We start from the raw sequence: 43,665 nt of genomic DNA, 5'->3' as shown, positions 1-43,665 counted from the left end.
ATTGAAACATAGTATAATAGATGAAGAATACACTCCACTTTGGGGTATAAAACTATTGAAGAATTTGAACTAGAAATGTATAATCAAAATGTAGCAGTGTAACGCTTATGTAATTGTCCATTTTTTTGTTACAAGTCCAGTTTCTTCACCTTTCGTCTCAAAGGAAGTCCGGGTGTAACCCATACCCTATGAGCTCGCTTATGATTCCACAGCTTCTCTTCGCAAGGTAGATGGTAGATGGTCGTAGGCCTTCCAAAAACCCTCTTCTGAGTCTTGTGTGGCTTTATCCCGTAATGCATCTTCTATATCACTATCATCTTTAGGCAACGGTTTATAATATTAAACGCTCTTACTCATATTGAGAACACGGCACACCCTGTTGATTCCGTAGTGCATAAGTCCTTTGGTTATGCTTCTTTTGAGACAGGGCTTTACATATTTTTTTCGGTAATCTCGTTTGCCATTTGATGGTCTAGTGCTAAGGTAACATACATATACTTAAGCTCGCGGTCCTCTTCCTCGAGCTCCTTGAGCCTTTTTAGTTCCTTGGAATTCATTCCAGCGTACTTCGAACGCCACTTATAGAAGGCAGCACCATTAACTCCGTGCTCACGGCTAACCTTATCTACCGTTGTTCCGTTGTCGAACTCCTTTATAATCTTTACAATCTGCGTGGGTGAAAATTTACTCTTTCTCAGACTGTTTAAAATTAAGATTAATATGCTAGTTCTTAATAGTCCGGTTTTGAGAGAAGCTTACACTAGTCTCCATCGTTATCATTAAACGTGACCACAATATTCGCTGCACTTGAAAAATCTGTTTTAAACATGGCTATGATTTCTTGAATACTTATCCGGAGGTTCTCTATCAAATCAACATTTGAAATCAGTGTGCTTTCCAAAGAGCCATTAATCAACTCCAAATCATGAAATGCACCTGTAAATGAATCTTGGATGGCTTTATCTAAGTCCGGCCTATTTAAAACTTCAATCGTATACTCTGACAATCCAAAGTTATTATTGTTCTCGAAGTCACCCAAATAAGTATTGTAAATGGCACTTAAGTTTGCAGCAATAGCTTCTTTGCTTTGTGCACTTCGGAATGCTTCCAACTGCTCAACAGCCAGAGATTCTGTATTCAAAGCTTCCTCAATTTTTCTTCTTTTTATAGATTCTAAGGCAGCGATTAGCGCATTGACCACCCGATTTTGACTTCCATTGACTCCTGTTTCCAAATTCTCTTTAAAAACAGTTTCAATATCAGTCCAAGAAATACGAAGTATATCGGATTGTTCTTTCAGGTTCTGGACTAAAGCTATTATATATTGTAATCGTCTTTCTGCATTTTCAGCAGTTGTAAACTCCAAAAGTACAGCAGCATCGGTATCATGAAATAATAAATACTCTATGGCGCCGTATCCTTTTAAATTTGCTCCGGTACTTGAAATGTAATCTGTATCGATACTTTGAGTACCACTAATATTCACTTCAATAGTTCCTGTATTTACTGGCCATTGATGGATACGTGTGTGAATAAATGATGCTTGTATTGATAAATTATAGATTTCTGCTGATTTCCATTGAAGAAAAGCGTTTTTCCATGCTTGCTGCAAAATAACAAGTGAAGCCTGCGATGGAGCAGAAGCAAAATTTTCACTTTCGGTAACAAGTATTTCCAACAAATCACTGTGCTTTTGTTGAAGTGTTGTTATTTGCTTATCGTAAAGCACGGCTATTTGCATTCGTCTTCCCTCCTCCACACTAATGATATCTTCATCAATTTCTCCTCCCATATCATCGTTTCCACAGGAAAGTAGTATAAGCATCAAAAAACTAATAAGTACGTAATTTCTTCCTTTCATCTTAAATTATAATGTATTCAAAAATTCAATTAGTTTACTTCGTTCGTTTCGGGATAATGCCTTAAACTTTGTCAATGCATTAAAAGCTTCGCCACCATGCCATAAAATAGCTTCTTCTATGTTTCGAGCGCGACCATCATGTAATAAATTAGTATGACTATTTACCGTTTCAATCAAACCGATTCCCCACAAAGGTGGTGTACGCCATTCATTGCCCGCAGCATCAAAATCTGGTAAATTATCCGCTAAACCTTCCCCCATATCATGTAACAAAAGGTCAGTATAGGGACGTATAGTTTGATTGGCTAGGCTAGCAATATCATATGAACCCGTCTCTATTTTAGGAATGTGGCAAGCCTTACAATCAATACTATTGAAAATTTCTTTTCCTTCGAGAACATTCACATCGTCAACACTTCTTCTGGCAGGTACTGCAAGCGTAGCCGCATAGAAAGCTACTTTATCTAAATTATCATCAGGAATTTCAGGTGAGCCACCATTCGGTAATGAATCACAATCTAAGGTCGCTACACAATTTTCTTCTGGAAAGAGAGAGGATGTGATACCTAAATCCCCAGAAAAAGCAGCTGCAACTTGTTGTTTTATATTAGGCTGATTTGCTTTCCAACCAAACCTACCTACTTTCATCGTGTTTGTGGCTCTATCAAAAACCTGATTTGTTCTACCTGAAACACCATCTCCGTCAGCATCATTGGGATCGGCAAAACTTTTCAATGTCATTTCTGGAATGGCGTCAAGCAAGCCAAGGCCAATCATTTGGTTGGCAACACGGGGAGAAATTTGGGTCATTGTGCTTATTTCACCATAATTCAAACCAGAAAATGCATATTCTGGTTTGCGAAGTGCTACCTGAGTTCCGTCGTTATACGTAACCACTAGCGGTTCATAGGTTACTATTAGTGTGCCTTCTTTCTGAACACTTAAAATTGAATTGTCTTGAAATTGTTTACCATATATAGGGTCACCAATATTCTCATTATTTTTGTCTTTTTCTAAGAGACCTAATCGTAGTAATAGTCCGTGTGAAAACTCTCCATCAAATTCAGGGGGTCTACCACGGCCATCTTTGAAATGACAACCAGAACAGTTTCGAGCATTAAAAAATGGGCCCAAACCGTCACGCGCAGTTGTTGAGGCGGGAGAGGTTACCCAACTTTGATTAAAAAGAGAATTACCAACACCAAAAGTTACACGTTCATCAAAAGTCAAATCGGGAGAAGCAAAACCAAAAGCTTCTGCAGAAAAGTTAGCAGAAGTATTATCGCCACCAGAAAGTTCTTCTCCTTCCTCTGCCATCAAAGGAACTAGAATCTCATCTTTACTGCACGAAACAAGTAGTAAGAAACCAACAAAAAAAGTAACTAAAAAATATCGTGACATCTTCATTTTATAAAATGGTAAAACTGGATTCTTTCGAATCCAGTTTTTTAATCTCAAGCTAAAACAAGAATAAAATTAATACTTTTTAAGCTTTGCTATAAACAAATCGTGGTTTTTAATTAATACCTAAAGCTGGTCTAGCTTCTAATAGTTTATCTCCAAAAGCTACTAGCGCTTGAACCGCGGTCTGCACCTTTACACCTTCGGTGCTTGACTCTCCAGCAACAATAGCAAAATCAAAGGGATCTAAGGTTGCATCTAGTTCTGTTTGAGCTGCTGCAAGCAAAGTGCTCAATTCTGTCGCCAAATCAGCATCCGCTTCCTCAATTAAATCTTCCAATGAATTACCACTAACACTTCCATAAGTACCCGTGTAAACGTTGACTACACCATCTAAATTCAATCGTATATCACGATGTGTATTGTCACTGAAGCAAGAGTGTTCATCTTCTTGGTCTTGATTTTGTAGAGCAACCGCCATACGTTCAATTGCTAATTCGCTACGGGATAATTCCGCAATACTACTAATCATATTGTCTAGAGCCGAGTTATCATCAAGCGCTAAAAACGTTGTTTTATAAGCACCAGACCATTCATCAATTATAATTTGCAAATGATCTGTAAGCAAATCTGCAACAATAACAAGATATTCTCTTCTGCGGTCTTGATTGGCTGCTGTACCACCATCAATAAAATCAGTATATGGGCGTTGACCAGCCAAATTTTCTGATGGAGCTGTAAGGTCTTGTCCCCATAATAAGAATTCGATAGCATGATATCCGATAGCGACATTCTCTTCGCCACCATTTCCGTTTTCACCCGTCAACACTTCTTTACTAATTATTGGGAAATCTGTTGGATTATTTATGATTCCCGAAGCAACATCACCATCAACATAATCCATATAAGCTTCATCTAAAGGCCATGAATTTAAAAAACCTTCAATATCTTCTGTATCTCCAGAATCAATAGGTCCGTTAGCAAAACGGAAAGCTTCACTGGGTCCATAACTTTCTCTAGACATTAACCAAACCTCTTTTGTAGCGTTGAAATTTGTTTCAGATGGGTCACCAATAAAAGTTTGAATAGCTGTTTCAAGTGCTTCAGCGTCAATCATGGCTGCTTGGTAGTTTGCTAATACCAAATCTGCATAGTTGGCTGTAACGGTAGCTCTATCTATGCTATTATCTATAACGTCAACAATTGGTTCAACTTTATCATCGTCAGAACAACTTGTAAAAAATAGTACTGAGCACACTGTAAGGATAAGGGCAATTCTTTTCATTTTATTTTTATTTAGACTTATTTTTATTTAGACTTATTTTAAATAAGCGTACAAATTTAAAAAATAAAATTGAACTATACAAAACTATCCATATTAAATCTAAATAAACTTAAGGCCCTAGCATTTGAATTCTCAAGTACTATTTTTTTTAAGAAATCTACTAACTAAAAACGGCCTCCTTAAACGGGAAACCGTTTTTTAATAAAAAGATTTTAGACTTATTTCTTAAGTATTCGCATTCTGAGGTGCCTAATGATTGCAAAACATACCTTGAGAAAAATAATTTTCATTTTGACCTGATTAATATCCCTTTCATGTAAAGAAGATATGGATAAGAACCCTATTATTAAAGGACAAATCATAAAAGCAGAAAATATTCAAGTATTCAATGTAAAAAGGCATTTGTCAAAAGGACAAGGTTTCACATCTAGTAATGATATATTCTTGAGCGTTACGGATAAAGGAATTCAATTCGAACCAACTGAATGGAATTCGAAAGCAACATTTGTGTATGGAACGATTAAAAAAACGAATGAAGACGGCAAGTTAAGATTTGATTATAAAGGAGAATTTATGCGTTCTTCTTCCCCTGATTCAGCAGTCAGCGACATCTATGAATGTACTTTGAAAGCAGATTTGGATACAATAAATAAAATATGTGATGTTACTATGATGTTGGATAGTGATAGTTTAATCTTTCAAATGAATTATCAATGATAAGATGAATATCCGTAAAAAACGGTCAAAGTAAAGCACGTAAGCTGGACGAAAGTGGGTATAGTAATAAGTATTGATAAGCTGTTCAACAGCTTAGAAAGGAAGGAGTTTTTAAGTGGCTCAAAAGTTTCGTTTTTCGGGATTACCTTAGCCGTTACACCCATTCTGGTGCTATCCATACTTATAACCCAAGCTTATCAATTATACCTTCTACTTTTATTTCTGTATTACGTAATTTATCTTGACAAAGTTTTGATATCGCAGCAGCTCTTGTGACTACTTTTTCTAATTTATCAATACTTATTTCGTCATTTCTCAATTTCTCAAGAATTGATTCAAGTTCTTTTGAGGCTTCCTCATAGGTTAATTTTGAAATGGGTTTATCTTCCATTTTTTTCTTTTTTTATGTACTTAGTTATGATAACTGAATCTTTAAACTCTAATTTAATTATGGTGTCTTTAGGTAATTCTGCTCCTTTGTAGAGATTTCCATTTACCATTGGAATTGTAAAACCTTTTTTAAGAATTGCTTTTGGACTACTTGATGAAATAACTATTAATGCATTAAGTAAATAAGCTCTTTTATGATTAATAACATTATCAACTAGCAATCCGAGCATTTCCAATTGACTTTTTAATAATTCCTGTTGATTATGAACGGTTTCTCTACTTAATTGTAATTGCTCTTGATTTATTAGTGAAAGTCTGTGACTCTCTTTTTTTATGAATGAATTAGCGTGCGAAACTAACCGATTCATTAGTGTATGTAATGCACCTCTTCTTAATCGGGTGAAACTATTTGAAGCGTTTGTAATACCCTCGGCATATAACTTTAATTTACTAGCTTCTCTCTCCATTAAATTTTGATAACCTTCATAAATCAAGTCGTAAAGCTTTATTGTTTTTTGTTCAAAATTATATGATTTGTTAACAATATAATTTGAAACTTCAGTTGGAGTTTTAAAAGTCTTATTAGCTGTAAAATCTATCACGGTTATATCTGTCTCATGACCAATACCCGAAAAAACAGCGCTACGCATTTTACTTACCTGTTTTGATATTTCATAAGAGTTAAAAATATCTAAATCCATTTTGGAGCCACCGCCTCTAATAATTACAATACAGTCGTATTTTTTTTGATTTATAGCGCTAAGGCTATTGAGAATTTCTACTTCAGCAACATTTCCTTGTACTGAGGAGGAAAATATTTCTAAATTATATTTATAGCCATATTGATTTTCTTGAATATTCTTAATAAAATCTTGATAGCCCGAGGTGTTTTTTGAAGCTATAACAGCAATGTTTGATATAACTAATGGGATTTGTATTTGTTTATTTAGTCCAATAAGCCCTTCCTTAGTAAGGCTGTCTATGGTTTCTTGTCTTTTTCTCTCAATTTTACCAACTGCAAATTCTAAATTCACATTTGATATTAGGATACTTAATCCATAAGCAGCATCAAATTTTATGTGGGTATAGCATAATATTTCATTGCCTTTTTTAAGAATATTATCGAAATCTTGGCCTAATACTTGACGTATCTGCGGAATGTTAAAACTCCATATTATAGCTTTACATTTCGCAATTGTTTGGCCATTTATGCTTTCTGCCAATTCAAGATAAATATGACCTGACCTGTGAAAATTAATATTTGCAATTTCAACTTTTAACCAAAAATGTTTACCTGCTATAGTAGTATCTATTATCGTTTTTACACGGTTAAGTATTTTGGATAGCGAATAGTAAGTTGGTAGTGTGGACAAGGTTTAAGGAGAATTTTAATTTATTTTACTCATTTTAAAAAACAGTTAAAGTGAATCACTGTCAAAGGATAAAAGTAAGCATACCAATAATTATGGCAAATCGTTTTGGGAGCTTAAATAAAAGTAAGTTTTAAGTATTGAAAAATTTTCATGTTTAATGGATTATGTGAACTGTTGCATCCCAAGTAGCTACTTTAGTAATTTTTGTTTAAACTTATAATGTTTTAGGTGCTATTATTTGAAATTTAGGGTTGCCAATAATCGTACTTATTCATTCTTCAAATTTTTAGGTATTACTCTTTGGGTCTTCATTCTAGAAAAATGGAAATGGGCAAAGCTTTTGACGGAACTATGCAAACATTAGTGAAAACTGAAAATAGTTTTACAATATCGAGTTTTAGTCTTACCAGCGGATTATATGCGAGCGATTTAGATGGTGGAGCAGTTTCATTATTTAATGTTACGAATGGAAATTTAGGAGTGTTCCCTACTAATAATACGCATAAAGGATTGGCAAGATTAGTGAATCAAAGATTCATAGAAATGTTTACTATTGAGCAAGGGCCAAAATAAGGCTGCACATTGCACGGAACTGAGGTCAAAAACAACTCTTTTCTTTATTAATTCAAGACACTAGTGTTTTCGGTTCATAGATTCACTTTAATGATTCTTTTGACTTTTTTATCAATGATTTTAAACTACGGCACTCTAAGTACGGACGCGACCCGAATTGTAGCTAATCAAAAAGTCCGCACCCCCTTTTTAAATAAACTTGGCACTGATGCCGGTCCCCGCTCCGGTACCTATGATTGCTTTTTTTTGTGATAATGTCGCTTGTAATCGGTCCCTCACTTTCTGTTTCGTGTAGGGATATCCTTTTCCCGACCATGGGTTTGGCATATTTTTTTTAGTACTTATTGTAATCTTTTTAAATATTTAAATGATTTTCATTAGTTGTTCTACCAGCGCCTTGGAAAAGGACTCGTCATTAATATGGTCGTCTACTTCAACAACAGGAATACCGTCTCTACTATTTTTTTTGATACTATCAAACAAGGCCTTGTCCACTTCTGGGTTATAAAATATATCCCCTTCTTTATCAATCTGTGAAATCCCTTTTTTTGGCAGTACAATAGTTACAGCTGTTTTAGAAGCGTTCAGCTTATCCGTAAGCATTTTTCCCAAAGCGATATTTTCTTCAGCATTTGTCCGCATCAATGTTACGTTGGGTGCCCAGCTATACAATTGTCTAGAACTAAACTCCGAAGGTAAGGTGTCCAAGTGTCCGAAGTTGACCATATCCAGACAACCGGGGGCAACTACTTGGGGAATTCCCATATCGCTCGCGGCGGTTAGTCTAGCAGAACCGGCACTCAATACCCCGCTGCATAGTTCATCGGCCAGTTCGGTCGTGGTCACATCGAGAACGGCATCGAAAACACCTTCCCTAATCAATGATTCCATAGTTGCACCACCGACACCGGTAGCATGAAAGACTAGGACTTCAAATCCTTTTTCCTTTAATAACGCGCTGCATTTGTCCACACATTTTGTGGTATTACCGAACATACTTATGGCTATGGTTTTCTTCTTGGTTACGGAGGGCGCAATACGTACATTAGCCATACTGCAGATGGCTGCGGCCGCCTGTTTTATCAACAAGCTACTGATGCTGTTTAGACCCGCTACATCCACTACCGATGACATAAGCGTAATATCCTTGGCCCCGATATATCGGGAGAGGTCCCATGAGGCTATCGTGGACAAACACAATTTTGGTATACCTAGGGATACTTCCTGCATTGCGGCCAATGTCATATACGTGCCACCACCACCACCCATTCCTATGACCCCTTTGACCATCTCTTTTTCCACAAGGCCAGAGATGACCTTTGCTGCTCCTTGGCCCATTAATGCTACTGCTTTTCCCCTATCGTTAGATTCACGAATAGTGGTCAAAGACGTACCGGAATGCCCGGCTACCATTTCATTGCCATAAGCGATAGGAAAGTCGACATTGGTCTCCATAACCCCAGTATTGATTGTGATGACTTCTTCATCAAAACCTTTTAGGCATTCGTAGAGATAGGTGAAGTCTTCCCCCTTGGTGTCGAAACACCCAAGCATTACAATATGTTTATTTTTGATGGTCATTGATTGTACTTTGAATTACACGTTAAAATCGAAAACTGCCACCCGTTCTAATTTTGGAACTACCAAGTCCTTTACTTTTTCGTGAACGGGATGTGGCAGGTAGGCATCCCTAGATTCTGGACTATCGAAAGTCATGATAAAGCCATGGGTATAGCCGTCGTTGAGGCCCTCAGTACTATCGTACGGACCGTATTCCATTTCTAAAAGGCCAGGGATTTTTCCTATCATTCCCTTCATGGTTATAAAGCAATTTTCGATTTCAGTATTACTAATACCTTCTTTAAACTGAAACATTCCAAAATGTTTGGTCATATCATATGTTTTTTTGTTACACCTATTTTAATTTTGGATAAAGGCAAAGACCCCTTTTTTATTCGCGGTCACAATATCGATTTTACCGTCATTGTTCAGATCTCCCGTAGAAATCTGCCGCCCAACTCCTGAATCATCATCTATTTTATACGGAACCAATTCCGCTGTACCATCAGCATGTCTTACTGTTTTGAACCAATACAAAACCGCAGGGTCTTCTGAACCCGGATCACGGCCGTTGTGGGCATAATAACATTTACCGGTTACGATATCCGGAATACCATCATTATCTATATCGGCACTGGACACCGCATGCAGCTGACTGAAATTTACGCCGTATGGATTTTCTTCTGCCTTATCGGTCATTACCTTATGTTCTTTGAAGGTAATACCATCTTTCCCCAGTAGCTGTTCAAACCAAGAAAGACCATATCCATGACCGTTCTTTGCTGTAACCACATCGTTTGCGCCATCGCCGTTTACATCATAGGCAAACATTTGGGCACCACCTGTTCCGGACGAGAATGGATAGGGATGGTATTTCCACAGGGTCGATTCATCCCATTCCGCTGGCTGCTCCCACCAGCCGCTTCTTTCAAAAACATCGTTCAGACCATCGCCATTAATGTCCCCTGCACCAAGTCCGTGGGAATAGACAGGAAAACGTTTCGGATCTTGAGGGCTAATGGCCACTGTACGAAACCCTTCTTTGCTATTATACGTCGGTATCCCGAGAACCAGCCTACCCTCACTGAAGGCAAGAAGCTCCTTTTTCTCATCTCCAATAACATCGACAAGATTCGGAGATTCGTGGCATACGTTCATCATAGCATACCTATATGCAGGTTCCGGTATCGAATCACCAATCGCAAATTGGGTCTTTCCTGGGTCTTTAACCCAGTTGCTATTCGTGCCTGGTAATCCTACGCAAAGCATATCCATCCACTTATTCCCATCAAAAAGGTAGGGAAACGTGAAAAAATTTGTGGCATACCCCTCCAGCCCTGGGCCTGTGATTGGATAGTACTTTACGGGTGCGTAGGCAAAAGATTCTTTAAAATATGGTCCTTTCCACCAAAGAACACCTGCTACAATATCCATATTTCCATCCATATCAATATCACCTATAGAAGCCCCTTCCGTAACATATTTATCCAAGAGTTGAACCTTTTTAAAAGATACCGCTGTTATTGGGGGTATTTTGACTTGCGCCCATACCGATAGTAAGGGAACGAGTAAAAAAACCGGTAGATAGTACGATTTATATTTTATTAAAGAAATCAACACTTTCATTTTTTAGTTTAAAGTACTTATGTATGCTAACAAATCTGCGGCCTGATTATCGGAATAAGTATCAATAAGCCCCTTGGGCATAAAGGAACGCCCCCCTAAAAAGCCCTCTGTTTTTATATCGGCAACGGGAATAAACATAGTGCTTCCGCCCATAAAGGCAATGGTAGTGCCGCGATTGTCTCTTTTTGACAAATACCCTTCAATAGTATTTCCATCTTTTTTGACCGCGCGGTATACCGCATAGCTGCTCTCCATCGCTGCATCGGGATTCAAAATAGCAGTCAACAAGGCCTCGTTATCACGCTCGGCAGAACCGTCAAGCGCCGGAGCGATATCATATCCCTCATTACCGACACGATGACATAACACACAGGTTTGGAATAGTTGTTCGCCTTTAACCGGATTTCCATCCCCTTTTTTCGCAATAGCGAGAAATCGTTCCAGTTTTGTATCAAATTCTTTTTTCTCTTCTTCTATTCTAAGGATGACAGCATCCAGCAAGGCACGGCCTACTTCATCGTTAATATCCGCATTGTGTGCCTGTTCGGCACTTGACAAATCAAAAGCAGTAGCGTCAAGGATAGTATCTTGGTATAATTTGCGAAGCACTTCCGATCCCTGTCCCGAAGCCGATACAATCTTTGTGATTTCACGTTGTTGTGCTTCGTTCAATTGAGGTACCCATTCTTTTAAAATACCATTTGCTGATGCAATATTACCCTTTGCTAAAGCCCTCGTGGCAATTGCACGAATTGACAGAGCTAAGGTTTCATTTTCAGCAAACCCTAAAAAGATTTTTGTGTTCTTTTCTGCTTCGTTTTGTAATGCTGAAATGACGAGCCCAAGGGTTTTCTGATCTGTAGTGTTCTTGGCCAGCGCCAAAATGAGCGCTCTCACATTTTGAGTATTGAGCTTAGCGGCCGCTTCAAGTCCTAACTGTTGTTTGGCTTCTTCTTTGGATGATAGCAATGCATTTACGGGTCTTTGCAAAATCTTGCTAAGTTCTTCCGATTGTACCTGTGACAAAAGTTTAATTGCCATTGTCACATTTAGTTCGGCAGCTGTTTCACTACGTAGAATTGTTTTTACGGTCGAATAAATCTTTGGGTTGTCCAACATATTGGCGACCATAACAAAGGTAGATTCGTCAAACGACGCATAGGTTGCTTTTGTGTAAAAATCGAGGAACACTCGTTCTCGTTGGCTTTTTTCGGGTAATGCCTGAGCTGCCCAAATGATATTCTTCGCAGCTTGTTCGCCTATCTGAGGAGAATGAATAAATTCTGCTAGTTCTTCAGGATAGTTTTCAAGGGCTTTTCGGGCCAAGTAACGTTCAAAATTCCGTTCATAACTGCCTCCCATAGCGTTACCGCCCAATTCAGGCTTACAGGCACTCACCAACATTGCGATTGTTTTTGAATTGGCTTTGCCCACTTCTTCTAAGGTTCTGAGTACTTGAGACCGCACCATGGGGTTAGGGTCTACCGAAGGCTTTTTAAGCAAGCTTGCCAAGTCATCCGTCCCGATAGAAAATGAGGCCAACGATCGAACGGCTTCCCTTCTTAGATTGTCCTCATTGGAATGCAACAGGGCAATCATTAATTCTTTGTCGTAATGCTTGATGCCTTCTAAGGACCAGAGTGCCAATATCCGCGTAATTTCGTCTTGGGAGGTATCGCCCGTAAGTGCCACAAGATTGTTGGATAATTTTTTTGTTTCGGCAATAGGTCGATCGCTTATTTGATGCCAAGCCGCTCGCTTTGCCCATAGGGATGGAGATTTAAGATAGCCTACAAGTTCGTTGGTCTTTACCTCATAAAAATTAGGTATTTCACGAGCTTTCTGTGATTTATGACGGATGCGCCAAATACGGCCATGCGATTTATCACGGTCGGGATGTGACGTTGGCAATTCATTGTGGGAAACAATTTTATTGTACCAATCTGCAATGTATAAGCTGCCATCGGGGCCGAATTCCATGTTCACGGGGCGAAACCAATCATCTTTCGAGGTCAAAAAATCAGGAAGATGTTCTGCGGATACTGACCCGTCCTTGTTCCGTACGATTCGTACCGCATTTATGTTGCTGGCAATAGGGTTTGCCAAAAATGCTACATCCCTCCATTCTTCTGGAAAAGACCCCGAACTGTCATCGGCAAAGGCCAAGCCTGAAATACCAGTACCGCCAATACGAAATTCATGCAGTTCGGGCATCCAAGGTTGGTACGGACGCAAACGCGCGCCGCCTATGCCTGGAAAACTTGTGCCGACTTCCATAGGTACTACGGAATAGCCTAGGTCATTGGCCTCCGTTCCGTACCATTGCCCATTGCCCCTAAGCTGAAAGCCCCAGATATTGTTAAGCCCGGCATTGACCAGTTCCAGTTTACCTGCATCCAATGAAAATCTAGCTATTTTACTATAATCGATACGAGCCTTGGCATCACTCACCGTTGATTTAACCTCTCCTTTGTTAAGAGCGCCCTGACTGAAATGTATCCAATCTCCCGGGCCTCGGACCAGTACGTGTGACATGGTATGGGTATCGGTAAAACCGAATCCTTGGAACAAAGGGGTACGCTTGTCCGCTTTACCATCATTATCGGTATCGCTCAAAAAGAACAATTCCGAGCCTTGCGCCACATAAGTTCCATTCTTATAGGGCAAAATACTTTGGGGTATGGCGAGGCCATCGGCCCATACATTTGTTTTTACGGTAGCACTGCCATATAAACCGGAGAGTACCAATATCTTGTCGTCGCCTTTGGTAACGCCCCTATAGAGATCCAAAATACGTTTGAAATTAGGGTCTTTTTCCTGCGCTTTTGGATCATCCATAAGCTTCAATAAATCTTGCCATTGAATATTCGCTACAGGATCCAGTGGATACATAGCACCTGTTTGGGTCCAAAGCCTTCCTGCGTCATCAAAGGTCATATCTATCGGATTCACTACGCCATCTTTTTCGCTCGCGACCAGTTCCACCACAAAGCCATCGGGCACCTTAAAGCCGGCCAATTCTTTTTCTGGCGAATACAGTTCCATTCTATTGGACTGTGTCTTTCTTTCAAGGGGCACGCCTTCTTGAGCGGTATCCAATGCTGTGCTTGATGTTGTTGTTTCCTTGCATCCAATGATGACAAGGCCGAAGCCAAGGCAGAACGATACAACTAGTTTATTAATATTCATTTGTTTTGGTACTTTGTGATTAATAAGGGGGCTACAAGGTTGTAATGGTTATATGTTTGAATTCGATTTTCGCGTTTCCGCCGCTATGCAATTGTATACCGATGACCCCTTTTGATGGTATTTTAGGGTCAGTTTCAAAATAGTCGTTTACTTTGACTCCGTTGATATAAAGTGCGTGTATGTTTCCCTGGCACCTGACGATGTAGCTATTCCAACCGTCCTCGTTTAAGAGGTATTTTAGTGTACTTAATTCACCGCCAACTAGTTTTGCGCGACGGTGCTCATCATAGATATCACCCCAGTACCCCTTTCCGATATCCGCTTGATAGCCTATAATTTTATTATCCTCGATTATGGAACGGTATTGCACGCCACTATTGATAAGGCCCTTATCATGATTGCCTGTTATCCTAAAAAGGAACCTCAGTTCAAAATCCTCATAACTTTCGGTTGTATGCAGATAGGTGTTCGTTGGAATATTGCTTATCCCATCACCCCCGGTAATGACACTATCCACCACAGACCAATAGGTGCTGTTTTCTTGATTAACGGTTTTCCAGCCCTTTAACGTACTCCCATCAAAAAGTGACCTAGTTGAAACCACTTTTTGGGCGTCGCAACTTATGTTTGTGACAAGTACAATACCTAATAGTAACGTAGAAAAAAATGTGTTATGCCATAGCTGTTTCAAAACTAAAATTTGTTTGGTTTTTTTCATTTCTCCCTATGTTAATACAGTTATATTATTCGTTTTGAATGTGCATAATAATCGCATTTCCGCTAATTGTTAAAGTAACCCTTTCTAGTTTTTTCTTAGCAAATTCGCAAGTTTATTAGTCCACGTAAAAGGTATCAATTAAATAGTTCGCATTTTGACCTTTATTTAAACTTTCAGAATCTTGATAAAACCAAAAAAATCCTAGTTAAACAGGCGCCTTATAATACAGGAATTAACTATAAATCACTTAGAGAAATAACGTAATTAATTTAGATAATAATGGATTGAGTGGGATGTGTGGCTTGAAGTATTGATAATCATGGAGTGAAGTATATACTAAAATTTTTAATATTAGGATGGATATTAACTGCTATTTTATAGTATTGGACTCAAAATTGAAAGTGAAAAAACAGAGGGTGGACTTTACAAACGCTATGTTGATTATCAATATTTATATTGAATCCTTTTATCATCTTGAGACACTCAAAGTTATATTGATAGCTGCAGTAGAACTTAAATTAGGCTTAGACGGCTATCAATTTAAATATAACTTTTAGTGTGAAAATAACACCTATTTATGATATCATAGGTTTATCAATAAATTGAATATTAGTAATTTAGAATTAAAAAAGTATTTCTCAACGTCATAAATTCAACCTTTCTTCACTTCTGTAATCCTAAGAGATAAATTTATAACTTCAACGCCACCAATATATACCCCCTACCTTAAACCACAAAAATTTATTTTATATCCAATTTCCTTTTTGAATTATTCTGAAATATCTTCCTACTCATAATATGAAACCTCGAAACTGTATTTCCCAGACCCTAAATCTATTGCTGTTTCATTTTCCATATTGTGATCGCTATTAATCATTTCAATAGCTAACGATTTTGAATTTAATTTGATTGGGGCGTTTCGATTTACGGGAAGAATTATAGTTGCTGAGGTATTTATAGGTATTTCTACATCAAGTTTAAATTGTTTTTTATCTTTTCTCCATTCAGATGAAATCAATCCGTTTATTGATTTATAACTTCCCTTGGCCCAGGTTAAGGTTCCCCCTTGCTGAGGCTTAATGGTAAAATGTTTAAATCCTGGATGTTCTTCACTTGGATTTATTCCTAAAATAATCCTATACATCCACTCTCCGACCGCACCAATAGAATAGTGATTGAATGAATTCATACCGGGATTCTGAAATCCTCTTCCTTTCACATAACCATCCCACCTTTCCCATATCGTCGTGGCACCTTGATCAATAGAATAAATCCAAGAAGGAAACCTCTCCGACTCTATGAGATTGTATGCAATATCAACTCTTCCCCGCCTTACCAACTCCTTCATCAGCATAATGGTTGTTACAAAGCCAGTAGAAATACGGTAATCATATTCTTCAATGCATTCAATAAGATGTTCAAAAGCGAATGTTTGCTTCTCCTTGGGCAGCAGGTCAAAATTAAGTGCCAAGGCATAGGCCGATTGGGTATTTCCCTTTATCCTAACGTTCTTATCCACAAATGCCTCATTGAATTTTTTGCGAATATTTTCATATAACACTTGATAGGTTTTGGCATCCTCCTTTTTGTCCAAAACTACCGCTATCTTGGTAAAAAGTTTTACAGAATTTGCATAAAATGCGGTTGCAAATACATCTTTCGGAACTTCCCCTCTCTCATTGGAATATCCTTTCGCGTCTATTGTATTAGCATTTAACCAATCTCCATAATTGTTACCTACATCATTCAGCCATATATGATCAGGATTTTGACTTTTAATGTTTTCCAAATATCTTTTCATGGCATCGTAATGCCCAATTAGAATCTCTTTATCACCATAATTCTGATACATTCTCCAAGGAATGATGACCCCGGCATCGGCCCAAGCAGGAGCATTACTGAAACGAATATCCGGTTTGTTGGTATGTGGGGCAATATCAGGAAATGTTCCCCTTTCAGATTGGGCATCACGAATATCTTTTATCCACTTTGTATAAAAAGCGGCCATATCCATACTGAACATACTGGTTTGGCAAAACACCTGTGCATCCCCCATCCACCCCATTCTTTCATCACGTTGTGGACAATCAGTTGGCACACTGGTCATATTATTGCGCTGTGTCCATACTATATTGTGCCATAATTGGTTCAATTTAGGGTTCGAACACTCAAATACACCCGTAATTTCCGGGTCTGACCCAATTGCCAATGCCGAAATCATTTCTTTATCAAGTGCCTGATTTAACCCTGACACTTCTATAAATCTAAATCCATGATACGTAAAAGAAGGCTCGAACACATCCTGCTTCCCTGAGAGGATATAATCATCCTCTTGTATGGCAGCTGCTAAATTTGCAGTATAAAGTGTACCATCTTCATTAAGCATTTCGCCATGTCTTATTTTTAGGGATGCCCCCCTATTACCTTGAATTTCAAGCTTTGTCCAACCGGTCAAATTCTGACCAAAATCTACAATAAAAATATCCCCTATTTCCATTATCTCAACTGGCTCAAATTCTTTATAAACACGTATAGGCTCATTTTTTTGTGCCTCCAAATTTTTCTGTAAACTGGAATCAACAAAGGCATTTGTCCATGAAACATCATCAAATTTAATGTTCCTCCAACCAGACGGAATTTTCCTGGCATCGATTTTCTGTCCCAAAAAGTTATCGGCGGAAATTATATACCCATCACTATTTATTTTCCAAGACTCATCGGTGTCAATAACCTCTTTGGTTCCATCCCTATAATTGATGACTAATTGCGCTATCAATCTCCGGTCATTCCCATAGACCCCTCTCCTAGGATAATCTGTATGCCATTTTGTTGGACCCAACATCCCCAAATACCAGCCATCTCCTAAAATTGCAAATAGTACGTTTTCCCCATTTTCAAGATTTTGGGTTACATCATAGGTCTGATATTGTACCCGCTTGTTATAATCTGTCCATTCAGGAGACAGCACATGATTCCCAACCTTGTTGCCATTGAGCCCAATTTCATAGTACCCTAATGCACTAACATATAACATCGCGTCACTAACTTCTTTAGTCACACTGAAGCGTTTCCTAAGCATTGGGGAAGATGGTGGTACAGGAAGAATGGTTTTAGGTACCGCATTTTTGGAACGGTAGTCGGTAAGGTAATCCTTGTACCCTTTTTGGGCCAAATCAGGTTTATTACCTATCCATTCCGCACTCCAATCAGAATCTTCGAGAAGACCCATACTCCATTTTGCCACTTCACTCCAAGCCGTATAATTGCTTTCGTTATTCCAGATTTTTACTTTCCAATAACATTTTTGTTTACTGTTTAATTCCGTTCCTTGATAAGTAATCTGTTTGTTGGAGTCCGAAATTATTTGGCCAGTATTCCATAGGTCCGCATCAACTTCTGATAATTTTTCGGGAGAGGTAGCTACTAAAATTTGATAAGCTACTTGTTCTTGGTTGATAATATCATCCGAAGTGGTTTTAATTTTCCAGCTTAACCGAGGTGAAAGCACATCAATCCCAATTGGATTCTTTAAATATTCGCATTTTAATTCTAAGAGTTCTATTTCATGGTCCTCTTCTGCACATGAGAAATAGCATATTGAAAATAGAAGGAAAATAATTTTCACTACTTTGATATTTTTCATTATTTCTTTATAATTTATAAATGATAACGTATTATCTCTGTATAAGCTTCGGAACGCCCTGAGTGATCTCACCAAAGCACCCGCCCATGTTCTATAATCAGAGGATTGTAAAATAACTGGCTAGTCCCTAACAAATAACATCCTGTCAAAACCAAAACTGTCAAGTATATAATCAATGTATGGTTTTAAATCTTCCTTGCCCCAATTAGTATGATTGGCTTCCCGAATACTAAATTTATATTTCCTTTAAGAGCCTACATGAGAAAAGCATATTGCCTACCGGAACCTACGCTATTAAAACCCCAAAGAAAATCATATTATCTAGCGAGGACTGCCTAAAGTAACCATATAGTAATTAGAAAAAGTAAATCGACTACTTTAATAAGCTTTAAACCAATCCTGTCCTAAATAAATTTAGGGTCCTTAAAAGATATTCATTTTAATGGCTTAATGAAATATACGTATTGATTTTTAAAAAAGGACGCCTTGTACCTATAAATTTGATGGTGGTTGTTCTTTGACAAATGGATTATCAAGTCATTTATGTAACTCTACTTTTACAAAGAGATTTAACCTTATAAATGCTACTAACTTTGATAAATACCAAGAATGTTTGGCCTAAGTTATTAATGCTTTTAGGATTAGAATAGTTATAAATACGGTCCCAATTTGTATCATCACCACAGTATAGCTTGTCCCAATGAAATATGTAATGTGTAGTTGCTTTTGATATCTCTAAGGAAGATTTCAACCTCCTATCTAGCTTTGCACAGCTCTGTTATGGTGTTTGCTGTCCAAGACATTTGATTGGTAATAACTTCAATGGTTTGCTGGTTTTTATCATCCCATAAGGCGACTATACTGCATTTTTTAGTATATTTTTCCTTGTTATATTGTCGTAAGCTCAATGATTTTATTCTTTAAGACGTGTTGGTGTCTTTGCTCTGGTAATGCCAATTCTTTAATGGTGTTGTACTTTATTTTAGATTTATGTTTAACCACAAAATACACTTGGTTGCTGTCCCAAACATTTAAGATAGCACAGTCATTATAAAATCTATCCGCAACAATAACACTCCCTTTAGATAGGGGAGTGTCGTAAGCACTTTTATTATCGGCTGTTTTTCCATCAGTATTATTCACATAAGTGCGCAAATACCCTTCATAATCAAGTAATGTGTGCATTTTTACGGCTTCCTTTTTCGTTTTGTATTTCGACCAATCAAAGCGAGACAAACAAAGACTTATTATTGTTGCAGCTAAGAAAAGTATTTTTGATTTAATTTTAAATTTAGTGCGTTTCATTTAGGCCTGCTGTCCCATATTTTTCTGCCTTTCCGTTCATCTATTGGGGCAAAGCCCGAAGATTCAAACGGTTTTGTATTGTCCCCTACGGCAATGAAAAGATTGCCATCAGGACCAAATTCCAAGGCACCTCCACTATAGCAACAGTGGCAGTCCGTAGGTGTGGTCAATAAAAAATTTTCCGAATCCAGAATGAGTTCATTGACTATAAAATCGAATTTAGAGATGTGCTGTTGTGAAATGTCCCCGGCCTTTGAATAAAAAAGATAGATTCAGTTATTTTCCTTCTAATTAGGGTCAGCGCAGGCCCAAAAGTCCGTCCTCGTTACCATAAAAAGGTCTAATTGCGTTATGGTGCTGGTTTCCTCTTCAGCAAAATTATAGAGTTTTAAGGCGCCTCTGAATTCTGTAAGCTTCCCCTAAATAGAACTGTTTATTTTTCCAAAATTACATCAAATTTATTGTTTTCAATTCCTCCGGGGCTTGCCTTGGAAGAATTGAGTTTTGCATACGCTATCGGTGGGATTTTCCCTAGTGCATCGTGTGGTCTTTCGTTGTTGTAGTCGACCATCCAGATTCGGCTCTGTTCCCTTACTTGATTCAGGTTTTCAAAGATATATTTGTCGAGTACCCCGCGTCGATAACTTCCGTTGAATCGCTCTATAAATGCATTCTGAGTCGGCTTGCCCGGTTGTATGTACTTAAATTCTATATTGTGCATTTGGCTTCATTCTGCCGTAAGATGGGCGATAAACTCCGGACCATTGTCCATACGTATTTTCTTAGGTTCCTTCCTCCGGTTAATCAAATGGTTCAATACCCAGACTACCCGGTTACTGGTAAGGGAAAAATCCACTTCGATATGTAATGCCTCCCTGTTGTAATCATCAATAACATTAAATGATCTGAAGCGCCTTTGGTTCTCCAATACATCGGTAACGGAATCAATACTCCAAGTTTGGTTCAATCCTTCGGGTACCTCCAAAGGTTCTTGCACGCGCGCAGGAAGTCGTTTCTTGGCCTTTCTTCTCAAAGGAAGTCCGAGTGCAACATATACTCTATGAACCCGCTTATGATTCCACAGCATCCCTTCGTAACGTAGACGATTATAAGCTTTCCAAAAACCTTCCTCTGAGTGTTTTTTAGCCTTTTCCCATAATGCCAGTTCTATCTCACTATCATCTTTAGGTAATGCTCTGTAGTAATAAACGCTCTTACTCATATTGAGGACACGGCACGCCCTGTTGATACCGTAATGAATACGTTCCTTGGTTATACTTCTCTTGCGACAGGGCTTCAGAGCTTTTTTCGATGATCTCCTCTGCCATTTGATGATCGAGTGCAAGGGTCTCGTACATCTTCTTGAGCTTGCGGTTCTCCTCCTCAAGCTCTTTGAGCCGTTTGAGTTCCTTGGAGTTCATTCCGGCGAACTTGGAACGCCACTTGTAAAAAGCAGCGGAACTTACGCCATGTTCGCGACTAATCTAATCAACACTTTTACCATTGTCGAACTCCTTTAAAATCTTCGCAATCTGTGTGGGTGAAAATTTACTCTTTCTCATAATACTACTTAAAATTAAAATTATTATTCAACTTTTAAACAGTTCGGTTTTAGGGGGAGCTTACACATCCACTTTACTAAAAATAGGGGAAATGTCAGGTATGGATTATTCCCAATCGGAAAGAAAGAATAAAAAAGCACATACCCACAGCAAAACCTATATGTAATAGCACCCTATGGGTCACTACTGCTCATAGTTATACTTTCTAAAAAAAAACTAATTTTATTTTTTTTGATATTATCTAAACTCTTTACAAAATGTACATTTTGTAAAGAGTCTAACAACCCATAGTATACCCGCTAAAAATTTCACAAATAGTTATTTTTTATCCATTTGAATACCAAAAACTAATTTTTAAGTAAGACATGGAAGAAATAATGACTTCTAATACCATATTTTATAAAATTCCCAAAACTAGTTAAGATTTCAGTAAAAGAAGAAATACGGCTTTTTTGGGTTCACCTTAAACTAGTTTTATTAGTTTACCATTTCCGATTTTGCGCTTTATAGATTCATCGAAATACCCTTCATGTTTTCAAATTTTCCAATTAATCCCCATCCATTTGCTTTCTCCAAGACTACGGCGTGGATGATGTTAATACCCATGTTTAATGGAAGTTCTATACTATTCCGTTCTATGGATAAATGCCCTTGGTAGCTGTTGCCCTTGCTACGAAATGAGTTGTCGTCCTTAAAAATTTCTTCCCCGTTGAGGTACACTAGAATTTTGTCACTAAAATCAAAATATAATTTTTTAGACTGTGCTTTGTCAGATGCTATTATCAGTTTTGCAATAACATAATCCTCTTGATTCCTTTCAAAATTGCCTTGCGAGGGTTTGATTACATATTTGCTTATGGGTAACAGGCCTGATGATTCGGTAGCAGCTAACCTATATTCTTCACTTGAAAAATCTACGTGATGCAATACCTTATCGCTTTCATATCGATGGGGTTCTGAAAGTTCCCAAGCGGTGATCAATCCCTTTTGCGTTTTTTTAGGATATAAAACCTTGCTGTTCTTACTCGTTTCTGAACTTACGGTCATCTGAGAAAAAACATTCCCAAAAAGTGTCCAAAGACCAATGCTGCCTTTACCATTTTCTGATTTTAGTTTTAGTACCTCTAACACCAACTCCTCATTTACAAAAATACGGGCCGTATAATTGAGTACTTCAACTCTGAGTATATTCCATCCAGCGTTCTCAAACGTAACATTGGCCTGATGCTCCTTATACAATTGCCAGTTACTTTCTCCATTGAATATTGGGGTATACTGCAGTGCATCGGGCTTCCCGCTTTTATGCATTCTCATATATATCTCATCTCCGTTTCCTGCCTGCTGCCTAAAAAAAATACCTGCAAAACTCCGAGCCTCTTTTGCGTAAACAGCGACTTGAATACTTCCATTTGTAAATGAGAAATCTTTTAGGGTCGCTCTCCCGTCCAAACTTAGCGACTGGTGCCCATCAACTTTTTTGAACTCATACGTGGCATTTTGTGAAAACTCCCATTTATCCGAAGTAAATTGGATTTCTTTTGCGGCTTGCCCAAACGACAGAATACCGATAAATAAGCAGATAATCAAAATGAACCTTTGTTTCATAGTTTTTCTATTTTCTACAAAAGTCGATTAGAAATGCTATTGGTTACCTATCATATTCGTGCCGTTTAGTATCATTTTGCTTTTCTGAAATCTGAAGGCGATATATCTGCTAGTTTTACGAAGAATCGGGAGAGATTGTTCGCTTCGCTAAAATTCAGCGTATTAGCAATCTCAGAAATTGTTTGATCGGTATATAACAGCTCCGTTTTAATTTCCTGTAGTAATCTATGGTGTATGATTTGTTGTGCTGTCAACCCGTTATAGGACTTTAAGATTCTATTCAATTTATTACGGTCAACATTCAAAAGGGAAGCATAAGCGTCTACTTTATGCATGCTTCTGATATTATTTTCGAGGGCCTCCTTAAATGTATAAATCTCCGTATTTCCTTGGGTATCTGTAGACAACCCATACTGTTTGGAATACAAACGGTTCAATTTGGATAATACAAAATACAGTAGCGAACGAATGATATGTTTACTATCTGAAGTGTAGTTTTCTATTTCGGTATTTATTTCGTTCAAGCAACGCTTGATAAGCTCATATTCCGACGGAGCTATCTGAAAATATTGAGGTTTAGTAGCATTATAAAAATATTGCAATCTGTGTACAAACAATTTATCTGAGAAAAAGTTGGCCAAAAAATCGTCTTTGAATACCAAGTGGAATCCCCTAGCATTGGTAATATTATTTCTCTTTTTTTGATGGGGAGACGCAAAGAGAATGGTCATTGGTCTGAGCTTAGTTTTATAATCGTTAAGTTCGATTACGCCTTTACTCTCCTCTAGAAACATGATTTCATAGAAGTCTATCGTGTGCGGTTCTGGTTCAAAATCCAAATTGGGATTAGTCTCGAACCTATGGAGATCCATCATTAGCTCAAAACCGTATTTTTTACTATCGAATTTAAAAATTCTCATTAATGAAAAGGATTAGCAATTTTCGTAACCACAGGTTACGAGCTCAAATGGGAAACAAACATATGTTTTACAAATTGATTCTATGTTAAGGAATCCCGCCTTTATTTAAATCTTGGGAAATGTTATCTACACGCTTTACAGAACCTACCTTTAGTTAATAGTAAAGTACAACACCCTATTTCAACTACAATAACACCCTCTAATACCCTCTGAGATCCTTGCACGGCATTGGATATATTGTATAGATTCCGTATCTTTTATATAGGGAATTAGCAACACATCTGACTTTAGCCGATAGCATTTGTGATATGCGTTCTCGCAAGATAAAGCACACCTTTTTTACACAAATGAGTACCCTTTTAGATTGGCATCCCGTAATAACTGTTTTAAAAACCCACTACACTAAAGGAAAAAGCATCACAGGTAAACCTAGTTATAGTGGCTTACTTCTTTTAAAGATGAGTGTATCACAAACCTGGTATGGTCTGCCAGATGTTAATAGCACTAATCAAAATATTAAACTAAAAGAAGGAATTTTAAAGTTAGCGGCAAATGATAGTTTTAAATCTAATTATAAGATTAAAATATGAGAAGGAAGAAAATCCTATAGTACTAATGACAGTAAATTGTTAAGCTAGTTTTATTAATTGAGAATGGCACGGTGTTATCACCGTGCCATTCTTTAAAATCAACGAGATTTTTTAAGATTAGGATACAACTATAAAAAAAGAAGTTTAGCGTATGGGAGTTGACCAGTGATTGGTATCGTACGAACTACAATACTCCCAATTTGTAGGACAGTTTAAAAGGTATTATTTAGTTTATTATGATGCTATTTTGTTAGCACCATAAAGTTAATCTGGTGGTACTTTTCCGATTTTAGTGCGCCTTCTTTTTGTGTTATAGAACTCAATATATTCATTGACCATTTGATATAGGTCAAGACCTCCATTAGGCGGGTTCAGATAGATTTTTCATACGTAATGGATTTCCAGAAGCGTCCATTATAACTATTATCCAAGGCTCTTCCTTTGCCGTCCATTGATATTTGAATTCTAGGTTTAATTCTCCAACTAATGCATCCACAAATTCCTAGGTTGCCTTATTAAAAATGGAAAAGGCAATTGGCAAAATCGATCTATTTAAGAAGCTTTAAGGAGAATTGGTTAGCGATGGTAAGTTTTGATTGACAGGCTTTAAAACTTCTACTTTGTTTTACCTCTTGAATAAAAAAAAGCTTCCAAGAAATTGGAAGCCTTTTTGCTAGTAGCGGGAACTGGACTCGAACCAGTGACCTTCGGGTTATGAGCCCGACGAGCTACCTACTGCTCTATCCCGCGATATGGATATCAAAAATATTCGTCTTAGCTTTTACGCCTTCAGTTCATTAGGCTGACTGAACATTTTCGGACTGCAAAGATACAATGCTTTTTCGATACTATCAAAACTTAATTTGATAAATGTTTTGAAAGTCATCCATTTAAAAATACCTAAATTACCAGGTTTAACTTGTTTTTTAATTTGAACATGGAACTAATTAATGAATTCTTGTCAAGCGTATTGCCCTATACAGAATGGGTTATGCTTTTTTTAATTATTGGTGGTGGCTTGTTTTTGGTCTTTTACTCTAAATTATTACCCTATCGCTATTTTAAACATGCGCTACGTATTACAGCGGGTAAATATGATGACCCTAGTGATCCAGGTGAAGTAAGCCATTTGCAAGCCCTTTCTTCTGCCGTTGCCGCAACGGTGGGAATGGGGAATATTGCAGGCGTTGCGATTGCTATTTATCTGGGAGGACCAGGGGTTGTTTTTTGGATATGGATTACCGCGATAATCGGGATGAGTATCAAATTCTACTCTTGTAGCTTATCCATTATGTTCCGTGGTGAAGATTCTGAAGGAGCGCTGCAAGGTGGCCCCATGTATTATATTACCAAAGGGATGGGGAATAAAGCAAAACCGCTCGCTATTTTCTTTTGTATTGCTGGTTTGTTTGGTGTATTGCCTGCGTTTACCACCAATCAGTTTACGCAAACCTTGATGACAGTTATAAAACCAGATGAAGCTTTTGTGGTTTTAGGCGATTTTCAATGGAAATTAGTAATAGGTTTTGTGCTATCCATCATAACATCATTTGTAATTTTTGGGGGACTAAAAAAAATAGCAAAAGTGGCTACTGCTATAGTCCCATTTATGGTTCTGGTGTACTTATTAGCCGTCGTGTATATCCTGTTAACCAATGTATCCGAAATACTACCTTCTTTTAAATTAATTTTTACCGAAGCATTTAACGTCAAGACAATGGTTGCCGGCGGTTTATGGGGTTTAATTATTATTGGAATACGACGAGCTGTTTTTTCAAATGAATCTGGTATAGGTACAGCACCTATGTTCCACGGACAGTCTAAAACAAAGGAACCTATTCAAGAAGGTTTGGTAGCCATGTTAGGTCCTTTTATCGATACCATTATAGTGTGCTCGTTAACAGCGGTGGTTATCATCATCAGCGGTGCGCATTTAGAAACTGAAACTAACGGAATCGCGATGACTCTAAATGCCTTTGAAAGCTCTATTCCTTATGGTAGTATTTTGTTAATGGTTGTGGTGAGTGCTTTTGCCTTGTCTACCTTATTTACCTATTCGTATTACGGTACTAAATGCCTTTCTTTTCTTACTAATGCGAAAATTGGGAAGTTTTATAATTTCATTTACGTGGGTAGTATTACTTTTGCAGCGGTAGCATCTGTAGATTTAGTGATTAATTTAATAGATTTATCATTTGCACTCATGGTTATTCCTAATATGATAGCGGTGTTGTATCTAGCACCAAGGGTCAATGCCGCAATGAAAGTCTATTTCCTAAAAGTGAAGCATGAAAGATCATAAAGCAGGTTTTGTAAATATCATCGGTAATCCCAACGTGGGAAAATCAACCTTAATGAATGCTTTTGTGGGTGAAAAATTATCCATAATTACGTCTAAGGCCCAGACAACACGGCACCGTATTTTAGGTATCGTAAACGGAGACGATTTTCAGATGATTTTATCGGATACCCCAGGGATTATTAAACCAGCCTATGACTTGCAAGCCTCCATGATGGATTTTGTGAAGTCGGCTTTTGAGGATGCAGATGTATTGTTATATATGGTTGAAATAGGGGAGAAGGCGCTAAAAGACGAACGCTTCTTCGATAAAATAAAGAATTCGAAAATTCCAGTTTTATTACTGTTGAACAAGGTAGATACCGCCACCCAGGAACTTTTGGAAGAGCAAGTACAGTATTGGCAGGAGGAATTACCCACGGTAGAAATTCATCCAATATCGGCGCTGCAAAACTTTAATATTAAAGGTGTGTTCGAACGTATTTTGGAATTGTTGCCCGTCTCGCCACCGTACTATCCAAAGGACCAATTAACGGATAAGCCAGAGCGTTTTTTCGTGAACGAGACTATTCGAGAGAAAATATTATTATACTACAAGAAGGAAATTCCTTATGCTGTTGAGGTAGAGACCGAAGAGTTTTTTGAGGACGAGGAAATTATACGTATCCGTTCCGTTATCATGGTCGAACGTGATTCTCAAAAAGGCATCATCATAGGTCATAAAGGGATTGCACTGAAAAAAGTAGGTGTAGAATCTAGAAAAGATTTAGAAAAATTCTTTGACAAACAAGTACATATAGAACTGTATGTTAAAGTGAACAAGAACTGGAGAAACGATAGTAGGCAGTTAAAACGATTTGGGTATAATAAGTAAAGTCCAGCTTTATATTTCTCATCAACTTACTCATATTCTTTTGTTTATATTACCTTTGCAGCCAAATTTAGAGGTATGGGAGCTATTGTTGCTATTGTAGGAAGACCTAATGTAGGTAAGTCAACATTTTTTAATAGACTAATTCAGCGTCGTGAAGCTATTGTGGATGCAACTAGCGGAGTTACGCGTGATAGGCATTACGGAAAAAGCGATTGGAACGGCAAGGAGTTTTCTATTATCGATACCGGAGGGTATGTTTTAGGAAGCGATGATGTTTTTGAAAAGGAGATAGATAAGCAGGTAGAACTAGCTATAGCAGAGGCAGATGCCATTATTTTTATGGTAGATGTAAATACCGGCGTAACTGGAATGGACGAGGATGTCGCCAAATTATTAAGAAGGGTAAACAAGCCAGTTTACCTTGCTATTAATAAGGTAGATAATGCCATGCGGCAAGAAGATGCGGTAGAATTTTACGCCTTGGGATTAGGAGAGTATTATACGCTTTCTAGTATAAACGGTAGCGGAACAGGGGAGCTTTTGGATGCTTTAGTGAAAGACCTTCCTCAAGTTGAAGAAGAACAAACGGAACTGCCTAGATTCGCCGTAGTCGGCAGGCCTAATGCAGGTAAATCATCTTTTATAAACGCGCTTATTGGTGAGGATAGATATATTGTAACTGATATTGCAGGCACCACAAGGGATAGCATAGATACAAAGTATAATAGGTTTGGTTTCGAGTTTAACCTAGTAGATACGGCAGGAATACGAAGGAAAGCTAAAGTAAAGGAAGACCTAGAGTTTTATTCCGTTATGCGCTCTGTACGTGCCATAGAGCATTGTGATGTTTGTTTGTTGTTGTTGGACGCTACCCGAGGTTTTGATGGTCAGGTAGAAAATATTTTTTGGTTAGCGCAACGCAATCACAAGGGTATTGTAATCCTTGTAAACAAGTGGGATTTGGTTGAGGATAAGGAGACCAATACTATAAAGCAATATACGGAAAGAATAAAGCAAGCAATATCACCTTTTGTAGATGTTCCCATATTATTTGTTTCGGTCTTAACGAAGCAACGAATTTTTAAGGCTATTGAAACGGCTGTAGATGTCCATAAGAATAGAAGCAAAAAAATTATAACCCGTAAGTTTAATGATGTTATGCTTCCGCTAATCGAGGCCTATCCACCGCCGGCATACAAAGGTAAATATGTGAAGATTAAGTTTTGTACGCAATTGCCAACACCGTACCCCCAGTTTGCTTTTTTCTGCAACCTGCCACAGTATGTGAAAGAGCCTTACAAACGCTATCTAGAAAATAAGATTAGGGAGGAATTTGATTTTACTGGAGTTCCTATTACTGTATTTATGCGGAAGAAGTAAGTGGCCTAAGGCATGATGGTTAGACCCCGAAGGATTAGGCGTCTTTTATTTTAAGTTTTGTTAGTTCGTAGTTGTTATGATAAACAAAATGAGATAACTACAAATAAACTATTGGTTATTCTGTTTGAATGTGATTTTTGTGTTTGTATTTGATACCTGAACTTCTTCTATTTGAGTTACCATCCGCCGGATGCACCTCCTCCGCCAAACCCGCCTCCGCCGAAGCCACCACCAAATCCACCGCCGCCAGAGCTTCCGCCACCACCAAATCCTCCGCCACTTCCAAAACCTCCGGTTCCTCCGCTGCGTCCCATACTGCTTAGGATAATAATATCCAATAGATTCAATCCTTTGTTCTTTCGACCTCCGTTGCCGTTACCACCACCCTTGTTGCGCTTGGAAAGTATTATCAGGATAATAAAGAAGACAATAAAAGGGAACAAGGATCTTAACGGAAATCCCTCCTCTTTTTTAGCACTACGGTCTTCTGTAAACTCACCATTTAATACCTTAAAAATCATGTCGGCTCCGTTATTCAATCCGCCATAATAATCACCCGTTTTAAATTTGGGTACGATAACGGTTTCTATGATGCGTCGCGACATGGCATCTGTAAGATTCCCTTCTACCCCGTACCCCGTATTAATTGCTATTTTTCTATCGTTCCTTGCCAGTATTAGCAAGACTCCATTATCTTTTCCTGCTTGGCCAATACCCCATTTTTGACCCCATTGTGCACCAAGATACGTGATGTTTTCACCTTCTGTACTAGCAATGATGGCGACTACAATTTGTGTAGAAGTACTGTCTGAGTAGCGTATTAGCTTTTGTTCTAGAGCATTTTTTTGAACAACCGATAGCAGATTTATATAGTCATAAACACTGGTTTCTATTTCTGGTTTTTCGGGTATTTTAAACTGTCCCCAACTAGGGAGAAAGTACATTAACAGTAAAAAGCTAAGACTAGCCTTTAGATACCTCATTGCTTAATTCGTTAGTGTCTCCATGTTTCCAAGGAAAGTGCTTTTCCAATTCGTTACCTGCTTTTAGCACTCCTTCTAAAATACCGTCTTTAAACTTTCCTTTTTTAAAGTGGGACTGAATGATATCTTTGGTGGTATCCCAAAAATCTTCGGGAACCACATTGTCTATGCCCTTATCGCCACAAATAGAGAATTTTCGATCGTTTACAGCAACATATAAAAGCACACCATTCTCTTGCTTAGTATTGTCCATTTTAAGGAGGTGAAATACTTCCTTAGCTCGCTTATAATGGTCCAGTTTAGTATGGGATTCTATATGGACCCTAATTTCTCCGGATGTGTTGGTTTCGGCTTTCAGAATCGCTTCCACGATTTCCTGTTCGTCCATAACACTTAAAAAATCTTCCACTCTGGACATAGGGTTTTATTCAAAATCAAAATTAACATCAGGTGCCTGTTCCGAACCGGCTTCAGATTTAAAATAAGCTAATTCATCGAAATTGAAGATACCAGCCAAAACGGAATTCGGGAATTTTTTGATATGAAAATTGTAGGGTTCTACCGTGGCATTAAAGCGGTCACGTGCTACGTTGATTCTATTTTCTGTGCCTTCCAACTGTGATTGTAGTTCTAGGAAATTCTGATTGGCTTTTAAGTCTGGATAGCGCTCTACGGTAACTAAAAGTTTACTCAAAGCTCCACTTAAGCCGCTTTGAGCTTGATTGAACTGTGCCAGCTGTTCCGGTGTTATGTTCGTAGGGTCTATGCTTACGGATGTTGCTTTTGCACGGGCTTCTATGACATCGGTTAGTGTTCCTCTTTCAAAATCTGCTGCGCCTTGTACGGTTTTTACCAAATTGCCAATAAGGTCGTTTCTTCGTTGGTAGGAACTTTCTACGTTCGCCCATGTTTTGGTAGAAGTTTCTTTCAACGCAATTGCGGTATTGTTGAACCCAACACTAGATTGGTATAGTCCAAAAGCAATAACGCCCAGTACGATTAATGCAATAATTCCTTTTTTCATGATTTGTTAAGTTTTAGCTTGTTCTAATATATAAAAATATGTTTCCGTAGCTATAGTTGATTCTTGATTTTAATAAGTTCCGCCTTTACACCTTCCAATTTCTGTATGATATCAAAGTTGGATAATGTTTTTTGTTTTTCCTCCTTTAAGTGTGTCTTTGCGCCATCCAACGTAAAGCCACGTTCTTTTACCAAATGATAGATAAGTTGGAGATTTTTTATATCCTGCGGGGTGAACTTTCGGTTTCCCTTCGCATTTTTTTTGGGTTGTAATACATCAAATTCCTTTTCCCAAAAGCGTATAAGGCTGGTATTTACATCAAAGGCACGAGCAACTTCCCCAATGCCATAATATCTTTTTTCTGGGAGATCTATTTGCATTAGTCCAGGGATTGGTTTTCTTGGTTTGCGTATTTCAACATATTCTCAAATTCTTTTGGGGATAAACTACCATAGTAAAAATTTAAAGGGTTTATACGGTCTTTATCTTTCCATACCTCATAGTGTAAATGAGGCGCTTCTGAACGTCCTGTACTACCGACAAAACCGATTAAATCCCCTCTTTTTACCTTTTTACCCTTCTTAACGTTGTATTGGCTAAGATGCGCGTAGAGGCTTAAATATCCGTAGCCGTGATCAATTCGGATGTGTTTTCCATATCCAGATGAATTATTATCAGCTCTGATTATTTTGCCATCTCCTGTTGCGTAAATCGGTGTTCCTCTTGGTGCGGTAAAATCCATTCCATAATGCATTTTCCTTGCCTTTGTAAAAGGGTCTGAACGCCACCCGTACCCAGATGCCATTCGTTTCAAATCCTCGTTATTTATAGGTTGTATGGCCGGAATAGCCACTAAAAGCTTTTCTTTTTCCTCTGCCAACTTGGTAATTTCATCCAAGGATTTGGATTGTATGGCCATTTGTTTCTTAATAATATCCAACCGTTGGGTGGTGGCGATGACCATATCGGAATTATTGAAACCCTCCAGTGATTTGTAACGGTTAATGCCACCAAAACCTGCACGTCTTTGTTCTTCAGGAATAGGATTAGCTTCAAAATAGAGCCGGTATATGTTGTTGTCTCGGTCTTCTATATTTACCAGAACATCTTCAATTTGTTCCATTTTTTTATTCAGAAGCTCAAATTGAAGTTCGTAATTTTTCCCTTCTCGAGCCAAGGAAAGTTCCCTTGGGGTGTTGATTAAGTTGGTGTTTAAAAGTAAAATCAACATAAGGAAACCTAAGAGAAATGCTCCCAAAAAGAAAAAGACAATATTGCGGTAGCGTCTAGATTTTTCCGGTTCTATCTTTCTATACGATAGCGTGTCTGGGTCGTAATAGTATTTTACCTTAGACATGAATAGATTTTATACTATTTTTGTGGTGTATTTTTAACATAACAAACAAATATAAAAATTGTTTTCTACAAACAGTTAAAATTTGTAAAAGCTTAGCATTTTAGATGAATTCCAAGGATATACGAAAGCAATTTTTACAATTTTTTGAAGGCAAAAAGCACAAAATCGTGCCTTCAGCCCCCATGGTTATTAAAAATGACCCCACCTTGCTTTTTACAAACGCAGGTATGAATCAGTTTAAGGAGTATTTTTTAGGAATCTCTGAACCTAAGGCAACAAGGGTATCGGATTCGCAAAAATGCCTTAGGGTAAGCGGTAAACATAATGATTTGGAAGAGGTAGGGAAGGACACCTACCACCATACGATGTTCGAGATGTTGGGTAACTGGAGCTTTGGAGATTACTTTAAAGAAGAGGCCATTACTTGGGCATGGGAATTGTTGACCGATGTTTTAAAGATTGACAAAGAGAGTCTATATGTTTCTGTTTTTGAAGGAAGTGATGACGCTGATAAGCTAGGGAAAGATAATGAAGCTTATGAGCTATGGCGTAAGATTGTGCCGGAAGATCGAATTATTTTAGGTAATAAAAATGATAATTTTTGGGAAATGGGAGACCAAGGCCCGTGTGGTCCCTGTTCGGAAATCCACGTGGATATACGTTCAAAGGAAGAAAAAGAAAAGGTGTCGGGTGCAAGTTTAGTAAATGCTGACCATCCTTTAGTAGTAGAGATTTGGAACTTAGTTTTTATGCAGTATAATCGCAAAGCAGATGGTAGTTTAGAGCCTTTGCCTGCGAAGCACGTAGATACGGGAATGGGTTTTGAGAGGTTGTGTATGGTCATGCAGAACGTTAAATCAAATTACGATACGGATGTGTTTATACCTCTGATACGTGAAATAGAAACTATTGCTAATGCCAATTATGGAAAGGATGAAGAAGTTGATATTGCTATACGTGTAATTGCCGATCATATTAGGGCAGTGGCGTTTTCCATTGCAGATGGACAGTTGCCCAGTAATACGGGAGCAGGGTATGTAATCCGCAGGATTTTAAGGCGTGCCGTTCGTTATGGGTTTACTTTTTTAGATACAAAGGAGCCTTTTATGTACCTTTTGGTAAATGTGCTTACCCAAAGTATGGGAGATGCATTCCCTGAATTAAAGGAACAGAAGCAGCTGATACAGAATGTTATTAAGGAGGAGGAACATTCCTTCTTAAAAACTCTAGATCAAGGTTTGGTGCTGCTGGATGTCATAATTTCCAACGCCAAGACCAATACCATAGACGGAGGTAAGGCTTTTGAGTTGTACGATACCTTTGGGTTTCCTATCGATTTAACTGCACTCATCCTAAGTGAAAAAGGATATACCTTGGATGAAGCCGGATTTGATGCGGCCATGCAAGTGCAGAAAAAACGTTCCAAATCGGCGTCTGAGATGTCCAAGCAGGATTGGGAAGTGTTGGCCTATGATAACGCACAGGAATTTATAGGATATGATACGTTACAGACCGATGTGAAAATTTTAAAATATAGAAAAATTACATCCAAGAAAGAGGGCGTACAGTATCAATTGGTGTTTAATTTTACTCCATTTTATGCTGAAGGAGGAGGTCAAACAGGGGACAAAGGCTATTTGGAATCTACAGATGGCGATGTGGTATACATTATCGACACGAAAAAAGAAAATAACGAAATCTTACATTTCACTAAGAACCTTCCTAAAAAACTGGAGAGCACTTTTAAGGCCGTGGTAGATGCCAAACACAGACAGCTTACAGAGGCCAACCACACGGCAACGCATTTATTACACCAAGCTCTGCGCGAAGTATTGGGAAAGCATGTAGAACAAAAGGGTTCCTCCGTGCATCCCAAATCGCTACGGTTCGATTTTTCCCACTTTTCCAAAATGACAGATGACGAGCTGGAACAAGTTGAGGGTTTTGTAAACGCACGTATAGAAGGGCAAATAGCCTTAGAAGAAAAGCGTAATATACCCATGGAAGAAGCATTGGTATCTGGAGCTATGGCATTGTTCGGAGAAAAATATGGGGATACCGTGCGCACAATAAAGTTTGGAAAATCGGTAGAACTATGCGGTGGTACACATGTGAAAAATACGGGAGATATTTGGCATTTTAAATTGAAATCGGAAGGCGCCGTTGCTGCTGGAATCCGCAGGATTGAAGCCATTACAAGTGATGTCGTAAAGGAATACTTTTTCGATAGCAACCAATCTTTAGAGGATATCAAGGAGGTATTGGGGAACGCCCAAGACCCTATAAAAGCCGTATCTAGTCTTCAGCAAGAAAACGCAGAATTAAAGAAGCAAGTAGCGCAGCTATTAAAGGAAAAGGCAAAAAACTTAAAAGGGGATATGGCTCATGAACTCCAAGAAGTAAACGGTGTGCAATTTTTGGCAAAGCAGATAGATTTGGATGCTGCTGGTCTTAAGGACCTTTCTTTTGAAATGGGAAAGAACCAGAATAATTTGTTTCTACTTTTCGGAACCGAACAAAACGGTAAGGCACTTTTATCTTGTTATATTTCTAAGGAATTGGTAATTTCCAAAAGTTTGAACGCAGGGGCCATTGTGCGCGAACTTGGTAAACATATTCAAGGCAGTGGAGGTGGTCAGCCATTTTTTGCTACGGCTGGAGGTAAGAACCCAGCTGGAATAGGGGAGGCTTTGGAGCAAGCGAAGGGATATTTGTAATAGCTGAAACTTGTAGTTGGTCTTAATCCATACTGCCAACTGAAACTGCATACTGTAAACTGATAGAATGAAACTCCAAACCCAAATTCCATTAACAAAAGCAGGTAATCAAATAGACTATACTAGTCAGTTGTTACTCTTAGGTTCTTGTTTCTCAGAAAACATTGGCGCTAAACTCAAATATTTCAAATTCCAAACGCTACAAAATCCGTTCGGAATTCTTTTCCACCCTTATGCAATTGGGAATTTGGTTACAAGGGCTATCGAAAAAGAATACTATAGAGAAGAGGAGCTGTTTTTTTTAAATGAGCGTTGGCATTGTTTTGATGCCCATAGCAGTTTAAGTGAAGTGTCTAAAGAAAAACTAGTAGAAAACCTAAACGCTCAACTTGTTCATACGGAGGAGTGCCTAAGCAAGGCAACACACATTAGTATTACCTTAGGTACAGCATGGGTATACCGGAAAAAAGAAACGGGAAAAACCGTCGCCAACTGTCATAAAGTCCCCCAAAAAGAATTTGACAAGCGGTTATTAACTGTTGCGGAAGTAGCTACAAGCTTACAGCGCACAGTTTCTCAAATTCAAAATATAAATAAAAAAGCACAATTAATAGTTACGATTTCACCTGTACGGCATCTTAAAGATGGTTTTGTTGAAAATCAAAGAAGTAAATCACACCTAATAACGGCAGTACATCAATTGTTGGAAGTTTCCTGTTTTAGAGTCAAGGGTTTTTATTTTCCGGCCTATGAGTTGATTATGGATGAGCTACGGGACTACCGTTTTTACGAAAGGGATATGGTACACCCTAATCAATTGGCCATAGACTATGTTTGGGAAAAGTTTGCAGGGGTTTGGATATCTGATGATATCAAAGAAACTATGAAAAAGATAGAGGAAGTACAAAAAGGTGCTCAGCACAGACCTTTTGACCCGAATAGTGTAGTGTACCAGAAATTTCATAATTCCCTTCAACAGAAAATAGACGATATTAAGAAAGCATTTCCGTTCATGGAATTTAGTTTGTGAACACGAGTAGTTTTACATGAAGAAATTTTTAACAAGTGTTGTAACGGCATTAGCGGTTTTTTTTGTTTTTCGGACTTGCGCTAATGACAAGGAAGCCAAGGCAATTCTGTAAGAAAACGCTATGCTGATTCAGCAACAAATAGATAACGTTTCTAAATTAATAGTTACTGAAGGCCATTTTACTGAGGTCTATAATTATATGGAATCCAAAGGACTATTTGGACCTTTGATAACCGCAGAAAAAAGGCTTTGGTGGTAGTAAATACAGATGTGTTTATTGCCTATGACCTATCTAAAATAAGCTTTGAAATAAATCAAGTTAGTAAAAAAGTGCGCATAAGCAGCATTCCCGAACCGGAGATAAAACTGAATCCCGATTTTGAATATTACAATGTAACTTCTGATTACCTGAACCCTTTTGATGCCGGAGATTACAATCAGATAAAGCGTAATGTTAAAGCCTCCCTACTTAAAAAGATAGAAACATCAACGCTAAAGACAAACGCAAAGAATAGACTGCTGAGCGAACTCCAAAAATTCTATATCTTGACGAATAGTATGGGCTGGGTATTGGTTTATGAAGATGTTCCTATTGGTAATTTTAGCGAGTTGAAACTTAAACAGTAGTGACTGAAGGCTTGTCTACTAAAGATAAACCGTTATCAATTAAATGTCTCAGTTTTGGTTGATTGTGCTTCACTTGCTCTAAATAATTTTTGATATTTAAGGCGAAATCAGCATCCCCATTGGTAATTGCCAATTCATATAATTCAACGGATAAAAGCCAATCTTGGGGAAATCGCTCCTTTATTTTTTTAAACACCTTGTTTCTTGAAATAGTGGTATTCTTCCCATCCCTAAAATCCCGTATTTGTTGGTAGTATAGCGTTATTTGATTGTCGGGGTTATCCTCTTTGTTAGCAATCGTTTTGCTTAGTTCATGGTCTAAAAGATCAAAACTGTTTATATCAGCGGGGCCGTTATAAGCAGAGACGATGTGCTCTCCAATAACCATATTGTACGGTTCCAAATTTGATTCAAACAGTATTTTTCCCTTATGTGTAACGGAACAGTTCTCAAGAGTGATGAGAATGATTTGTCCTTGTAGGTTTCTCGTCCCCGTAATTATTTTTCCACTTACATTGATGTCACCTATAAAATCTAAGGAAATAACTTCTCCTTCGTAAATATTGTACGCCTTTAAGTCTCTCGGACTCATTTCCTCAATGGCAATGTTGATGCCTTTTAGGCGGCCTATTGGTGAGCCAAATCCGGTAGTGTGTTTGTTCGTATCCTGTCCAACCAATTCTTTTTCATGAAATGCTAGAGCAGATCGGCCCACTGTCTGAAAATAAACGGGCTGTCCCTCGTGCGCTATAACATACTCGAAATTTCCCGAGACCTGTAATCCCGTACTAAGTTCTATGGTGGCTAGCTCTTTGGAATGTATCAATTTTTGGATACCCTGGAGTCCACCCGTTCGCAGGGCCATGGTATTGGTGAAATCCTCTAATACCTGATTTAGGAAAGCAAAGTCTGGCGTTACGAACAGTTGTGGCTGCGGTTTAGTAATATCAAAAGCAGTATGGGCTGCCGCTATAGAATAAGGAATTTTTATAACTTCGTCTGTCATACACCAAGCGCTTTCACCAATGGAAGATAGCAATCCAGCTCCATATATTTTCGGATTTTCTAACGAACCTATTAGCCCGTATTCCACCGTCCACCAATGTAGGTTTCTTAGGAGCGCCATTTCGCTTGGCTCGCCCATGTTTTTTTGAAGCACTTCAATATGCTTTTCGACTTTTTCTATTTCCAAAGGGTCGGTGCCTTTTGCTTCTTTAATGATAGACAAGTGACGCACCGCTTCGTAGAGTTCAAAATCCTTGGCACTGGACACAGCTTTACATCCAATTTCTCCAAAACGCCTAAGATATTCAGCATACTCTGGGTTGGCAATGATAGGTGCATGTCCTGCACCTTCGTGAATAATATCCGGAGCAGGGGTATATTCTATATGTTCTAGCTGGCGAATATCCGAAGCAATAACCAGCACATTGTACGCCTGAAACTCCATAAATGCTGCTGGCGGAATAAAGCCATCTACTGCAACGGCAGCCCATCCCAAATCCTTTAGGATACGATTCATACCGTACATGTTCGGAATGTTATCTATGGAAATTCCTGTTTTTTTTAGTCCGTCCATATATGAGCCATGTGCAACTTGGCTCAGGTAATCTACATTTTTCCGCATCACATAGCGCCAAACCGCTTGGTTCACAGCTGTATAGTCAGTATAATTTTGCGGTTTTATGTATTGTTTTAGATGCTTTGGAAGTTTGTCTAGTATGGGGTTGCTTTCGTAGTTCATGATTCGGATAATTTAACAGCGTTGCCTTGGGCGTCAAACAGGGAGCGCATAGAAAATGCTTGAGGAGTCTCCCCATACTTTTGATAGTGTTCTAATTTTTCCTTGGTTAGCTCCAAGGAGGGTACGTCGCCTGCTGGTATCCACATATAATAAATTGAGAGGGTTTCGAAAGGTCTAACCATTTTTTCTGGTTCTTAAGGAAATAACTGTGAACGGTGCCATACACAAAGTTTTTAAAAAACGCTATGCCTTCCAATACACCTATATTAATAGCTATCATTTCATCTTTGAAGGGTGATTCTATATACGATGCGGAACGCCATTCCTCGTCTATTAAGCGCCATAGTAATCCAGGACTTTCCTCTTTACGTTTATTTACCGGTTCCAAAAAATTTACAAACGCTTTCATTATTAGGTCGTTCAGCTGAGCGCTAAAAAGTGAAATATTAGCCTGTGCAAGACGGTCCATGATAAACATCGATTTCTATTAAAGGTAGTTAATAAGGGTTAGTTTTGTTTATATTGATTTAATTTCAGTGATAATTCCTATTTAATTGATAAAATGAAGGAATATAGTATAAATTGTATAGTTTAATACTACACAAAACAGGAAATAGTATGCCGGAAAACTTAGACAGTATAGACCGTCAAATATTGAAAATCTTAGAAAATGATGCAAAAACGGGTGTAAAAACGATTGCAGAGAAATTGGGACTTACCAAAACTCCTGTATATGAACGGATAAAAAGATTGGAAAAGGAGAGGTATATAAAAGGCTATGTTGCTATTTTAAACACGGATAAAATTGAAGAGAGTATCACTGTATTTAGCTTTGTTTCCCTAGAGGCTCAAAAAGGTAGCTTTATGGATGATTTTCTTTTAAGGATTCAAGAGTTGAAAGAAATAAGGGCTTGCTATGTAGTAGGAGGGGAGTTTGATTTTCTATTAAAGGTAACGGTCAAAAATTTAGATGCTTATTATAATTTTGCAAAATCCAAAATAGCCAGTCTCCCCAATATCGGTGCAGTAAAAAGCGCCTTTGTGTTGAACGAGGTCAAAAATAGCGAACATTTCCCGCTATTGTAGAAAATAAAATCCAGCTTGTATTTGAAGATACAAGCTGGATTTTACTTATGTTGTCCGCTTAGTTAGTAGCAACTCCGCTAGGCGGATATTGCTCCATAATCTGCGAAACAAATTCTTTTATGCGCTGTTCTTTCTTTTGAATATTTTTGGTATTGGCTAAAGTGCCTTCCCCTTTTCCTTGCCAAACCAGCTGTTTGCTTTGAGTATCTACCAAATCTATATATAAAGAACCTTCTGTGCTTGTACTCACGAAGTTGCCGCCTCCCCAGCCCCAACCAAGTCCGGGTCCCCAACCAAGGCCTCCCATGCCCCAGCCTCCGAAACCACCCCAGCCGCCCATGCCAAAGTTATTGTTGTAAATATCTACACGTTCCTGTTCTTTGGTGAAGATATTAATTAGGATATCTGGGCTATCAGATTTAATGAACCCTCTTGTGGACAACTCTGTCTCTATTGCTCTGAGAATTCGCTTTTTATCCAAATCTGAAATTTGGGCTTTATCTATGCCTGTTTTGTAAAAAGCATAAGAATTATAGGAACTGAAATTGGCCTTTTCATCATAATCGGATAGTACCCGCACCGCGTTACAGGAACTAAGAAATACAAGGGCAAATACAGGTAATAGGATTAATTTTAGCTTTTTCATAGACTGTTTTTTTATTAGGGGACTCTTTATTTTTCAATTAAAAGGCACCAAAAATCATGCCGAACATAATTATGTTCATTGGCTGTTTGTTTTTGGGTCATAACCATAAGGACAATGTCTACAGCCGCTTTCACAACAATAACCGCGTTTTAGATGAAATTGTTTGGTAAAAACGCGATACCCTTCATCGGTCCAATAAAAATCGCCTTCCTCAATTGGGATAATTTCTTTCATTACTTTTTAAACGTGTTGAGTAGTTCCAAATGATTCGGAGTGATAGTTCAGGAAAGGTCAATTCTCTACTTTCATTACCTTAATAACAGAAATAAAGTTACTCGTTTTCTGTTGATAACCTTATGTAGAGCGTTAATTTTATGAGTAAATTATGGTGTTATTCCGTATGTCGGGATTGTTGGCAAGAAAAACGAGTATGTTTTTCGGTCAAAAATTTAACAATTATCTTTGTTTCAATAGATGAAGCAATTGCCTATGATATTGGTTTTTAAACATTTCTTTTATAAAAACTATGTAGGGCTCTCTTTGTGGCCATTTATTTTTCTAAAGAGTGATGCGTTTAAAGAGGACACCGTTCTTATCAATCACGAGAAAATTCATTTAAGGCAACAAGAAGAATTACTTATCCTACCCTTTTACATACTTTATATTTCAGAATGGTTGCTTCGAAGTATTTGGTATTTGGACAGTTACCGTGCTTACCAGAATATTAGCTTTGAGCGCGAAGCCTATAGTAACGAGAGCCAATCAGATTACCTTTCCCAACGTAAATCGTTCAGCTTTATTAAATACCTTTGTGGCTGAATTCATTAAATTTGCAGAGTATAAATCAATATCTACAGCTTCCTATCCTCGAGGAAAAAAATATCATCCTAGCTTTAAAGCGAGAGGATTTACTGCATCCATTCATATCCGGAAATAAATATCGAAAATTAAAGTACAATTTAAAAGCTGCCCGAGAAAAAGGATGTAGCACACTACTTACTTTTGGAGGAGCTTTTTCAAACCATATCGCAGCTGTTGCTTTTGCCGGTAGGGAACGAGGAATTAAAACCATTGGCGTAATTAGGGGAGAAGAGCTTCAAGATAACTGGCATCAAAATCCAACTTTAGCACAAGCATACGAAAATGGGATGCGGTTTAAATTTGTAAGCAGACAAGCTTACAAGGAAAAGGATAATACAGAATTTATCACGCAATTAAAAAAGCAATACGGAGACTTTTATTTAATTCCAGAGGGTGGCACCAACCCTTTGGCAGTGAAAGGCTGTGAAGAAATTTTGGTAGCGCAGGACTCAGAATTTGATGTCATCTGTACCTGTGTTGGCACTGGTGGAACCGTAGGCGGTCTCATCAATTCCTCTCATCAACACCAACAAGTGTTGGGCTTTTCTGCCTTAAAAGGGAGTTTTATAAAGGAAACTATTAGCCAAATTACCATAAAGAAGAATTGGAGATTGATCACAGAATATCACTTTGGCGGTTATGCTAAAATTACGAATGAATTAGTGGTGTTTATTAATAATTTTAAGGCAGAAACCGGTATTCCCTTAGATCCCATTTATACTGGAAAAATGCTATTTGGGTTGTACCATATGATTAAGAATGATAATTTTGCTGAAGGCACGAAGATTTTGGCTGTGCATACAGGCGGAATTCAAGGAATTGAGGGAATGAATACGGTGCTAAAAAAGAAAAATTTACCTTTGTTAGAATGATAAATAACAGAATTCTACTCTTGCTGCTAGTCTTAAGCGTCTCTTTTACAGGTTGTAAATCTAAAAAAGCGTACACGGACTCTATGAGGACCAAAAATGTACTTACCGAGCGTCAGAAGACAAAATCTAGTTCTAAAGCCCCGAAGGCTGAGAGTAAAGTAGATTTACCCCAAGATACAGGTAAGTTTGTCATTTTTAAAATTGAAGATATACCTGACTATATTACAACCTTTTCTGAAATTGCTCAATTGGAAATGAAGGCTTATGGTATTCCTGCGAGTATTACGCTAGCACAAGGACTTTTGGAAAGCGGCTTTGGAAACGGCGAATTGGCCAGGAAAACCAACAACCATTTTGGTATTAAATGCCATACGGGTTGGCAGGGCGATTACGATTTTCATGACGACGATGCAAAAGGGGAGTGCTTTAGAAAGTATAATCATCCTATGTATTCGTATAGAGACCACAGTATTTTTCTTTCTACTCGCGGTAGATATGCCTTTTTGTTTGATTATGATACTACGGATTATAAAAACTGGGCAAAAGGACTGCGCAAAGCAGGCTATGCAACCGATAAAAAATACCCACAAAAGCTTATTTACCTCATCGAAAAACATCAATTAGACCAATATGATACTAGAGTTTCCAAATCGGTCTATAAAAAAAATATGCCTGTTATTGCAGAAAAAAAAGCGGTCCATGTCGTTAGAAAAGGAGATACCTTGTATTCCCTCTCCAAGCGATATTATGTTTCTATTGACGCGTTAATGAAATTGAACAAACTGAGGGATGCCAATCTTTCTGTAGGTCAAAAGTTGATGGTCAAAACGACCCAAATGAAAAAGTAATTCATGATATACAAAAGAAGTAGTGCCCTGTTTGCAGAGGCTAAAAAATATATACCTGGTGGTGTCAACTCACCAGTAAGAGCTTTTAAAGCTGTAGGTGGAGACCCTATTTTTGTAAAAGAAGCAAAAGGAGCCTACTTATATGATGAAGATGGGAACAAGCTAATTGATTATATAGCGTCTTGGGGTCCTATGATTTTAGGTCACGCTTATGAACCGGTTATAACAGCTATTATAGACAAGGCCAAAAAGGGGACTTCTTTTGGAATGCCTACCGAGATTGAAAGTGAGTTGGCAAAGTTGGCGGTATCTATGGTGCCAAATATTGACAAGATACGTTTTGTAAATAGCGGTACGGAGGCTTGCATGAGCGCAGTACGTTTGGCGCGTGGCTATACAGGAAAAGATAAAATCATAAAATTCGCCGGATGCTATCACGGGCATTCAGATTCCTTTTTAATACAGGCGGGTAGTGGCGCAGTAACTTTTGGTAGTCCTAATAGTCCGGGTGTTACGCAAGGTACTGCGAAAGATACCTTGTTGGCAGGGTATAATAACCTTGAAGAGGTGAACGCCTTGGTAAACGCTAACAAAGGCGAGATTGCAGCTATAATAATTGAGCCGGTAGCAGGAAATATGGGTTGTATTGTACCAACAGATGCTTTTATAAAAGGCCTAAGAGAATTATGCACGGCGGAACGTATTCTACTAATTTTTGACGAAGTCATGACTGGTTTTCGATTAGGAAAAGGCGGCGCGCAAGAAGCCTTGGGTGTTGCTGCAGATATGGTGACTTTTGGTAAGGTCATCGGTGGCGGATTACCTGTGGGTGCTTTTGCCGCAAAGGAAGAAATTATGAATCATCTGGCACCGGACGGCCCGGTGTATCAAGCAGGAACCTTAAGTGGAAACCCTTTAGCAATGAGTGCTGGTCTTGCCATGTTGACGGAGCTTAATACCAATCCAGAAATTTTTGATAGTCTCGCGAAAAAAACAGCT

The 43,665-nt window shown here is 38.2% G+C and carries 41 protein-coding genes, 1 tRNA gene and 2 pseudogenes (1 of these 44 cut by a window edge); 14 read left to right on the top strand and 30 right to left on the bottom strand.

The genetic code is table 11. The annotated features are described in order from the left end of the window. Positions 1 to 140 precede the first annotated feature (140 nt). From Q360_RS26730 to Q360_RS0114370, 4 genes and pseudogenes are all read right to left on the bottom strand, one after another. A pseudogene (locus Q360_RS26730) lies at positions 141 to 698 on the bottom strand (transposase); the annotation flags it as partial. 62 nt (positions 699 to 760) lie between these two features. Then, positions 761 to 1,861 carry an imelysin family protein gene (locus Q360_RS0114380; RefSeq protein WP_027077706.1) on the bottom strand — a complete coding sequence of 367 codons (1,101 nt, stop codon included), beginning with the start codon at positions 1,859 to 1,861 and terminating at the stop codon, positions 761 to 763. A gap of 6 nt (positions 1,862 to 1,867) precedes the next feature. After that, on the bottom strand, positions 1,868 to 3,262 hold the full coding sequence (locus tag Q360_RS0114375; protein WP_036196033.1) for a di-heme oxidoreductase family protein: 1,395 nt from the start codon (positions 3,260 to 3,262) through the stop codon (positions 1,868 to 1,870). 115 nt (positions 3,263 to 3,377) lie between these two features. Then, on the bottom strand, positions 3,378 to 4,547 hold the full coding sequence (locus Q360_RS0114370) for an imelysin family protein (protein WP_027077704.1): 1,170 nt from the start codon (positions 4,545 to 4,547) through the stop codon (positions 3,378 to 3,380). A 327-nt stretch (positions 4,548 to 4,874) separates the two neighbouring features. On the opposite strand from Q360_RS0114370, the gene Q360_RS0114365 reads away from it, so the two are divergent. Continuing rightward, positions 4,875 to 5,264: a hypothetical protein gene (locus tag Q360_RS0114365; RefSeq protein ID WP_027077703.1), complete on the top strand. Its 390-nt coding sequence runs from the start codon at positions 4,875 to 4,877 to the stop codon at positions 5,262 to 5,264. Between the two features lie 181 nt (positions 5,265 to 5,445). Here Q360_RS0114365 and xseB read toward each other — a convergent pair whose 3' ends face one another. Further along, a complete protein-coding gene (gene xseB, locus Q360_RS0114360) occupies positions 5,446 to 5,655 on the bottom strand; it encodes an exodeoxyribonuclease VII small subunit (RefSeq protein WP_036196031.1) in 210 nt (69 codons plus the stop codon). After that, complete coding sequence (gene xseA / locus Q360_RS0114355; protein ID WP_027077701.1) at positions 5,645 to 7,027, bottom strand: exodeoxyribonuclease VII large subunit; 1,383 nt, start codon at positions 7,025 to 7,027, stop codon at positions 5,645 to 5,647. The genes xseB and xseA overlap by 11 nt, the downstream gene beginning before the upstream one ends. A 321-nt stretch (positions 7,028 to 7,348) precedes the next feature. Here xseA and Q360_RS0114350 point away from each other — a divergent pair, with 321 nt between their 5' ends. Then, positions 7,349 to 7,600: a hypothetical protein gene (locus Q360_RS0114350; RefSeq protein ID WP_027077700.1), complete on the top strand. Its 252-nt coding sequence runs from the start codon at positions 7,349 to 7,351 to the stop codon at positions 7,598 to 7,600. A 363-nt stretch (positions 7,601 to 7,963) separates the two neighbouring features. On the opposite strand, the gene Q360_RS0114340 is transcribed toward Q360_RS0114350, so the two are convergent. From Q360_RS0114340 to Q360_RS0114275, 11 genes and pseudogenes are all read right to left on the bottom strand, one after another. After that, positions 7,964 to 9,181 carry a Tm-1-like ATP-binding domain-containing protein gene (locus tag Q360_RS0114340; RefSeq protein WP_027077699.1) on the bottom strand — a complete coding sequence of 406 codons (1,218 nt, stop codon included), beginning with the start codon at positions 9,179 to 9,181 and terminating at the stop codon, positions 7,964 to 7,966. A 15-nt stretch (positions 9,182 to 9,196) separates the two neighbouring features. Then, positions 9,197 to 9,493, bottom strand: coding sequence for a Dabb family protein (locus tag Q360_RS0114335; RefSeq protein WP_027077698.1), 297 nt, complete (start codon positions 9,491 to 9,493; stop codon positions 9,197 to 9,199). A 27-nt stretch (positions 9,494 to 9,520) separates the two neighbouring features. After that, positions 9,521 to 10,786: an FG-GAP repeat domain-containing protein gene (locus Q360_RS0114330; protein WP_084273456.1), complete on the bottom strand. Its 1,266-nt coding sequence runs from the start codon at positions 10,784 to 10,786 to the stop codon at positions 9,521 to 9,523. A gap of 3 nt (positions 10,787 to 10,789) precedes the next feature. Continuing rightward, positions 10,790 to 13,975: a PVC-type heme-binding CxxCH protein gene (locus Q360_RS0114325; protein ID WP_027077696.1), complete on the bottom strand. Its 3,186-nt coding sequence runs from the start codon at positions 13,973 to 13,975 to the stop codon at positions 10,790 to 10,792. Positions 13,976 to 14,006: 31 nt separating this feature from the next. Beyond that, positions 14,007 to 14,693: a 3-keto-disaccharide hydrolase gene (locus Q360_RS0114320; protein WP_027077695.1), complete on the bottom strand. Its 687-nt coding sequence runs from the start codon at positions 14,691 to 14,693 to the stop codon at positions 14,007 to 14,009. Between the two features lie 787 nt (positions 14,694 to 15,480). Next, complete coding sequence (locus Q360_RS23440; RefSeq protein WP_051554741.1) at positions 15,481 to 18,336, bottom strand: glycoside hydrolase family 78 protein; 2,856 nt, start codon at positions 18,334 to 18,336, stop codon at positions 15,481 to 15,483. An 888-nt stretch (positions 18,337 to 19,224) separates the two neighbouring features. Then, on the bottom strand, positions 19,225 to 19,641 hold the full coding sequence (locus tag Q360_RS24785; protein WP_027077693.1) for a transposase: 417 nt from the start codon (positions 19,639 to 19,641) through the stop codon (positions 19,225 to 19,227). After that, complete coding sequence (locus Q360_RS25895) at positions 19,638 to 19,811, bottom strand: hypothetical protein (RefSeq protein ID WP_156950127.1); 174 nt, start codon at positions 19,809 to 19,811, stop codon at positions 19,638 to 19,640. The genes Q360_RS24785 and Q360_RS25895 overlap by 4 nt, the downstream gene beginning before the upstream one ends. 263 nt (positions 19,812 to 20,074) lie before the next feature. Next, positions 20,075 to 21,203, bottom strand: a pseudogene (locus Q360_RS23430) (IS3 family transposase). Between the two features lie 504 nt (positions 21,204 to 21,707). Continuing rightward, the gene (locus Q360_RS0114280; RefSeq protein ID WP_027077691.1) at positions 21,708 to 22,808 is read right to left on the bottom strand and encodes a family 16 glycoside hydrolase; all 1,101 of its coding nucleotides are present in this window, start codon (positions 22,806 to 22,808) and stop codon (positions 21,708 to 21,710) included. 71 nt (positions 22,809 to 22,879) lie between these two features. Continuing rightward, a complete protein-coding gene (locus Q360_RS0114275; protein ID WP_027077690.1) occupies positions 22,880 to 23,728 on the bottom strand; it encodes an AraC family transcriptional regulator in 849 nt (282 codons plus the stop codon). 347 nt (positions 23,729 to 24,075) lie between these two features. Between Q360_RS0114275 and Q360_RS23420 the strand changes: the two genes are divergently transcribed. Then, positions 24,076 to 24,318: a hypothetical protein gene (locus Q360_RS23420; RefSeq protein ID WP_169734657.1), complete on the top strand. Its 243-nt coding sequence runs from the start codon at positions 24,076 to 24,078 to the stop codon at positions 24,316 to 24,318. A 264-nt stretch (positions 24,319 to 24,582) separates the two neighbouring features. Here the strand turns inward: Q360_RS23420 and Q360_RS27495 are convergent, their stop codons facing one another. The 3 genes from Q360_RS27495 to Q360_RS0114260 form a co-directional block, all read right to left on the bottom strand. Beyond that, positions 24,583 to 24,657, bottom strand: a complete 75-nt coding sequence (locus Q360_RS27495; RefSeq protein ID WP_394331957.1) for an IS3 family transposase — start codon at positions 24,655 to 24,657, stop codon at positions 24,583 to 24,585. Between the two features lie 22 nt (positions 24,658 to 24,679). Continuing rightward, positions 24,680 to 24,814, bottom strand: coding sequence for a hypothetical protein (locus Q360_RS27000; RefSeq protein WP_262493228.1), 135 nt, complete (start codon positions 24,812 to 24,814; stop codon positions 24,680 to 24,682). Between the two features lie 181 nt (positions 24,815 to 24,995). Then, positions 24,996 to 25,068: transfer RNA gene (locus Q360_RS0114260), tRNA-Met, on the bottom strand. Between the two features lie 187 nt (positions 25,069 to 25,255). Between Q360_RS0114260 and Q360_RS0114255 the strand changes: the two genes are divergently transcribed. The 3 genes from Q360_RS0114255 (at position 25,256) to der (ending at position 28,871) form a co-directional block, all read left to right on the top strand. Further along, the gene (locus Q360_RS0114255) at positions 25,256 to 26,620 is read left to right on the top strand and encodes an alanine/glycine:cation symporter family protein (protein ID WP_027077689.1); all 1,365 of its coding nucleotides are present in this window, start codon (positions 25,256 to 25,258) and stop codon (positions 26,618 to 26,620) included. Next, positions 26,607 to 27,491: a GTPase Era gene (gene era, locus Q360_RS0114250; RefSeq protein WP_027077688.1), complete on the top strand. Its 885-nt coding sequence runs from the start codon at positions 26,607 to 26,609 to the stop codon at positions 27,489 to 27,491. The genes Q360_RS0114255 and era overlap by 14 nt, the downstream gene beginning before the upstream one ends. A gap of 75 nt (positions 27,492 to 27,566) precedes the next feature. Beyond that, a complete protein-coding gene (gene der / locus Q360_RS0114245; RefSeq protein ID WP_027077687.1) occupies positions 27,567 to 28,871 on the top strand; it encodes a ribosome biogenesis GTPase Der in 1,305 nt (434 codons plus the stop codon). A gap of 176 nt (positions 28,872 to 29,047) precedes the next feature. On the opposite strand, the gene Q360_RS0114240 is transcribed toward der, so the two are convergent. The 5 genes from Q360_RS0114240 to Q360_RS0114220 are packed head-to-tail and all read right to left on the bottom strand — an operon-like array spanning position 29,048 to position 32,235. Then, positions 29,048 to 29,854 carry a TPM domain-containing protein gene (locus tag Q360_RS0114240; RefSeq protein WP_027077686.1) on the bottom strand — a complete coding sequence of 269 codons (807 nt, stop codon included), beginning with the start codon at positions 29,852 to 29,854 and terminating at the stop codon, positions 29,048 to 29,050. Further along, on the bottom strand, positions 29,835 to 30,272 hold the full coding sequence (locus Q360_RS0114235) for a TPM domain-containing protein (RefSeq protein WP_027077685.1): 438 nt from the start codon (positions 30,270 to 30,272) through the stop codon (positions 29,835 to 29,837). The genes Q360_RS0114240 and Q360_RS0114235 overlap by 20 nt, the downstream gene beginning before the upstream one ends. Before the next feature lie 6 nt (positions 30,273 to 30,278). Beyond that, complete coding sequence (locus Q360_RS0114230; protein ID WP_027077684.1) at positions 30,279 to 30,878, bottom strand: LemA family protein; 600 nt, start codon at positions 30,876 to 30,878, stop codon at positions 30,279 to 30,281. 50 nt (positions 30,879 to 30,928) lie between these two features. Further along, positions 30,929 to 31,258: a MerR family transcriptional regulator gene (locus Q360_RS0114225; protein WP_027077683.1), complete on the bottom strand. Its 330-nt coding sequence runs from the start codon at positions 31,256 to 31,258 to the stop codon at positions 30,929 to 30,931. Further along, positions 31,258 to 32,235 carry a M23 family metallopeptidase gene (locus Q360_RS0114220; RefSeq protein ID WP_027077682.1) on the bottom strand — a complete coding sequence of 326 codons (978 nt, stop codon included), beginning with the start codon at positions 32,233 to 32,235 and terminating at the stop codon, positions 31,258 to 31,260. The genes Q360_RS0114225 and Q360_RS0114220 overlap by 1 nt, the downstream gene beginning before the upstream one ends. A gap of 104 nt (positions 32,236 to 32,339) precedes the next feature. On the opposite strand from Q360_RS0114220, the gene alaS reads away from it, so the two are divergent. The 3 genes from alaS to Q360_RS23415 all read left to right on the top strand — a co-directional run bounded on the left by alaS (position 32,340) and on the right by Q360_RS23415 (position 36,609). Further along, a complete protein-coding gene (gene alaS / locus Q360_RS0114215; RefSeq protein WP_027077681.1) occupies positions 32,340 to 34,952 on the top strand; it encodes an alanine--tRNA ligase in 2,613 nt (870 codons plus the stop codon). Between the two features lie 67 nt (positions 34,953 to 35,019). Next, positions 35,020 to 35,982, top strand: a complete 963-nt coding sequence (locus tag Q360_RS0114210) for a GSCFA domain-containing protein (protein ID WP_027077680.1) — start codon at positions 35,020 to 35,022, stop codon at positions 35,980 to 35,982. A 252-nt stretch (positions 35,983 to 36,234) separates the two neighbouring features. Continuing rightward, on the top strand, positions 36,235 to 36,609 hold the full coding sequence (locus Q360_RS23415) for a DUF4230 domain-containing protein (RefSeq protein ID WP_316931531.1): 375 nt from the start codon (positions 36,235 to 36,237) through the stop codon (positions 36,607 to 36,609). Here the strand turns inward: Q360_RS23415 and Q360_RS0114200 are convergent. Genes Q360_RS0114200 through Q360_RS23410 form a run of 3 tightly spaced genes read right to left on the bottom strand, consistent with a single transcriptional unit; the run spans position 36,599 to position 38,822 of the window. Continuing rightward, the gene (locus Q360_RS0114200) at positions 36,599 to 38,353 is read right to left on the bottom strand and encodes an aromatic amino acid hydroxylase (RefSeq protein WP_036196028.1); all 1,755 of its coding nucleotides are present in this window, start codon (positions 38,351 to 38,353) and stop codon (positions 36,599 to 36,601) included. The genes Q360_RS23415 and Q360_RS0114200 overlap by 11 nt on opposite strands. Then, positions 38,350 to 38,499: a DUF3291 domain-containing protein gene (locus Q360_RS27490; protein WP_394331955.1), complete on the bottom strand. Its 150-nt coding sequence runs from the start codon at positions 38,497 to 38,499 to the stop codon at positions 38,350 to 38,352. Before Q360_RS27490 ends, Q360_RS0114200 begins: the two co-directional genes overlap by 4 nt. Further along, a complete protein-coding gene (locus Q360_RS23410) occupies positions 38,460 to 38,822 on the bottom strand; it encodes a DUF3291 domain-containing protein (protein WP_027077678.1) in 363 nt (120 codons plus the stop codon). Before Q360_RS23410 ends, Q360_RS27490 begins: the two co-directional genes overlap by 40 nt. A 149-nt stretch (positions 38,823 to 38,971) precedes the next feature. On the opposite strand from Q360_RS23410, the gene Q360_RS0114185 reads away from it, so the two are divergent. Beyond that, entirely contained in the window at positions 38,972 to 39,439 is a 468-nt protein-coding gene (locus Q360_RS0114185; protein WP_027077677.1) for an Lrp/AsnC family transcriptional regulator, read from the top strand. 58 nt (positions 39,440 to 39,497) lie between these two features. Here the strand turns inward: Q360_RS0114185 and Q360_RS0114180 are convergent, their stop codons facing one another. Beyond that, positions 39,498 to 40,085: a DUF4136 domain-containing protein gene (locus tag Q360_RS0114180; protein ID WP_027077676.1), complete on the bottom strand. Its 588-nt coding sequence runs from the start codon at positions 40,083 to 40,085 to the stop codon at positions 39,498 to 39,500. A gap of 75 nt (positions 40,086 to 40,160) precedes the next feature. Further along, positions 40,161 to 40,319, bottom strand: a complete 159-nt coding sequence (locus tag Q360_RS26160) for a DUF5522 domain-containing protein (protein WP_169734655.1) — start codon at positions 40,317 to 40,319, stop codon at positions 40,161 to 40,163. A 255-nt stretch (positions 40,320 to 40,574) separates the two neighbouring features. Between Q360_RS26160 and Q360_RS0114170 the strand changes: the two genes are divergently transcribed. The 4 genes in view from Q360_RS0114170 to hemL are tightly spaced (at most 11 nt apart) and all read left to right on the top strand, a layout consistent with a single transcriptional unit that may run on beyond the window. Next, positions 40,575 to 40,904: a hypothetical protein gene (locus Q360_RS0114170; RefSeq protein ID WP_027077675.1), complete on the top strand. Its 330-nt coding sequence runs from the start codon at positions 40,575 to 40,577 to the stop codon at positions 40,902 to 40,904. 11 nt (positions 40,905 to 40,915) lie between these two features. Further along, entirely contained in the window at positions 40,916 to 41,818 is a 903-nt protein-coding gene (locus Q360_RS0114165; protein ID WP_027077674.1) for a 1-aminocyclopropane-1-carboxylate deaminase/D-cysteine desulfhydrase, read from the top strand. Then, on the top strand, positions 41,815 to 42,666 hold the full coding sequence (locus Q360_RS0114160) for a glucosaminidase domain-containing protein (RefSeq protein WP_027077673.1): 852 nt from the start codon (positions 41,815 to 41,817) through the stop codon (positions 42,664 to 42,666). Before Q360_RS0114165 ends, Q360_RS0114160 begins: the two co-directional genes overlap by 4 nt. 3 nt (positions 42,667 to 42,669) lie before the next feature. After that, positions 42,670 to 43,665 carry the 5' portion of a glutamate-1-semialdehyde 2,1-aminomutase gene (gene hemL, locus Q360_RS0114155; protein WP_027077672.1) on the top strand. The gene runs 285 nt beyond the window's last position, so only the first 996 of its 1,281 coding nucleotides appear in the window; its start codon is at positions 42,670 to 42,672; the stop codon falls past the right edge of the window.

It is taken from the genome of Maribacter antarcticus DSM 21422, assembly GCF_000621125.1.
GTDB classification, from domain to species: domain Bacteria; phylum Bacteroidota; class Bacteroidia; order Flavobacteriales; family Flavobacteriaceae; genus Maribacter; species Maribacter antarcticus.
This window is presented reverse-complemented; position numbering and strand designations above follow the sequence as displayed.

Excerpts from the sequence above, each read along its gene's own strand:
- Q360_RS23440 (WP_051554741.1), bottom strand. The coding sequence starts at position 18,336 with ATGAAAAATATCAAAGTAGTGAAAATTATTTTCCTTCTATTTTCAATA.
- Q360_RS23410 (WP_027077678.1), bottom strand. The coding sequence starts at position 38,822 with ATGGACCGTCTTGCACAGGCTAATATTTCACTTTTTAGCGCTCAGCTG.
- Q360_RS26160 (WP_169734655.1), bottom strand. The coding sequence starts at position 40,319 with ATGAAAGAAATTATCCCAATTGAGGAAGGCGATTTTTATTGGACCGAT.
- xseB (WP_036196031.1), bottom strand. The coding sequence starts at position 5,655 with ATGGAAGATAAACCCATTTCAAAATTAACCTATGAGGAAGCCTCAAAA.
- Q360_RS0114320 (WP_027077695.1), bottom strand. The coding sequence starts at position 14,693 with ATGAAAAAAACCAAACAAATTTTAGTTTTGAAACAGCTATGGCATAAC.
- Q360_RS27490 (WP_394331955.1), bottom strand. The coding sequence starts at position 38,499 with ATGTGGATACCAGCAGGCGACGTACCCTCCTTGGAGCTAACCAAGGAA.
- Q360_RS0114325 (WP_027077696.1), bottom strand. The coding sequence starts at position 13,975 with ATGAATATTAATAAACTAGTTGTATCGTTCTGCCTTGGCTTCGGCCTT.
- Q360_RS0114180 (WP_027077676.1), bottom strand. The coding sequence starts at position 40,085 with ATGAAAAAGCTAAAATTAATCCTATTACCTGTATTTGCCCTTGTATTT.
- Q360_RS0114280 (WP_027077691.1), bottom strand. The coding sequence starts at position 22,808 with ATGAAACAAAGGTTCATTTTGATTATCTGCTTATTTATCGGTATTCTG.
- era (WP_027077688.1), top strand. The coding sequence starts at position 26,607 with ATGAAAGATCATAAAGCAGGTTTTGTAAATATCATCGGTAATCCCAAC.
- Q360_RS0114365 (WP_027077703.1), top strand. The coding sequence starts at position 4,875 with ATGGATAAGAACCCTATTATTAAAGGACAAATCATAAAAGCAGAAAAT.
- Q360_RS0114160 (WP_027077673.1), top strand. The coding sequence starts at position 41,815 with ATGATAAATAACAGAATTCTACTCTTGCTGCTAGTCTTAAGCGTCTCT.
- Q360_RS0114380 (WP_027077706.1), bottom strand. The coding sequence starts at position 1,861 with ATGAAAGGAAGAAATTACGTACTTATTAGTTTTTTGATGCTTATACTA.
- Q360_RS0114240 (WP_027077686.1), bottom strand. The coding sequence starts at position 29,854 with ATGAGGTATCTAAAGGCTAGTCTTAGCTTTTTACTGTTAATGTACTTT.
- Q360_RS0114220 (WP_027077682.1), bottom strand. The coding sequence starts at position 32,235 with ATGTCTAAGGTAAAATACTATTACGACCCAGACACGCTATCGTATAGA.
- Q360_RS0114350 (WP_027077700.1), top strand. The coding sequence starts at position 7,349 with ATGGAAATGGGCAAAGCTTTTGACGGAACTATGCAAACATTAGTGAAA.
- Q360_RS0114340 (WP_027077699.1), bottom strand. The coding sequence starts at position 9,181 with ATGACCATCAAAAATAAACATATTGTAATGCTTGGGTGTTTCGACACC.
- Q360_RS0114255 (WP_027077689.1), top strand. The coding sequence starts at position 25,256 with ATGGAACTAATTAATGAATTCTTGTCAAGCGTATTGCCCTATACAGAA.
- Q360_RS0114200 (WP_036196028.1), bottom strand. The coding sequence starts at position 38,353 with ATGAACTACGAAAGCAACCCCATACTAGACAAACTTCCAAAGCATCTA.
- Q360_RS0114225 (WP_027077683.1), bottom strand. The coding sequence starts at position 31,258 with ATGCAAATAGATCTCCCAGAAAAAAGATATTATGGCATTGGGGAAGTT.
- der (WP_027077687.1), top strand. The coding sequence starts at position 27,567 with ATGGGAGCTATTGTTGCTATTGTAGGAAGACCTAATGTAGGTAAGTCA.
- alaS (WP_027077681.1), top strand. The coding sequence starts at position 32,340 with ATGAATTCCAAGGATATACGAAAGCAATTTTTACAATTTTTTGAAGGC.
- Q360_RS0114185 (WP_027077677.1), top strand. The coding sequence starts at position 38,972 with ATGCCGGAAAACTTAGACAGTATAGACCGTCAAATATTGAAAATCTTA.
- Q360_RS0114375 (WP_036196033.1), bottom strand. The coding sequence starts at position 3,262 with ATGTCACGATATTTTTTAGTTACTTTTTTTGTTGGTTTCTTACTACTT.
- Q360_RS0114235 (WP_027077685.1), bottom strand. The coding sequence starts at position 30,272 with ATGTCCAGAGTGGAAGATTTTTTAAGTGTTATGGACGAACAGGAAATC.
- Q360_RS0114370 (WP_027077704.1), bottom strand. The coding sequence starts at position 4,547 with ATGAAAAGAATTGCCCTTATCCTTACAGTGTGCTCAGTACTATTTTTT.
- Q360_RS24785 (WP_027077693.1), bottom strand. The coding sequence starts at position 19,641 with ATGAAACGCACTAAATTTAAAATTAAATCAAAAATACTTTTCTTAGCT.
- Q360_RS0114330 (WP_084273456.1), bottom strand. The coding sequence starts at position 10,786 with ATGAAAGTGTTGATTTCTTTAATAAAATATAAATCGTACTATCTACCG.
- Q360_RS0114230 (WP_027077684.1), bottom strand. The coding sequence starts at position 30,878 with ATGAAAAAAGGAATTATTGCATTAATCGTACTGGGCGTTATTGCTTTT.
- Q360_RS0114170 (WP_027077675.1), top strand. The coding sequence starts at position 40,575 with ATGATATTGGTTTTTAAACATTTCTTTTATAAAAACTATGTAGGGCTC.
- Q360_RS0114210 (WP_027077680.1), top strand. The coding sequence starts at position 35,020 with ATGAAACTCCAAACCCAAATTCCATTAACAAAAGCAGGTAATCAAATA.
- Q360_RS0114275 (WP_027077690.1), bottom strand. The coding sequence starts at position 23,728 with ATGAGAATTTTTAAATTCGATAGTAAAAAATACGGTTTTGAGCTAATG.
- Q360_RS23420 (WP_169734657.1), top strand. The coding sequence starts at position 24,076 with ATGAGTACCCTTTTAGATTGGCATCCCGTAATAACTGTTTTAAAAACC.
- Q360_RS0114335 (WP_027077698.1), bottom strand. The coding sequence starts at position 9,493 with ATGACCAAACATTTTGGAATGTTTCAGTTTAAAGAAGGTATTAGTAAT.